Source organism: Bacteroides sp. AM37-9 (genome assembly GCF_003603455.1).
GTDB lineage: Bacteria > Bacteroidota > Bacteroidia > Bacteroidales > Bacteroidaceae > Bacteroides > Bacteroides xylanisolvens.
Genome location: NZ_QTNF01000010.1, coordinates 1 through 57,671, shown reverse-complemented (window position 1 = coordinate 57,671; position 57,671 = coordinate 1). Strand labels below are relative to the sequence as shown.

The window sequence follows — 57,671 nt, the reverse complement described above, 5'->3', positions numbered from 1 at the left end:
CCCATATACTAGACAAAGTGAACAGTCTGTATAAAAGCAAGAATAACAGTGTAGACATGAATCTTACTTTTACATTGGCAACAACAGATAAAAATGGAGAAACATTACCCAATCCTGGCGTAGAATATATCCAATGGCCAGAGTCATACCCTATCGATTGTGAAGCTTTTATGAAGGATAATTCGGGAAAATATGTAAAATACTTATGGGATCCAAACTCATATATCAACATTATGGTTTATAATTTTACAACTGAACCGAATTCAAATTCAGTAACATTAGGTATCTCTCATATTCCTTTTTCTACTACAGGCAAGCATTATTTAGAAGGGCTTGGTGAAACAGACTACTCTCATCTAACATTAGCAAATTTACAATTCCCACTATCTGTCTCCATTAATAGCCTATATATTAATGAAGAGTCTACTCCAACAGAATATAGTACAGCAGACATTGCTGTCACGCTAGCTCATGAATTAGGACATTACCTGGGACTACATCATGTCTTTGCCGAAACCGATAATGGCACGTGTGAAGATACGGATTATTGCAAAGATACCAAAAGCTATAATAAACAAGAGTATGATAGCAAATGTGATTACATATATGAGAATGAGAGAGAAAAATACACATTTAAAAATTTGGTAAAACGAACAGGATGTGATGGTATAGAGTTTATCTCTTATAATATCATGGATTATGCTATTAGTTATTCAAACCAATTCACTCAAAATCAACGTGAACGTATCAGACATGTCTTATCCTATAGTCCTCTGATACCCGGACCGAAGAAAGGAGACATTGATACCCGAGCGCTTAATGAAGGGCCTTTGGATTTACCAATACGAACTATAAAATAACAAATTGAATATAATTGAAAAGAGGTGAACCGCTTAGCGATTCACCTCTTTTTCTATCCTCAATATCTTATCCAATGTCTTTTGAGCTTCTGTTGATGGAAAACGCAGAATCACTTTCTGCAAAGAGTTACGCGCTTTCTCATACCGGGTAGTGAACAACTTCGATAATCCATCCCGGTAGCGGGCATACTGCATTTTAGTGGGAGAAGAAAGTTTTTTATAATCCATCTCCAACTTTTTCTTCTCCTGTTCTGCTGTCAAATAATAATAGTTTCCTAAAAAGATATTAGCCGCCAGATTATCCGCCTCAAGTTGCAATATTTTTTCGTACATACGCAAAGCATCTTTCTCCTGCCCACGACATACCTGCATTTCTGCGCAAGCTTCCAAACAATCTACATTATTAGGAGTCTTTTGCAGTAATTCCTTGTAAAATAAATAGGCTTTATCGTAATTCCGATTCTTTTTATAGGCAAGCGCTAATTCTGTAGCCAGTTTGGAGCTAATTTCACTGTTCTTGTCTACATTCGTCCAATAATACATTTCCGTACGGTCTATATTCAGAGCGATAGTCTGCCGGAAATAGCTCACAGCCTGCCCATTCTGCCCTGCCTCAATGGCAGCAGACACTTTTTGTAACATCTCATCAACCGACTGCGCATTCAGCACCAGCGGCAATGAAAATAAAGAGATAAGAAAAATAGTTAAGGTCCTCATAATCCATCTGATTGCTATTTAGTTCGTGACACACAAAGATACAATAAAAAAATAAAAAATGTACCTTTGTTCGCGAAAAGAACAATCAAATTGATAAAAGTGTTTTTATACAATGACAGATAAAAAAAAATCCTCCGTAAACAGACGAATATTACAGATAGCCATCCCATCGATTATATCGAATATTACCGTTCCGCTACTGGGACTTATCGATGTCACGATCGTAGGACATCTCGGTTCTCCGGCGTACATTGGAGCCATTGCAGTAGGGGGAATGTTATTCAACATTATCTACTGGATTTTTGGATTCCTACGCATGGGAACAAGCGGAATGACTTCACAAGCGTACGGTCAACATGATTTAAACGAAATCACCCGGTTACTGCTACGTTCTGTTGGAGTAGGATTATTTATAGCACTTTGCCTGTTGATACTCCAATACCCTATTCTGAAACTGGCATTTACACTGATACAAACCACACCGGAGGTTAAGCAATTGGCAACAACCTATTTTTATATCTGTATCTGGGGAGCCCCAGCCACATTAGGACTTTATGGATTCGCCGGCTGGTTTATCGGGATGCAGAATTCACGTTTTCCCATGTATATCGCTATTACTCAAAATATTGTCAACATTGTAGCCAGTCTATGTTTTGTCTACTTATTGGACATGAAAGTGGCAGGAGTGGCAACAGGGACTTTAATTGCCCAATATGCAGGTTTCTTCATGGCTATTTTGTTATACATGCGTTACTATAGTGTGCTTAAAAAACGAATCGTATGGAAAGAAATCATACAGAAACAAGCCATGTACCGTTTCTTTCAAGTCAACCGGGACATATTCTTCCGTACCCTCTGCCTTGTTATAGTCACTATGTTTTTTACTTCTGCAGGGGCCGCCCAAGGAGAAATCGTATTAGCCGTGAACACCTTGCTCATGCAATTATTTACTTTGTTTTCGTACATTATGGACGGATTTGCTTATGCCGGTGAAGCACTGACCGGCCGTTACATTGGTGCCAAAAACCAAACAGGCTTACGTAACACAGTACATCACCTTTTCTATTGGGGATTCGGTCTTTCACTGGTATTCACAATTCTCTATGCAGCTGGCGGAAAAGAATTCCTGGGATTACTAACCAATGACACTTCAGTAATCAGCGCTTCAGACACTTATTTTTACTGGGCACTCATTATTCCGTTAGCCGGTTTCTCCGCTTTCTTATGGGATGGCATTTTTATCGGTGCCACTGCTACCCGGCAGATGCTTTACTCCATGTTAGTTGCCTCTGCCAGCTTCTTTGGAGTCTATTACGCTTTCCATCCCCTTTTAGGAAATCATGCCCTGTGGCTGGCTTTTCTCGTTTATCTTTCATTGCGGGGAATTGTACAAACCTTTTTGGGAAGACAAATAATGAAAAAAGTAATCGTATCCCGGTGAGGCTATCCGATAAATTATCTCTATATTTGCGGCAAACAATAAAAAGCAAAAGGTATGGCAAAGTATAAAAGAATCTTACTAAAGCTTAGTGGAGAGAGCTTAATGGGCGAAAAGCAATATGGCATTGATGAAAAAAGACTGGCAGAATATGCTGAACAAATCAAAGAAATCCACCAGCAAGGGGTACAGATTGGTATCGTTATCGGAGGAGGCAATATATTTCGCGGACTAAGCGGAGCCAATAAAGGTTTTGATCGTGTGAAAGGAGACCAAATGGGAATGTTGGCTACCGTAATCAACAGTCTCGCTCTAAGTTCTGCTCTTGTGGCTACCGGCGTAAAGGCACGTGTGTTGACAGCAGTCCGGATGGAACCTATCGGTGAATTCTACAGTAAATGGAAAGCTATCGAATGTATGGAGAACGGCGAAGTAGTCATTATGTCCGCTGGAACGGGAAATCCTTTCTTTACTACTGACACCGGTTCTTCACTTAGAGGCATAGAAATCGAAGCAGACGTTATGCTGAAAGGTACTCGTGTAGATGGTATTTACACAGCTGACCCCGAAAAAGATCCTACCGCTACCAAATTCGATGATATTACATACGATGAGGTACTGAAACGTGGTTTGAAAGTCATGGATTTGACAGCGACTTGTATGTGTAAAGAAAACAATCTGCCAATCGTCGTATTTGATATGGACACAGTAGGCAACTTAAAGAAGGTTATCAGTGGAGAAGAGATAGGTACGTTAGTACATAACTAATATTTCACTACCGATATTCATTTGTCTATCAGATGATACTCTACTCTGATAAAACATTGATTATTCATTAAAAAATAAGAAGTGCGAATTTTGCAGTATAGCTTTAACCAAAACTAATCCTGTAAAATTCGCACTTTGTTTTTCCTCTCAAATATTATATAGAAACAAACACCTATTTATCAAAATACTGAATCAAATCATACGCATTAAAATTCAATTCGCGGGCAAAGAAAGATAGATAAGGAAAGAGTTGATAAGAATTATCATAAAGACCTTTATTAGCAGGTTTCGACGAATTGTCCGTACCATCATCATCCTGGTATTTGAACCAATGCCAGCCAACACAATTCTTAGCTTCAAGCAATCCTAATGTAAAATGCTGATAAGCATAAGCTCTCTCGTTTTGTGTAGGAACAGAATATCCGGCTCCCGACTGGTTATTCAGATCAGAGTCCTCCACCCCTTTCGTATAAAACTCACTTACAAGAAACGGTTTGTCCGCCCAATTAGCCCAATCAGCAATCGCTGTTGTCAGTTCAGGACTCCAACGACTATAATAGTTGATAGAAATAACATCACAATATTTTCCGGCAGCTCTCACTACTCCTTCCATATATTTAGGAGTTCCATGTAATCTTGTTCCCAGATAAAGCAACTTATCATCTACTTTCTTCACTGCCTCTTTCACTGCTTTATAATATTTCTCTGCTACAATCCCGGCAAACTCATTATTCAAGTCATCCGTCACACTTTGCATACCTTTAGAATCCATAAAAGCTTTCGCCGCAACATAAGCCGGATCACTTGAGTTACTGATAGCCAGAAAACGATCTAAAATCCGGGAACTGTTTGAAGAGAAGTTTATCTCATTATCCGAAAAGAAACCTAACACATTAGGATCACGCAAATAATCTGCGAAAGCACTACCTGCCAAATATGATTCACACCATTCACTCCATCCATTATAAAACACAAGACCTGCTGCGTTATCATCGCTTCCTCCAGGGTAATTATAAGACTTCGCACTCTTGAACTGACTTAAAAAAGCAAATGAAGGCGCCAAAGTTAACGGACTGCTCGGATTGGAAGCATTATGAGTCTGAATCAGTGAATAAGTTCCTGTACAGAAGGCACCTGTACCGTGAAAGCCGATCTCACTCAATTCACGTTGAGTAGTAGATAACCATTTCTCATCAGTTCCAAACCTGCTATTCCAGGCCGTTTTATTACGACTGGAAGTTCCCTTACGCAAAGAAGTCGCACTACGTTCCAGATGCAGACAACCTTCCGGATCAACCAACCACCAACGTCCGTCTATTTTCTTCGTATAAAATCTTCCCGTAGCCGCCTGTTTCGGAAGCGTAGTCGAACTTCCGTATTTATTAACCGACTCCTGATACGCTTTCAACGTTTTAATAGCCGGCTTATACCCGTCCATATACGCAATAATACGTGTATTCTCTGTTTTCCAACTAGATATAGGCGGATAAGCACTGGAATACTTAACATTGATAGGGCGATACATATTGGCATTTAATGACGGAGTATACATCACAGAAGCTCCGGGAGCAGGCAAATCTTCCGGATATTCCGATTCTACATCTCCCCCTCCCATCACTATGTCAGGAGGCATAAAATTAGGATCTTTATCATCATCATCCGTACAAGACACCATAGGAATAGAACTTATAAACAGAAAAGTTCCCAATATAAATAGTTTTTTCATGGTATGTATTTTATTTATTATTAGTTGATTGTTGATCGAACCAGTCAGCCAAACGATAAGCGTTGATATTCAATTCTTTCATAGCATCAGCCAACGGTTTATAAAGATTGTATTCATTATCTACCAGCCCTTTGTTAGAGTCCAGATTCGAAGGATCTACCCCTTTTGCTGTCGGATCATTATCCTGATAACGGAACCAATGCCATCCGACACAATTCCCACTTTCCAATAATCCCAAAACAAAATGCTGGTAGGCATATCCACGTTCCTGCTGGGTTTGAACGGTGAAACCTGCCCCTGTTGTGTTTGCCAGCCCGGAATCCATTCCTTTCGTATAAAATTCCGTGATGATGAAAGGTTTTTGAGCCCATTCGCCCCAATGCTTCATGGTCTTCTCACTCGGTGTCCATGCACCATAGTAGTTAATAGCAACGACATCACAATACCTGCCTGCCGCTTCCACAATCTGGCGGATAAACTTAGGTTTTCCATGTAGACGACTACCTAAATAAAGGTGATTGGGATCATACTTCCGAATCGCTTCCGACACCACTTTATAGTATCGTTCCGCTACTACCCCCGCAAACTCTTCCCGATGTTCGTCCGTAATTTGCTGCAAGGTAATACCCTGCTGTTTCAACCAGGATTCTGCATACAATCTTCCCGGATCATTGGGATTCTTCAAAGTCAGATACCCCTCCAGATTCTTCGGCCCGAACGGCAGTTCATTATCCGAAAAATAGCCGATGATATTTTTATCCGTTTTATTTGCGACCAGTTTTTGTGCCATCTCATCGCAATAGGTTTCGAACTCCGGGTCAAAAACGAAAATACACTGATTAGGATATCCCGTATTACCAGGTAACTGATAAGTTCCTCCTCGTTTCTTCCCATATCCACTCATCAGGTTCAGAATGATTGAGCGAGTCAGTACCTCCTTGTGAGAGGCATTGTAAGAGGCAATAGCTTCTTCATTACTCCAGGAGCCGGCCCCGGAAAAGCCCAGCGAATGAATCATCCGTGCCGTTCCTTCGATCCATTTTTCCTCCGTACCGAATTTGTCCAGCATTGCTTGTTTATTGCGTTCGGAAGTACCTAAACGTACTCCTACCACCACTTTCTGCAAATGCCGATACCCATCGGGATCAATCATCCACCATCGATCTCCGGTACGTTCTACCCTGAAAAATCCTGTAGCCCGATGCCTGGGAGCATCCAAATCACTTCCATACTTATTCACACGTACTTTACCAGTAGGTTTGAACCCATCCAATTGAGCAATAATACGGGTATCATACTCTTTCCAAGGCAGATTTTTCTGTCCTTTCACCCACGGACGGGCAGTGACCTTAAATGTGCTTCCCTGCGCATAACCAAACTGGGATAACAGCAGTAAAAACAATATAACTATACTATTTTTCATCATCTAATATTCTTTTACGATTCGTATTGCATTTAAAATAGGCACAGACTCCACCGCTCCAAAACGAACGACAAGCCCCTTTCCTTGTGAAACCGGAACAATATATTTCTTAATAACCGCACGTTCGGAACCGTATTCTTCTGCAATATTCAGTTGTTTGGCAACAGATACTCCATTTATATCCACAGAAAATACCCGGTTAATATAGTCCTCCCTCACTACATCATTTCCTAAATTATACACCAAAGCCTCTCTTTTATTTTCAGAAGTAAGTTCTGTCCAATACAAATATACAGCATAAACACCATCCGGTACATCTGCCTTAAAAGCTTCAATGCCTACTCGCTGTGTCTGGAAGACAGGATCCTGATCCGTCCCCAGTATATCTGTATCGCTGGCCGGCAAAGAACCGTAACGAGTTTTGTTCGGAGCCACTTCCCCACCAATATATCCCCATGAACCTTCTGCATAAGCCTGTTCGGGTATCCAGCACATCTCTGCTATCCGGTCCTCAAAATAGCGTCGAGCACCCAGTAGTACATTGATTTCCGTAAAGCCATTCTTCACATTGACACATTTAAAATCACAAACATACTGGTCACGATATTCACGTCCCTCCTTTTCAATCACAGCATCCACCACATTCTTTCCGTTTACAAAAGGAATGTCCACGGAAACCACCTTATCTGCTACCGGATATACTCCCAAACTTTTTCCATTCAAAAAGACCTCCACCTTATCCGCGTTAGTATAAACTTTCAGCGGTTGCGTACAACTCTTTCCATCCCGACTGGCTCCTGCCCTATTCTTCCAAGATTTAGAAGCAATATGCAGAACAGGTGACTCTTTCAGATAAGCCTGATAAAGATAATATCCGTCCTTACGTTCTCTATCCGTACTTACCAACCCTTTATTGTTCACATGAGGCATAGCATTTCTTCTGGCTTCGGAATAAAAATCATTCAAATTCCAGACCATAGCCCCCACGATATAATCCCTCTTTAGAATTTCAGGCAAATAATGTTCATGATAGACAGAACCAAACTCACAACTAAAATCAAACCGCACCGGCGAAAAAGAATGAATACGAGTATCTACATCCGCCCCATATTCGGTAATAAGCAACGGTTTATGAGGAAACTCCTTGTGAAGTTCTTCCAGTTTCTCTTCAAATCCGCCCAAATTACCACCATACCATCCATTATAAAGATTAAATCCCAATAACATCGGCAATTCAGTAATCCCTGCTTCCTGATAGATTTGGGAAGCAGAATGACAAGGCAACATGGTATAGCGTTCCGAGTCCAGACTTCTGATCTGCGCCTCAACAGCCGAAGCTATTTGATGAAGAAACTTCATATATTCCGCCCGTTCTTTCTTGTTGTCAGGATTAAAGGGAGGACGCAAAAGCACTTCATTCATGTAAGCCCAAATGATGACAGACGGATAATTATAGTTCTGACAAACCATTTCCGTAGCCTGTTCCACACAGTTGTCCATAAACGCCCTACTTTGAGTAATGGCATTTACAATCGGAATTTCAACCGAAGTCAACAGCCCCAACTTATCACACATCTGCATCACAACCGGATCTTGCGGATAATGAGCCACTCGCAGGAAATTACTTCCCATATCCTTACTCAACTGTATATCCCGGATATGCATTTCATCCCGCAAGGCATTCCCCATTCCTTTGTAATCCTGATGCCGGCTGGTACCAATCAATTTCCGATATTTCCCGTTCAGGAAAAAACCTTTCTCCGCATCAAAATGATATTCACGAATTCCCAGCGGATTAACAACGCAATCGAGAACTTCTCCCTTTTTATTCTTCAAACGGCTATACACCTTATATAAATAAGGAGAATCAACATCCCACCGTTTGGGTTGCGCAATAGTCATCAACGCTTCAAAGGCTACATTCTTCTCTCCTGCCTTCACATTCACTTTCTTTGCGGAAAATGCCACTCTATTGCCGTCTGTATCCAAAATCTCCGTTTCAAGAATCAATGCCTGATTACTTTTCAAAGCATTGGACAAGAATGTTTTTGCACACACTTCTGCTTGAGCATCTGTTATCCCAACAGTTTTGAGATATACTCCACTGGAAGCATAATGAGTGGTAGACAGTTGCACGGGCGAAGTATACACCAGATAAACATCCCGATAAAGTCCGCCGAAGAAAGTGAAATCCGCCGAAAGAGGAGCAATATCCGGATTATAAGAGTTGTCAACACTCACTGCCACCAGATTGCGTCCGGTATGAACATAGTCAGTCACATCAAACGTAAAAGCAGAATAACCACCTTTATGATTCCCTACCAACTTTCCATTCACAAATACATTTGTCTCCTGATTGGCTCCTTCAAAACAAAGATAAACTCTTTGACCTGCAATCAGTTCCTCCACTGTCACGGCTTTCCTGTACCAGCCTTTTCCCCGGAAATAACCGGGGATTTCATCTTCTGCATCTTTTGCATTCCAAGTATGAGGAATGGAAACGTCAGTCCAACCGGACACATCAAAGTCAGCAGTGGACGCGTCTCCCTCAAAGAGGGAGAACTTCCAACCATCGTTGATCGTTTGCGTCACACGCTGACCGCAGACCGTGCCGGCAACAATCAATAACAAGCAGGCTAAGATTATTTTTCTATATACCTTATACATACCTAATACCATTATTTCGAGATTGAACGGACTGCGCGAATATATCTTGCCCCAGTCTTTTTCCCATTTGCTTTATCCCAAGCAAGCGGTTTTCCAAAACGTACATAAAATGCATTTGTACCACTTGACGTTTCACGACTAGCCCAATAAGAATCTCCGGTAGAAGATGCCGCTGCCGTATTCATAGCAGTTCCTCCTACATTAGTAACTATCAGATCCCATGCCGCACGATTTGCTTTCTCAAAATCAGTAATCGCATTCGGATTATCCTCCGTCGCATCTGCTACTTTAGTCCCATTATAGGTTTCAAACATCTGTTCCAGATCCGATCTTGTAGGCCAATACCATCCAGCACCTTTATCCATGCAATATTTAAGAGCAGGCATTTCCGCTGCATTCGGCAATGCTGCCAAGGCAGTAGTATTTGCCAAACCGTCATCATTAGATAAATCCACTCCGGTAGAAGCCGGAGAGCCTGCTGTAGACCATGCCAAATTCTCTCTGTCCAACGACATAATCTTAGCCTTACCACGATTAGTTCCATCTACCCAGAATACAATGCCTCCTTTTAACGATCCATTATCCGCAATTACCTGTCCCACCGCAAACTCGGAACTTAAAAGTCCTCTCTGTGTAATCGTGACCTCTTGTTTAGGTGCATTCGCTCCATTTCCGGCTATTACCGTAGCAGTCGTTACCCGGCTAGAACTATTCAGATTGGGAGATAAAGTCCAAAAATAAAGAGTTTTACTTGTTACATCAACATACGCTTTCACCCAAGATTCATCAGTGATATTTATTGCAAATTCCGTCTCATCAGAAATCATTGTGATTACCTCTGATTTTGCTACCGCATCAGGCGTAATAGTCACCGTATTGGTACTCAATTCGAGGGAAGCGTCTCCCTCGGCAGCTACATTTTGATTCACCGTTACCTCCACTGCTTTTGCGGCTGCGCCAGTACCGGCTGTTATTGTAGCAATTGTCGTACGAATATTACCAGTGGTATTTTTTGATTTTGCCTTGAACGTAACTGTTGTGCCTGAAATAGTATATGAAAGCCAGGAATCATCTGCCAACACTACACTGAATACACTCTTATTGGATGTCAACGTAACATTTGCTTCCGCTTCGTTAGCACCTTCCAATGTCACAGGATTGGGAGCCACCGTCAGAGTTGCCGGCTCTTCAGGATAAGTATAATCACCAATTGTGCGCATACATCTCACAAAACGGTTGGTAGCTGTTTTATTTCCTGCATCAGCACCAGACTTTCCGAAACGTACCCAATAAGCCTTATCCCCTGCTGCATTTTCCGTACTCGACCAATAGCTTTCCCCATTGCCCGAACCGGCAGCCTCGTTTATCACATCACCCTGCAAATCGGTCAACATCTTATCAAATGCCGCACGTGCCGCTTTTTCAACTTCCGTCAACTTATCAGGTACAACCGAAGCAAAATCCGGGTCAGCATGTCCAATACCGTTGTAAACATCAAACAACTCCCATAACTCATCACGTGCAGGCAGATACCATCCCTCACCCAACGACTGACAGTATGCCACTGCATCATTTGCAGCAGGAGCAGTAAACAAAGCCGTATTGGCATATCCATTCACTGTAGAAAGCGCATTATGAGACATCACAGAAGCCTCAAAAGGATTTCCTCCCTGACGTTTTACAGATACAGCTTTTCCTACCATCTTGTCCGAAGGATCCACCCAGAAAATCATACCGATACCATCATCTACACTTTGTCCTACCTTCAAAGAAAGATCCGGTTCTTTGGAATCCTGTGTAACCGTCACTTCCACTGTATATGAACCGCAAGTCAGTTTCACGACAGTACTCCTTGCATCCTCACCGTCATTCTGCGTCAAGGCAGTGTATATTACACTTTTAGCGTTTACATCTACAGAAAGCCACTCCGCTTGATATTGAGCAACAACCTGACCGACATTAGTATATAATAGCGATGTAACGAAAGAACCCGCCGCTTTTGCCAAGTTTACTTTTGTATCTTTACAATTAAATTCAGGCATCACACGTACCGACGCATCATCGACACAGGAAAGCAGCCCCAGATTTAAAATCAATAACAGGTATATTATTTTTTTCATACTCATTCATGTTTTACAGATAATCAATCGCTTAATACCAATTCTCATTCTGCGGAAAATTCTCTTTCCCCATCAAGTCAATCTGCTCCTGTGGGATAGGCCAACATTCGTGCTTTCCAACTACAAAACTGGTACGACATTCCGCATAATCTTTATCTAAATAAGGATTTTCAGCTTTCGTCTCGCCATAATGCGCTTTCACCCTTTCACCCAAAAGCCCCAAACGTTTCAATAAAGGCCAACGGACTCCCTCGAAGTTCAGTTCACGGGCATATTCATCCAAAAGAATATCTTGCGTCAGAGGTCCCGCAAATTTGTCATTCCCGGCACGTTCCCATGTTTTATTGTAACAGCGCAGAGCATCCGTGCTCATTCCTCCGTCACGGCGCATATACGCTTCTGCCGCCATTAAGTAAGTTTCAGCCAGTCGATAGACAATCAAATCCTTGAATCCCGTTGTCCGGTCCGGATTATCGGCCATAGTCCACTGATCAAAGTATTTTTTCGACATGAAATGCAACGTCTCACAATAACTGGAACTTTTCGCAAGGGGAATCAATTCGCCATATTTAGGAGAAGTAGGATCATTGTATTTGAAACGGTGTACAAACAATTCATTGTATCGTGTATCTTTAGCCTGATCATACAAACTCAATAAATAGGTATTCGGATAAATACGTCCCCAACCATATCCACCCTGATCGGCCGTATTGATACAACCTGCAATTTTATTGATTCGGGTAGTGGTCTGAATAGAGATACGATGTCCGGCAACCGGAGTTCCGGAACCTCCTCCACCCAAGTTTTGTGAATATTGGAAACTCCACAACACTTCCGGGGATTTCAAATCTGCGCTATTAAATACATTCTCGGCCTTCTTTTCCATTGAGTAAATGCCCTCCTGTTTAAAGATGTCTTCACATTCCTCAATGGCTGTATCCCAATCCGATTCCCACATGGCAACCTGTGCACGGACATGTTTGGCAGTCGCTTTCGTTACCCGTCCATACAATACATTTCCGTTATTTTGAGGAAGTGACCAGTCCAGACCTTTCATCGCATCATCCAAGTCAGTTGTCATCAGTGTCATCAGTTCTTCATGAGAAGCCGGTTTATACTCCCGTTTCAGATTATCGACAGTGGTTGGAGTGACGTTCAGATAAAGGCGGTCAAAGCGTTTCCAAAGTTCAAAATAGCTCCGTCCTCTGAAGAATTTCGCTTCACTCCATGCGTGCAATACATCGCTGTCATCCAGTCCCAAGGCTTCTGCCGCTACAATAATTTCATTTGCTTTTCCGATAATCCCATAGTGATGTTTCCAGAACTTATTGACATCTCCAGTACTTGGAGTAAAACTTGTATTCAAACGTCCGATTGAGGTAGAAACACCTGCTCTAAGTATGGCAATATCCGTATTAAAGTCACACATGGTAACGATGTACAGATTAGATTCGTTATTATCCGCTCCACCCGGCAATTCACGTGCCAGGGAATACAATCCTGTAACGGCAGTATTCAACCCTTCGGGAGTAGTGAACAGATAATTATTCGTCACGTCTGTTTTTGATTCCAGATTTAATAAATCCGAGCAGGAAGCGGTCAACATTCCGCAAATGACAAAGGCTGTATATATTAACTTTTTCATAAGGATTCTTTATTTTAGAATGAAACATTGACACCAAACACATATTGTCTGGACTCCGGATAAGACCCTGGAGTCAGTTCGGGACTATAAGATTTAAACTCCGTAAATGTCAGCAAGTTAGTAGCAGTTGCATACAATCGTAATTTATGAATCGGAGTATTCTTCAATAGTCGGGTGGGGAAAGTATATCCAAGTTGTAAGGTGCGTAAACGGATATAAGAAGCATCCTGAATGGCAATGGCACTCAAATATGCAGGGTCCGCACTATAAGAAGGACGTGGGAATTTGTTCGAAGGATTGAACGGAGTCCAATAATCCACCTTCACCCCATTCAATTTTCCACGTAAAGAACCACCGGAATTATACTCGTACAAATAACCGTTCTTAATCTTTCTGCCGGAAACTCCATACCAGTCCATGAACAGATCAAATCCTTTCCAGTTCCATGTAGAAGAAAGGGAGAGTGTAAACTTCGGATCTTTACGGATAGGTACCCTGTCATCAGCTGTAATCTTTCCATCCCCGTTGTTATCACGCACCTTGACCATTCCCGGTTCAATAGCGCCACCGTAATTAATCGGACTGTCGGCCACACCGTCATTATCACTATCATAGGTGTTTTTCAGTGTATAGACCAGATTTCCCGTACCATCACGAGTGATATCAAAATCATCATACTGAAAAATTCCATCTATCAGATAATCATAGTATACATTGATCGGTTCTCCGATAATCCACCCCTGGGCTACCTGACTTGCCGGTTTCCCGTTCTCATCGAGAGTATCGTCAATACGGACAATTTCATTCTTATACATGCTGAAATTAGTTCCGAGTGTCCAGGTAAACTCCTTTGTACGTACCACGTCACCATTTAAAGAAAGATCGATACCACTGGATTTCGTCTTTCCCAGATTATCTAGCATGGTAGTATATCCGAGTGACGCATTCAGGGAACGTTTCACCAACAAATCCTTCGTATGAGTATTATAATACTCAACCGTACCATTCAGACGCCCATTGAAGAAACTAAAGTCAACACCAAAGTTAGCTGTTGCAGACTGTTCCCATTTCAGGTTTGGATTAGACAGTTCCTTGCCCGGTAAATATCCCATTTGAAAAACATTTCCAAACTCATATCCTTTATTATCAGCCAGTCCCAAAGTAGTATAATTGCCGATACCGTTCTGATTACCTACAATACCATAACTCACACGCAGTTTCAGGTTATCAATCCACGACACATCTCTTAGGAAACTCTCCTGATTGACACGCCAGGCAAAAGCTGCCGACGGGAAAGTTCCCCATTTATTTTCTTTTCCGAAACGGCTGGAACCGTCACGGCGGATAGCCACGTTCAACAAATAACGATCTAAAAGCGAATATTGCGCCCGAGCCATGAAAGACACCAAGTTATTTTCATTAAACTGACGACGAGGCTTGCCTGTAAACTCACCTTGAGAAATGAAGTTCCAGTCTTTATCTACCGGAAGATTCTCAACCGAGTACCCGACAGACTTCGAACCATTATGGTCGACAGACTGAACGCCGGTCAATGTCAACTGGTGTTTCTTGTTCCGGATAGGCACTTTATAGGTCACAATATTCTCAACTAGCCAGTTCTGTGTACGCGATTCGTCAAGAACCGCCGTTCCTCCGCCTCCCGGATATTGGGAATCTTTATAAGAACCGTCTTCAGACGTCTGATTATAAACAGAAGTATTCAGACGATAATTGAATCCCTTGAAAGGTTTCACATCCATAAAAAAGTTCAGGCGGTAATTATCACGAGTTACTTCACGTCCATAATGTTCGGCACGGTACAAAGGATTATAATTTCCTTCCGAGTTGATATATTTTGTATACTTGCCATCCGCATCATATATCTCCGCCAATGGAGAACTGGTAATAAAATCATTAAAGTTACCATCCTCACGATCTTGTTTTGTCATCGCATAAGAAGAATTGATACCGAAACTAATCCATTTGGCTATTTCAAAGTCCAGATTCAGTCTTAAAGAAAACTTCTGATACCCCGATCCGGTAACCACCATTCCTTGTTGGTCAAAGTAGTTGGCACCTGCCGATACTTTGATTTTTTCTGTTCCTCCACGTACACTGACGTCGTGATTATGATAGATTGCATTTCTGAACATTTCTTTTTCCCAGTCGATAAACTTTCCGCTGGCCCATACCCGTTGCATCACCTCGTCTTCCAACGCTTCGGCTATAGAAATCTCACGCGCATCAATTATTCCTTTATCATGCGCCTTTGCTTCACGACGAAGCTGCATATATTCTTCGGGAGAGTAGAAATCGAAATTTCTCCAGAGAGATTGAATACCCAGATAACCATTATAGTTGACTTCCACTTTTCCGGCTTTACCACGTTTGGTAGTCACCAGTACCACACCGTCACTGGCGCGTGCACCATAAATAGCCTGTGACGCAGCATCTTTCAAGATTTCAACCGATTCAATATCATCCGCACTCAACGTACTGAACTCTGTTGCACTGGAAGGAGAACCATCTATAATATATAAAGGTGCATTGTCCGCACTGATAGAACGGGAACCACGAATGGTAATCGAAGGAGTCGATCCCGGTCGTCCGGAACTACTCGTTACATTCACACCTGCGGCACGTCCACGTAACATATCAGCCACATTGCCGGCGGGAAATGTTTTCATTTCATCCGCTTTGACCGAAGCTACCGAAGTGGCTACATCACTCTTACGCTGAACTCCATAACCGACAACCACCAATTCATCGAGCATTTTCGACTCTTCCACCATATTCACATTCAGTACCGTTTTCGTACCGACACGTATTTTTTGTTCCTTATATCCTATACAAGAAAAAACAAGGGTAGATTTAGCCGAGACACTGATTGAATATTTTCCATTTACATCCGTCACTGTACCGTTAGTAGTCCCCTCCTCCATGATATTAACTCCGGGGATCGGTCCAAGTGCGTCTGTCACCACTCCAGAAACTCTGACGTTTTGAGCACTAACCTCTAAAGAGATAAGAAAGGCTGTCAGGAACACAGCCCATTTAATTACGATGTTTTTCATACTATGTAATAATTTGAATGATTACAGCGCAAAAATCCCAATTATTAATGATTTCGAATAATAGAATCGTCCGTATAAAAGTTCAAATAGTACAAATCTCGTCAGGCAGAAAGTATATAAAACACTATAAATTAAGAGTTTGCATATTTCCGTCTATAAGCAGCCGGAGTAATATCATAAGCATTTTTAAAACACCGGATAAAATAACTTGGATTAGAAAAACCGTAATCAAATGCTATATCAGCAATCAGGGCATTGGGGTCATTCCGCAATTTTTCTGTTGCTTTTTTCAGTCTCAAAGATAAAATAAAGTCATTCGGGGTCTGTCCGGTCAATGCTTTCAATTTAGTGAAAAGCAACGTTCTGCTCATACACATTTCTCGTGCAAAAGTAGCTACGTCAAAGTCTGGGTTATCAATATAAGATTCCACAATCGCCGTAGCATCCATCAACATCTTTTTATCGATCGGATTAAACGGAAGGTCTTCCACTTTAGGTTCGTCGTTTCGAACAAACCGTTGTTGAAGTAGTTTACGAGTCTGGATGATATTGTTGCACCGGGCTACCAATATCTTGATATTAAAAGGTTTGGAGATATAATCATCCGCACCTGTCTGCAAGCCTTCCAAGGTATGTTCTTCCCGGTTGCGGGCTGTCAGCAAGACAACAGGTATATGGCTGGTCTGCAAATTACTTTTCAACTTCTCGCACATTTCCAGTCCGGACATGACAGGCATCATGATGTCACTTACAATCATCTGCGGTTGGAGCGAAGAAGCCCGTTCCAATCCTTCCTGCCCGTCGGCAGCCGTATATACCTCATATATCTGTTCAAAAATCTGCGTCAATACCTTACGCATTTCCGGGTTATCTTCTACAATCAGTATTTTCACCGTTTTATCCGGCTTCACCATTTCCGAGATTTCTTGAGGCTCTATTATATAATGTTCGGCAACGTGCTCGTCTGCGGAGGAAGAGGCTTCCATATTCATATTCGCATCCCGGTGGAGAGTAACGGTAAAAGAGGTAACTCCATTCAGTTCGCTTTCCACTCCGATGGTTCCCTGATGCAACTCTACAATTCCTTTCGCCATCGCCAATCCAATGCCCGATCCTTTGACAGTTCGTGTGGTTGTTGCCGAATCATCCTGCCAAAACCGTTCAAATACATGTTTGATCTTGGATTTATCAATGCCTACCCCCAGGTTGTTGACTGAAATCACAATGTCATTATCTCCTTCCGCTGACAGCTCAACAGAAATCCAGTCACCAGGCTTCGTATACTTAAAAGCGTTGGACAATAAATTATAGAATACTTTCTCTATCTGTGTTTTGTCAATATACAAATCAGCTTCTTTCAGAGTGGAAGAAAAGCGGAGATCTATCTTATTCAGTTGGGCATAACTATAGAAAGAGCCACAAATTTCCTCTATCACCGCCACAATATTCTCTTTAGAAATCTTTAGTTTCAAGTATCCCTGATCCTGCTTACGGATATCAATGACTTCATCCACGAGGTTATTCATCCGGCGGGAATTTTTATAAATATCCAGAATCTTATTATATACTTCAGGAATAATGTCCTTATGCATCAGGAGCATTTCGAGCTGGCTGGATATAAGTGTTAACGGAGTACGGAATTCATGCGATACATTGGTAAAGAAACGCAGTTTGGACTGGTTCACACTTTCGATATACTCTTTTTCCCGTTTCTCGGCCAATAAAGAGTGCCGCAAGGTTTTTCGTATCCAGAACATACGGATAATATAGCCGGCAATAAGGATAGCTGTCAGCACCATCAGCAAAATAAACCATGCCCGCTGATAAACCGGAGCCTCCACTATCAGCTCAAAACTAACGGAAGGTGCTTCCCGACCGTGAACGCCCACCTGGTCGCCACGGACATGGAAAGTATAATGCCCCGGATGAAGATTGGTATAGGTAATCATTGTATTATCGCCCGCCTTCATATATTCGTTGTCAAAGCCTTCAAGTTTATATTCCAGACCGATATTAGAAATATTATTCAGGGTGTTACTTGCTATCTCAAAAGTGACGGAAGAATATCTGGGCGGCAATACTAACCGATGTTCATACAATACGGTTTCTTTGATAAGCCCCAACGAATCAAGCGGTTGTATTTCCGTATTATCCACAAGCACCCGTTTTACAAACACATCATAGTCAACAGACTGCTTGTTCAGCTTTTCCTGGGCGATAGAGACAATACCCGCCAGACCACACACGTAAATATCGTGGTCGGACGCAATATACAGCCCTCCGTCATTTACATTATTCAAGGGAAAATCACTCTGTCTGTTATAGTTCTCGAATGTAGTCGTTGCCAGGTTGAATTTAGAGAAACCACCATTGGTTGCCACATAGATAGAACCATCCAAAGGACTCTCCACCAATCCGGTTATAAATCCATTTTCCAATCCCTGTTTCGCTCCGTATCCCACAAAAGAATCTGTCTTCTTATCAAATAGATAAATTCCCGAGCCTGTCGATCCCAGCCATATACGTCCTTTCTTATCACATAAAATGTGGTTGATGTGATGCTGCGCTGTGCTCTGCGCTATTTGGGAGAAAGGATAACTATGGGCAGTGCCCGCTTTGAGGTTGACTCGTATCAGATCAAAAGAGGTAGTCAGCCATAAATCCCCGTCTTTGTCAAACGTCATATCCCAAACCTGCGACAGATGTTTGGCAGCCAGCGAAGGGTGTTCGAAATGATGAAGTCGAAGGTGTTTTTTATCCAATACAAGCAATCCTCCCTTGGCAGCTATCAATAAAGAATCGTGGCCGGCAAACTCTATCATTTTCACCAGATTATAGGCTCTGTCAACAACTGTTTTTCCTTCCGGAGTATAGATGTTTTCCGGGATAGATTCTATATGTCCGGTCGACAGATTAATCCGGTTGATTCCCTGATAAAGAGAAGCTACCCAAAGATAATCCGGCTCTCTCTCATAATAAAGAGACTTCACTATCTTAAAAGAAAGCTCTTGAGAATAGACCTTTTTTAAAGGGAAAAAGCGTTTGGTATGTTTATCATAATAGTTCAACCCGCTTCCTTCACTTGCAAACCAGATCCGGCCGGAACGGTCTTCGGCAATGGAACTGATAATATAAGAATTCAAATGACCGCCAACAGCCGTAGACGAGCGGTAAAAATGGAAAGCATCATTCGCTACATTATAATATTGGATTCCCTGATAGAAAGTCCCCAACCATAAAGTCCCCGAAGTGTCGTAATGCATCGAAATAATAGAACGTATATCGGCCGCCTCCACATTCAAGTCATATTCATAATCTGTAAACTCTCCGGTAAACAGGTTTAAAGTCTGCAAACCGGCATAGGTTCCGATATACAGGAGACTATCATTAGCTTGCGTCACATGACGCACATTATTATGGTTAATCGTATTTTCAGCTACCTTATTATGTTTGAAATGAGTAAGTGTTCCATCTTCATCCAACCGTATGAGCCCTCTGTTTCTGGTAGCTATCCAGATACTCCCGTTTCTATCTTCTGTTATTGAATTGACAGCTCCCACATCCATACGCCGGGTGATATGTGCAGACTGGTCGATACAGTATACACCTTTCGAAGAAGTCCCCACCACCACTGTCTGATTCTGACGAACCATGAGACTGTTCATCAATACATCCTCCTCATCCGAAGGAAATGAAAAGAATAACTCGGGCGCCTGGTCGAGGTTGCGATAACGGTAGATTTCCTTTCCGGTAGCTATCCATAATGCATCGTGCGCATAACAGATTCCCGCAACTTCTCCTTCACGCAACACCCTAAAACGATTCAAACGCATATCATAAAGAGTCACGCTCTGCAAACTGCGGATAAAGAGCAATCCGGCTTTATTTCCGCAAACCTGCCTGATATTATTGATATTGATGGAATAAGGATTAGCGTTATCCGGTTTGAATACTTCAAACTTACGTCCGTCAAATCGATTCAGCCCGTCTTGAGTGCCAATCCACAAAAATCCGAATTCATCCTGATAAAAACAATTGACCGTTTGATGAGAAAGTCCCTGCCTTACGTCCTTAAAGCGCATATTGATATCCTTCGTCACATTTGCCATGCAACAAAGTCCCGATATGAACAGGCAATAAACAACAAGAAATTTAGCTTTGGCCATCTGTGTTTTTCGATAATTCAGATGCAATATTCGGGAAAATCCAAGATATATGCAAGTGTTTATTCAAAAACCTGATTGCCTATTGCCTGCAGACTATTACTCGGGAGGCGTATAACTAATCTCCCTACCGAATAAAATTAATCATCTGACGGTTAATTCTTTTTCGTCTGACTATAGTCAGACGAAAGTTCAACTATAGTCAGACGTAAGTTTAACAGTAGTCAGACGCAAGTTCGACTATAGTCAGACGATTAATTTTATGCATAAACAAGATTAGTTATCTCTTTACCAAGAAATAGTTTTTAGCATACGAAAGATTAAATTATACTATCAACCGCCTAAACACTTGTTTATCATTGGTGAACTGCGTACTTTTGCACGCCATTAAAAAAAGCAAAACAATGACTAACAAAACCAAAGGTTTTATCTATGGAGCGATTGCCGCTGCGAGCTACGGTATGAATCCTCTTTTTGCACTTCCGCTCTATGCAGCCGGAATGAGTGTCGATACCGTTTTATTCTACCGGTACTTCTTTGCGACAATCGTATTGGGTATTCTGATGAAAATGCAGCATCAGTCTTTTGCACTTCATAAGGCAGACGTTTTGCCCTTAGTCATTATGGGATTGTTATTCTCTTTTTCATCACTGCTTTTGTTTATGAGTTATAATTATATGGATGCCGGAATTGCTTCTACGATTCTGTTTGTTTATCCGGTGATGGTAGCTGTCATCATGGGAATATTCTTCAAGGAAAAGATTTCCGCCATTACCGTTTTCTCCATCCTGCTGGCACTTTCAGGCATTGCCTTGCTTTATCAGGGAGACGGCAACAAACCGCTATCGACTTTAGGAATTATCTTTGTTCTGTTGTCTTCTCTCTCTTATGCTATATATATAGTAGGTGTAAACCGTTCGACATTGAAAAACCTGCCGACCACGAAACTTACCTTCTATGCCATTTTGTTCGGACTATCGGTTTATATCGTCCGTTTAAATTTTTGTACGGAACTGCAAGTAATACCGTCTGCCTGGCTCTGGGCCGATGTATTATCACTCGCCATCCTGCCAACTGCCGTATCACTGGTCTGTACCGCACTGGCCATCCATTATATAGGCTCTACACCAACGGCAATATTGGGTGCTCTGGAACCGGTGACAGCTTTATTCTTCGGTGTTCTCCTGTTTCACGAAAAACTGACTCCCCGCTTAATGATGGGTATTTTAATGATTATCACCGCCGTTACCCTGATTATCATTGGCAAGTCACTCATAAAAAAGATGGGTATGCTGTTGCAGATGAACAAAAAATAATATACTTTTGCTACTTAATCAATCAAAATGCAATTTTAAATCTCAAAAAATATGGTAGACGTAAAGACTTGCCTTGACAATGCACAAGAAAAGATGGATATGGCCATCATGTATCTGGAAGAAGCACTGGCACATATCCGCGCCGGAAAAGCGAGTGCACGCTTATTAGATGGTATCCGCGTAGATTCTTACGGAAGTATGGTACCTATCAGCAATGTAGCAGCAATTACTACTCCGGACGCCCGCAGTATCGTGATCAAGCCTTGGGATAAAAGCATGTTCCGTGTCATCGAAAAAGCAATTATCGACTCTGACCTCGGTATCATGCCCGAAAACAATGGAGAAATGATCCGTATCGGTATCCCTCCCCTGACGGAAGAACGCCGTAAACAACTGGCAAAACAGTGTAAAGGAGAAGGCGAAACGGCTAAAGTAAGCGTACGCAACGCGCGTCGTGACGGCATCGACGCACTGAAAAAGGCCGTAAAAGACGGATTGGCAGAAGACGAGCAGAAGAATGCGGAAGCCAAACTGCAAAAAATCCATGATAAGTATATCAAACAAATCGATGATATGCTGGCTGAAAAGGATAAAGAAATTATGACCGTCTAAAAAATAATGAAGAATTAAGAATGAAGAATGAGGAATTATAATGCTGTATTATTCAGTTGAAACACAGCCTGAATTCTTCATTCTTCATTTTTAATTTATAATTTATATGAAAGGATTAGTAATCAAAAACACGGGTAGTTGGTATCAGGTGAAAACCGATGACGGACAATCTATTGAATGTAAAATCAAAGGGAATTTCCGGTTGAAGGGGATTCGCAGTACTAATCCTGTTGCAGTGGGTGATCGTGTCCGGATTATACTTAATCAGGAAGGCACTGCTTTTATCAGTGAAATAGAAGATAGAAAGAACTACATCATCCGCCGTTCATCCAATCTTTCCAAACAATCTCATATCCTTGCTGCCAATCTCGACCAGTGTATGCTGGTGGTAACCATCAATTATCCGGAAACTTCCACTATTTTTATTGATCGTTTTCTTGCATCCGCAGAGGCCTATCGCGTCCCTGTCAAACTGGTATTTAATAAGGTAGATGCTTACGACGAAGATGAGCTCCGCTATCTGGACGCACTTATCAACTTATACACACAAATCGGCTACCCTTGCTTCAAAGTTTCCGCAAAGAACGGCACTGGAGTGGCTGAAATCAAAAAAGCACTGGAAGGCAAGATTACTTTATTTTCCGGACATTCGGGAGTCGGCAAATCGACTCTTATCAATTCCATACTGCCGGGCATAGAAACCAAGACCGGCGAAATTTCTTCCTACCACAACAAAGGAATGCATACTACTACTTTCTCCGAAATGTTCCCTGTGGAAGGAGATGGCTATATCATCGATACTCCGGGTATCAAGGGCTTCGGCACATTTGATATGGAAGAAGAAGAGATCGGACATTATTTTCCCGAAATATTCAAAACCTCCGCCGACTGCAAATATGGCAACTGTACACATCGTCATGAACCGGGATGTGCCGTACGCAAAGCAGTGGAAGAGCACCTCATCAGCGAATCCCGTTATACCTCTTATCTGAATATGTTGGAAGATAAAGAGGAAGGAAAATATCGGGCTGCTTACTGATTAACTCTTTTTTACTCTTCCTTTCTTTAAACCTTTCCCATTAGGGGAAGTCTAATTTTTGAAGATGTACAATATAATTGCCATATACAATACTAAACCATGAATAAGAAGACTAAATGGGGCATCATTATTCTTGTTGGTGCCGGGATTATCGGTGGAGGAATCTACTCACAATTACCGAAAAAAAACGACGAACTAGCAGCCGCCGACAAAGTGATGGGCAGTAATAAAAAAAGAGGGAAACAAGTTTTAAATGTAAATGCCAAGGTCATAAAACCACAATCTCTGACAGATGAGTTCACCACTACCGGTGTACTTCTACCCGATGAAGAAGTGGATTTATCTTTCGAAACGTCGGGAAAGATTGTAGAAATCAACTTTGAAGAAGGAACAGCCGTAAAGAAAGGCCAATTACTAGCCAAAGTGAATGACAGACAGTTGCAGGCACAATTGCAAAGGTTGATTTCGCAATTGAAACTGGCAGAAGATCGTGTATTCCGCCAGGATGCTTTATTGAAACGGGATGCTGTCAGTAAAGAAGCCTACGAACAGGTGAAAACGGATTTAGCAACCCTGAATGCCGATATAGAAATTATCAAAGCTAATATTGAACTGACAGAGCTACGTGCTCCGTTTGACGGAGTGATCGGACTTCGCCAAGTCAGTATCGGTACGTATGCGTCTCCGACCACAGTCGTTGCCAAGCTGACAAAAATCGCTCCACTGAAGGTTGAATTTTCCGTTCCGGAACGCTATGCCAAGCAAATCAAAAAGGGTACCAATCTCAATTTCAGCGTTGAAGGAACATTGGATGCTTTTGGCGCACAGGTATACGCTGTAGAATCTGCCATCGATCCGAATCTGCATCAATTTACCGCCCGTGCATTATACCCGAATGTCAATCGCACCCTGCTTCCCGGCCGTTATGCCAGTGTACTGTTGAAAAAGGATGAAATACCTAATGCAATAGCCATCCCAACGGAAGCAATTGTGCCGGAAATGGGTAAAGATAAAGTCTATCTGTACAAATCAGGAAAGGCCGAACCGGTGGATATCATTACCGGTATCCGCACCGCATCTGAAGTGCAAGTGATTAGAGGATTGCACGTAGGAGACACAATCATCACTTCAGGAACATTGCAACTCCGTACCGGACTCGCCGTAACACTCGACAATATTGAAGAATGAGAATGTCTGATTTATGAATTCTGATTTATGATTTATAAGCCAAATAATTTATGATTTATAAGTCAGCAGAATACAGCAAACATTCAGAAACCAGAAACCAGAAATCAGAATTCAAAAATCAGAAATCTTCAATCCATAACTCAGAAATCATAATTCAGAAATCAGAAATCAGAAATCAATGAACATCTCCGAATTAAGTATACGTCGCCCGGTATTAGCCACAGTATTAACGATTATTATCCTCCTTTTCGGATTCATCGGATACAACTATTTGGGTGTCCGCGAATATCCGTCAGTAGATAATCCGATTATTTCTGTCAGCTGCTCTTATCCGGGAGCTAATGCCGACGTTATCGAAAACCAGATAACTGAACCGTTGGAACAGAATATCAACGGTATTCCCGGTATCCGTTCTTTGTCCAGTGTGAGCCAGCAGGGGCAAAGCCGTATTACAGTAGAATTTGAATTGTCCGTCGATCTGGAAACAGCAGCCAACGACGTACGTGACAAGGTTTCACGTGCCCAACGTTATCTGCCTCGCGACTGTGACCCACCAACAGTTTCAAAAGCAGATGCCGATGCCATGCCTATCTTGATGGTTGCTCTTCAGAGTGACAAACGTTCTCTGTTGGAATTAAGTGAAATAGCGGACCTGACTGTGAAAGAACAATTACAGACTATTTCCGATGTAAGTAGTGTATCTATCTGGGGAGAAAAGCGTTACTCCATGCGCCTTTGGCTCGACCCGGTAAAGATGGCAGGTTACGGTATCACTCCCGTCGATGTTAAAAACGCTGTAGATAACGAAAATGTGGAACTTCCTTCAGGTAGTATCGAAGGAAATACCACCGAGTTGACGATCCGTACGCTAGGATTGATGCATACCGCAGATGAATTCAATGACTTGATTGTCAAAGAAGAGAATAACCGTATTGTACGATTCAGTGATATCGGACGTGCTGAACTGGGCCCGGCTGATATTAAGAGTTATATGAAGATGAACGGCGTTCCTATGGTGGGTGTCGTAGTCATTCCACAGCCGGGAGCCAACCACATTGAGATTGCGGATGCTGTATACCAACGTATGGAGCAAATGAAAAAAGACTTGCCGGAAGATGTACACTATAATTATGGTTTTGATAATACCAAGTTTATCCGTGCGTCTATCAATGAGGTTAAGTCCACTGTATATGAGGCTTTCGTACTTGTAATCATCATTATCTTCCTCTTCCTGCGTGACTGGCGCGTCACGTTGGTGCCTTGTATCGTAATCCCTGTTTCCCTTATCGGTGCTTTCTTCGTTATGTATCTGGCAGGATTCTCCATCAATGTGCTTTCCATGCTCGCCATCGTACTATCGGTGGGACTGGTGGTAGATGACGCCATCGTTATGACGGAAAATATCTACATCCGTATAGAGAAAGGAATGGCCCCGAAAGAAGCGGGAATAGAAGGAGCCAAAGAAATTTTCTTTGCCGTTATTTCCACCACTATTACGCTGGTAGCGGTATTCTTCCCTATCGTCTTTATGGATGGAATGACGGGACGATTATTCCGTGAGTTCAGTATCGTTATTTCGGGTTCGGTGATTATATCTTCATTCGCCGCATTAACTTTCACTCCGATGTTGGCAACGAAGTTACTCATTAAACGGGAAAAACAAAGTTGGTTCTATGCAAAAACAGAACCGTTCTTTGAAGGAATGAACCGGCTATACAGCCGTTCGCTTGCCGCTTTTCTTAGTAAACGCTGGATCGCTCTTCCATTTACTTTCATCACCATTTGCCTGATTGGTATTCTGTGGAATGCAGTTCCTGCGGAAATGGCCCCACTTGAAGACCGTTCGCAAATCAGTATCAATACACGAGGAGCGGAAGGCGTCACCTATGAATATATCAGAGATTACACAGAAGACATCAATCAACTGGTAGACTCCATTCTGCCTGATGCAGAGGCTGTAACTGCCCGTGTATCCAGCGGTAGCGGAAACGTGCGCATCACACTGAAGGATATGAATGAACGTAATTATACCCAGATGGATGTGGCAGAGAAAATATCAAAAGCGGTACAGAAGAAAACAATGGCGCGTTCATTCGTACAGCAGCAGTCTTCTTTCGGCGGACGTCGCGGGAGTATGCCTGTACAATATGTACTTCAGGCTACCAATTTGGAAAAGCTGGAAGAAGTGTTGCCCAAGTTTATGGCTAAAGTATATGAGAATCCTGTTTTCCAGATGGCGGACGTTGATTTGAAGTTCAGTAAACCGGAAGCTCGTATTCAGATCAACCGCGACAAGGCCAGTATTATGGGAGTAAGTACCAAAAACATTGCTCAAACGCTGCAATATGGATTAAGCGGCCAACGTATGGGATATTTCTATATGAACGGTAAACAATACGAAATTCTTGGTGAAATCAACCGCCAGCAACGAAATAAACCGGCCGACCTGAAAGCGATTTACGTCCGCAGCAGTAGCGGGGATATGATTCAGCTGGACAACTTGATTGAATTGGAAAGCGGTATTGCACCTCCAAAGTTGTATCGTTATAATCGTTTTGTGTCAGCTACCATCTCTGCGGGATTGGCAGACGGCAAAACAATCGGGCAAGGTTTGGATGAAATGGATAAGATTGCCAAAGAAACATTGGATGACACTTTCCGCACTGCCCTGTCGGGAGACTCGAAGGAATATCGTGAAAGTTCCTCCAGTCTGATGTTCGCCTTTATCCTGGCTATCCTTTTGATTTATCTGATTCTGGCAGCCCAGTTTGAAAGTTTCAAAGATCCGTTGATTATCATGTTGACAGTGCCGCTGGCTATTGCCGGAGCTTTGGTCTTCATGTATTTCGGAGATATTACGATGAATATTTTCAGTCAGATCGGTATTATCATGCTGATCGGTCTGGTGGCGAAGAACGGTATTCTTATTGTAGAATTTGCCAATCAGAAACAGGAAGCCGGAGAGGATAAAATGAGCGCCATCAAAGATGCTGCCCTTCAACGCCTCCGTCCGATTCTGATGACAAGTGCCTCTACGGTTTTGGGACTTATCCCGCTGGCATTTGCCACCGGAGAAGGTTGTAACCAGCGTATTGCCATGGGTACGGCAGTGGTGGGTGGTATGGTCGTATCCACTCTGCTTACGATGTACATTGTACCGGCTATTTACAGTTACATTTCGACTAACCGAATCAAAAAACTACAAGAATGAAACAGAAAGGAATTTGCATGAAACGCATCATTTATATCACCATTGCATGTGCCTTCTTATCAGTCTCTTTTGCAAAGGCACAAGTTCTCACTCTCAAGGAGTGTCTGGAAGAAGGATTGCAAAACAATTACTCTTTACGTATCATCCATAACGAAGAGCAGATCAGCAAAAACAACGCAACATTAGGAAATGCGGGTTACCTGCCTACACTGGACTTCTCTGCCGGATATACCGGAAACCTGGACAATATTGAGACCAAGGCGCGTGCTACCGGGGAAATAACAAAGAACAACGGAGTCTACGATCAGACGGTTAATGTCGGTCTTAACCTCAACTGGACTATTTTCGACGGATTCAATATCAGTACCACCTACAAACAGTTGAAAGAGCTGGAACGTCAGGGGGAAACCAACACGCGTATTGCTATTGAAGATTTTATTGCTGCCCTGACTTCCGAATACTATAATTTTATCCAGCAGAAGATTCGTCTGAAAAACTTTCATTATGCTATGTCACTTTCCAAAGAGCGCTTGCGCATAGCCGAGGCTAGTCACCTGGTCGGTAAGTTTTCAGGGCTGGATTATCAGCAGGCAAAAGTGGATTTCAATGCAGACAGTGCCCAATACATCAAACAACAGGAATTGCTACATTCTTCACGCATCCAGTTGAATGAACTGATGGCCAACAACAATGTCAATCAAAACATTATTATCAAAGACTCCACCATCGACGTACACAGCGACTTGCAATTTGATGATCTGTGGAATTCTACGTTAGCAACCAATGCTTCTTTGCTCAAGGCCGATCAAAACACGGTACTTGCCCAATTGGACTACAAGAAAATAAACTCACGCAACTATCCATATCTCAAATTAAATACCGGATATGGATATACGTTCAACAAGTATGACATCAATGCAAACAGCAGAAGAGGTGAACTGGGCTTCAATGCCGGAATAACTGTCGGTTTTAATATATTCGACGGTAATCGCCGCCGCGAAAAGAGAAATGCGAGTCTGGCTTTCAAGAATCGTCGCCTGGAACGACAGGACTTGGAATTAGCACTTCGCTCTGATCTCAGTAACTTATGGCAAGCCTATCGCAACAATCTTCAATTGTTGAATCTGGAACGTCAAAACCTGATAACCGCCAAAGACAATCACGATATTGCCATGGACCGTTATATACAGGGAGACCTTTCCGGTTTTGAAGTGCGCGAAGCACAAAAAAGTTTATTAGATGCCGAGGAACGCATCCTCTCTGCTGAATACAATACGAAACTTTGCGAAATATCCCTGTTGCAAATCAGCGGAAAGATTACGAAGTATCTGGAATAAGGAAGTAGTTTCCATTTATTTTTTTATTGGGTTAATCTTCTTATCGGGAGGGTTAACCCAATTTTTACTGTATAAAAAACAGTTATTACATATCGATATTTTTCTTTCTTCCTACATTTGCATACTATAAAAACATTAAATAATAAAAGCCATGAGAAAACTAAGTCTTTTCTTACTGCTACTTTTTATCCTGACAAACGCCTCAGCCCAAAAAGCAACAGATTACAGAAAACAACAGAACTACAAAGAATGGGTACACATCGCCCCCAAATTTGACGATGATTTCTTCAAGACGGAAGAAGCCCAACGCATCGGTGACAACGTGTTACTCTATCAACAAACTACCGGAGGCTGGCCCAAGAATATCTATATGCCGGCAGAACTGACGGAACAAGAATATAATGCGGCACTAAAAGCTAAAGAAGATACCAACCAAAGCACCATTGACAACAATGCCACCACGACAGAAATAGAATATTTGTCACGGCTTTATCTGGCTACGCAAAAGGAGAAATATAAAGAAGGAGTGCTGAACGGTATTCAATATCTGCTCAAATCGCAGTATGAAAACGGTGGATGGCCTCAATTTTATCCGCGTCCCAAAGGTTATTATGTACAAATCACCTACAATGACAATGCAATGGTGAGAGTCATGAATCAACTTCGAAGCATATACGAAAAGAAAGCTCCGTACACTTTCCTTCCTGACAATATCTGTGAACAAGCACGTAATGCATTTAATAAAGGGATAGAGTGTATACTCAAAACGCAGGTGCGCCAAAATGGAGAGTTAACAGTGTGGTGCGCCCAACATGACCGTGTCACTTTGGAACCCTGCAAGGCACGTGCCTATGAACTCCCGTCACTAAGCGGACAAGAGTCGGACAATATTGTATTACTGTTGATGTCACTTCCCCATCCATCTGCAGACGTTGTAAAATCCATAGAAGGTGCTATCAAATGGTTCCAAAAGTCTGAAATAAAAGGAATACAGAAGGAATATTTCACCAACAGTGATGGCAAAAAAGACTATCGCATGGTTCCCTGTGAAGACTGTCCTACTCTTTGGGCACGTTTTTATGAACTGGAAACGAACCGGCCTTTTTTCTGCGACCGTGACGGCATTAAAAAATATGATATATCGGAAATCGGGCATGAGCGCCGGAATGGTTATAGTTGGTATAACAAAGATGGAAGCAAGGTGTTGAAGAGATATGAAAAATGGAAAAAAGAACAGAATAAGTAATCATAACTGATGAAAGGTCGATGTTTACACTGCAAAAGTAAATATCCGGAAAATCTTTAAGTCCTTAAAATAAGAAGAGGGGCTGTCTAACAATAAAATAGTCAGACAGCCCCTTTATTAATTCAAGGCATTTACAGCCTCTTCTTACCGTTTTATCCCAACAGGTATCAACCGGTTATTTTTTGCAATTCCACGGTTTCAACTGTTTGAAGAAGTCGTTACCCTTATCATCTACCAAGATAAATGCAGGGAAGTTTTCTACTTCAATCTTCCAGATAGCTTCCATACCCAATTCCGGATATTCCACACATTCGATGCTCTTGATGTTGTTCTGTGCAAGGATAGCTGCCGGACCTCCGATAGAACCAAGATAGAAACCACCATATTTCTGACAAGCATCTGTCACCTGCTGGCTACGGTTACCTTTTGCCAACATCACCATGCTACCGCCATGACTTTGGAACAGTTCTACATAAGAATCCATACGTCCTGCCGTAGTAGGCCCCATAGAGCCACACGCCATGCCTTCCGGAGTTTTTGCCGGACCTGCATAATAAATAGGATGATCCTTAATATATTGTGGCAAGTCTTCACCGCGGTCCAAACGTTCTTTTAGTTTAGCATGAGCGATGTCACGACCTACGATAATCGTTCCGTTCAATGACAGACGGGTAGCAACCGGATATTTAGTCAGTTCTTTCAGGATTTCAGGCATCGGACGGTTCAGGTCGATCTTCACAACATCACCTTCACCTGCCTGACGCAGTTCAGCCGGAATCAGTTCACCCGGATTTGAATCCAGTTTCTCAATCCAGATACCTTCCTTATTGATTTTACATTTGATGTTACGGTCGGCAGAGCAAGATACACCCAAACCTACCGGACAAGATGCACCATGACGAGGCAGACGGATGATGCGTACATCGTGAGCAAGATATTTACCTCCGAATTGTGCACCCAACCCAATCTTGTGAGCTTCTGCCAATACTTCTTTTTCCAGTTCGACATCGCGGAATGCACGACCATATTCGTTTCCGGTAGTCGGCAGGTTATCATAGAAATGAGTAGAAGCTAATTTCACTGTCAACAGGTTCTTTTCAGCAGAAGTACCACCGATTACGAAAGCGATATGATAAGGAGGACAAGCGGCTGTTCCCAATGTCTTCATCTTTTCAACCAGGAACGGAACCAATGTACCGGGATTCAGGATCGCTTTTGTTTCCTGATACAAATATGTCTTGTTGGCAGAACCACCACCTTTTGTTACACAAAGGAATTCATATTCCATACCTTCGGTAGCTTCGATGTCAATCTGTGCAGGGAGGTTACATTTTGTATTTACCTCATCATACATATTCAGAGGCGCATTCTGTGAATAACGCAGGTTTTCTTCAGTGTATGTTTTATATACGCCCAGTGAAAGCGCTTCTTCGTCAGAATATCCAGTCCATACCTGCTGTCCCTTTTCACCATGGATAATAGCAGTACCGGTGTCCTGGCAGAATGGAAGTACGCCTTTTGAAGCAACCTCTGCATTGCGCAGGAAAGTCAACGCCACATACTTATCGTTTTCGCTTGCTTCCGGATCACTCAGAATCTTAGCAACTTGTTCATTGTGCGAACGACGAAGCATGAATGATACATCACGAAAAGCAGCATTAGCCATCGCAGTCAAACCTTCTTTTTCAATTTTCAGGATGGGATTTCCTTCAAACTCGCTTACTGATACATAGTCTTTTGTAAGCAGATAATACTCAGTTGTATCTTTTCCCTTTTCAAACATGGGCTGATACTTAAACAGAGGTGTTGCCATAAGTTTCTTATTTTATTACGTAATGTTAGTTAGTGTGGCAAAGGTAATGATAAATTAAGAATTGAGAATTAAAAATTGAGAAATAAAACATTGTAGGATAAAAATAGGTAGGTCAATAAATGATTATTTTGCGGAGTGCCCTGAAAGGGCTTAATTATATAGCGTAGGGCAACGCCCTACGAAAAAACGACAATCTGAATTTGCGCCCTGAAAGGGCATAATTGTATACAGTTCCGCCCTTTCAGGGCTTGTGGCTGGTGTGTCTTTTTCGTAGGGCGTTGCCCTACGCTATATAATTAAGCCCTTTCAGGGCACCCCAATAAATATATAATTGTAAGGCTTTCAGCCTAACTGCAAAATTCCCATTTAACCGATAAATTCTCATTTAACCGATAATTTCCCATTTATTTATCTACTTATTTTTGACTCGCTACACTATTTCCGTTTTATCAATCATTTTGATTCGCTCGATGAGCTCATTTCCAAGAGCCGTTTTATCTTCAATATGTTTCAACACCGCAGTCACAAATGTATTGCTTTCGAAATCACCGCGTACTTGCTCAAAGTCCTGCTTCATTTCGTCATGAGAGCCATCAGCACCGAATCCGGTCATGGAAGATAACGAGAATTCTTTCTTAGCATCCTCATATACCATCTTGTCCAATCCGACAACAGCTTGCTGCCAGGCTTTCACGATACCGATGATGTCTTGCGCTGTTATCGTTTCCGGATCTAGGCCATAAAATTCCTGGATCTTATGATAAGCCCATGTCCATTCATAAGTATAATAATTCTCGTGCATTTCCGCGAAGCTTGCATTGATGGACTTTAAACGATTGACTGCTCCTTTCTCAATACCATCCAGTAATCGGTCGATCTCACTCTTGGGAGCAATCAACCCGGAAACATCTACCCATTCGCCGATACCAATTTCCGTATCGGGTTTCAGGCGTTGGCGGATTTCTTCATTGCTCTGGAAGTTAATGCCTTCCAGTCGTTTTATAATGGAGTTCCCTAAGAACTTGTGGATAGCAATTTCATAAAAACGGATTCCATTGTTCAAAGAAGAATTCTTGATTTTAGCACTCTGGTAAGAGTAGATTTCTGAAGTTTCACCGGACACACGTTTCAATTCTTTCAAAATGGAACGCCCTTTGAACATCTTCTGAATGGTATAAGGACTCAACAGGTTATAGTTGATATAATCCAGCCTGTTCGGGTCTTTACGATTATCACGTTTCGGCCATTTTTGTGCGTCACGGATAGTACCTACACTTCTTAAGTTGACTCCCGGAACCAGATAAGTCGTATTCCGCTGCTCTATCAGGTAGGAAAAAGGAAGATTAGAAGTATCGGCATGATTGACATGACGTCCCATGACCAATGAGAAAGCTCCGACACGTGCCGGCCACAAGATATAGGAATCAGAAGTGGTCTTCGCTCCTCTTTCCATTGTTCCTTGATGGATAGGTCCCAACTTATACATGTGGTTGCTCTGATTGGATCCCGAACCTGCATTCATAAACGAGAACATTCCGGCAATCAGCAAAGTAGATTTATGATGTGTCACGGTGAAAGGACCTGCGAAAATAGCACATGCTTCACCGTTCTCTCCTTGGCAATTACTAAAAAACAAAGAATCGGAAGCGGAATAATTATGTCCCAATTTACAGGACTGCCCGACGAAACAACGGGTCAGCATTGTGCCGTCATCCACTTTTGAACCGGAAGAGATTATGAAGTCGTCACAAATTACCCCGTGACCGATATGTACAGGCGCTGTCACATTACTATTGACGCTTCCATTGGATAAACGGCAAGTTCCACAGATATGGCAGTAATCACCAATCCGGACATTCTTGATTGAACCTGTATTGAGAATCATGACATGATTGCCAATACTACCGACAGCAGAAGCATGTTTATTGGAATAATAATCCGCAATGGATTTCATACGGTTAATCAGTTCGGGACGATGGCGGTACAACGCAAGTATATATGCCTGATGCGCAGACAGTTTGTCGTTCATCAACACTTCACGACCTCCTGTTTCATTCAAGACAGCCACTTCTACCCCATTACCGAAAGTGCTTAATCCATCCACTAAAATAATATCTACATTCTCAATGAAAGTATCACTACCGATCTCATAGTTAGCAATGTAGTTCTGGATATTCTCAATACAACAGTTATCGCCCACTGATACATTATGCAACGTCACATGACGCAATCCCGAATGTTTCTTGATTCCCCCCGGCAATGTAAATTCTGATTCGAATACCCCCAGTTTCACTTCACCCGAGAAACGGGTATGATGAACGTACTCACAATTAAAGCCCTCTGCCACTGATACATTTCCCCAATCATCGGCCAGACACGACTGGCTCTTCAACTGAAGTACCTCATCTTCAGTCAATCTACGATAGTCTTTCATATACTAAATGATTTATGAGTTATGATTTATGAATTATGATTTATGAACTGTGATGTTGTCCGTCATAATCGCACAGCCAACTCATAATTCAGAAATCAGAAATCATAAATCCCTCCCGTTTATTCTTCCTCTTCTTCGTAGGTCTGATAAAGAAAATCGTTATAGGGATATTTCTGAACGTGTAATTCTTTCACTCGCTGATAAACTACATTTTTCAGTTCGTCTATATTGATTCGTTCGCGGGCGGAAATAAAGAGGCAGTTATCCTCCATTTTTGCCATCCACGTCTTCATCAGTTCTTCGAGTGTTAAGTTTTCCTTTGTTCGGGGGGTAAGGTCGTCCGGCGCTTTCTCCACGTAGGTGTAAGCGTCTATTTTATTAAATACAAGTATCATAGGTTTGCCACTGCCGCCAATCTCTGCCAGTGTCTTGTTCACCACCTCAATCTGTTCCTCAAATCCGGGGTGGGAAATATCGACTACGTGTACAAGCAAATCTGCTTCACGCACTTCATCCAGGGTAGATTTAAAAGATTCTACCAGGTCGGTAGGCAACTTGCGAATAAATCCTACCGTATCCGACAACAAGAACGGTAGATTATCAATAATCACTTTACGCACAGTGGTGTCTAAAGTCGCAAATAGTTTGTTTTCTGCAAACACTTCGCTCTTGGAGAGAAGATTCATCATGGTTGATTTTCCCACGTTGGTATAACCAACCAGTGCAACACGTATCATGCGTCCGCGATTCTTTCGTTGGGTAGCTTTCTGCTTGTCAATCTCCGCCAGACGTTCTTTCAATAATGACATACGGTTCAGGATGATACGGCGGTCCATCTCGAGCTGTGTTTCACCCGGACCACGAAGTCCCACGGAACCTTTACCGCCACCGGCACCGGAACCTCCTCCCTGGCGTTCCAAGTGAGTCCAAAGTCGCTGCAAACGCGGCAACATATATTTATATTGTGCCAGCTCTACCTGCGTCTTCGCATTGGCTGTCTGTGCACGCATGGCAAATATATCAAGGATCAGTGAAGTACGGTCCAGTATCTTCACTTTCAGTTCGGCTTCAATATTACGAATCTGTTTCGCAGAAAGCTCATCATCAAAGATGACCATTCCTACTTCACGTTCTTCTTCCTCTTCGTTACGAATATATTGTCTGATTTCTTCCAACTTTCCTTTTCCGACATAAGTCACTGAATGAGCTGTCGGCAACTTCTGCGTAAATCGTTTCACTACTTCCGCCCCAGCCGTCTCGGCAAGGAAAGCCAGTTCATCCAGATACTCGTTCGTCTTACGCTCATCCTGCGTTTGTGTGATGAGTCCGACAAGCACTGCTGTCTCTACTTTGGCTTCGGATATTACAAATTCTTTCATTCTTTACTTCTATATATAATAATGTGGGCGCAAATATAACAAAAAAAAAGAGGACAATGTTTTATTGTCCTCTTTTTCGTATCATTTATCACCTTAGAATCTATAAATCAAACCACATCTTTTCCCAAATTTTAGGAGATTCTTTGGGTGCATTAGGATTAGCAGTCATTTCCTCAGGACTATATTCCCATCTACGAATAAGTTCCCGAGAAGTAGCTTCTGTCGGCACAGTAAGTACAGGTACCTCGTTACCATTGGATCCTGATCTTCTCCACTGTACAAATTCTTCCAACGGTCTGTCCATCAAATCAATCCATTGCTGAATATGAATCTCATATAAAGCTCTATCAGGTTCCAATGTGTTTAAATCATCCAAAGCATCAATAAATTCAGTTGTCTTTACCGGATCTGCTTCATAATAATCACAAGCTGTTTGAATAGCTTTCTTATATAATTCATTAGCCTTCACCAAATTAGAAGTTACTCCCAACCCACGTACATACGCTTCCGCTTCAAAAAATAACTGTTCCTGATAAGAATAAATTAATTCAGGTGCCTCTTTTCTAAAAAGATACTTACTTATAACGGAAGATAATAAATCCGCATTTTCATCATCAGTTTCTTCTGCTGCCTGCCGAGTATCCAAGCCTCGATACACCCCGTCAGCTCCCGGTTCAAAATATCTGGAAATACGAGAATCATTACGTTCCTGCATAGGCTTCAATACATTATTATTTGCAAAAAACATAATATTGATGCCATTTGTATACTTCTCCAATATTTTATATTTAGGATTTTCATTACCGGCAGTCTGTAAATATGGGAACTGCAGATTATCATCAGCCGAACTAATCATACCACCGTCACTTATCAACTTTCCAATCTGTTCTGCTTTCGTCGGATCTTTATCCACCATTGTCATTAAAGTTCTGAATTTTAAAGATTTGGCCAACCGAATCCACTTTTGCATATCACCTTTATAAAAAATATCGTAATCAGTAATGGCCAAAGGATCATCCAAGTTGATCTCATTCAACGCTTCATCCAACAAGCTTACTACACCATTCAAAACTACTTCCTGAGAATCAAATTTTGGATACTTAACTCCTTCTACCCAAGCCTCTGTAAATGGAATATCTCCCCATATCATTGTTGTCTCATAAATATGTTGAGCTAGAATAATTTTACATTGAGCAATTCCATTATGATTGACAGGAGTAGCTTCTTGAGCATTTTTGATAGCTAACTGCAAATTATTACCTCCAACAGAATAGTAATGCTTCCATGTATTACCAAGGCTATATGGATCTATGACATAATAACCTTCCGCCCAGCCCCCATAATCATCGCCGCCGTCTGCCTGACACTGGATACTTTGAGAAAGAGGAATGTAAGCATCTCCTCCGGTACGACTACCAGCCCAATTCACTACTGCATAATTGAATAAATATCCGGGATCCACCTTTTCCGCAGAATTTGGATTATGATTAACATCCAACCAATCACTACATGAGCTCAAAATAGCACATGTAAATATGATTGCTATAGTATATATTGATCTTTTATTTTTCATATTATTTCTCTTTGATAATTATTATAATGTCAATCTAATATTAAATCCGAAACTTCTTGTTGTCGGGATACTATTGAACTCAACTCCCCCACCGATCTGTGCAGGTCCAAAAAAGTTAGCTTCCGGATCAATGTGAGGCACATGATCTTTTATAATCCAAAGATTACGAGCCTCAAAGCCTAAATCAAGAGATTTGACAAAGAAACTTCTAAACCATTTTCTAGGAAAACTATAAGAAAAGTTCAACTCACGTAATTTAACATATGAAGCATCGAAAATATTACCCTCATTATTACTTGATTTTGCCACATGCCCCCAATAATCTTGCATACTTTTAACCGGCACATCATTAGCTCTGTAAGTTCCATCAGATTGTAAGATGACTCCCGGTTCAATAAACGACGCATCTTCTCGATGGGCAGCAGTTTCAGCAGCAAGTCCGGTAGTACGTAAAGTACCCACTGTTTCAGAGTAAAGAGAACCACCTTGACGAATATCTATCAGGAAACTCAATGTGAAACCTTTGTAAGAGAACGTATTATTAATACCCATTGTAAAGTCCGGGTAAACATCTCCCAAACGCACATTGTTTACAATTTCACGGAGTCCTGTCTTTTCGTTAATAACATAATTGCCCGAATCATCACGTTTCCAACCTGTACCATACAGACCAAACGAACCACCAACTTCCGCTTTTATCTGCAATCCACTCAACCCACTAGTCAACGAGTACTCATCCAACCCTTCTGCCAGCTCATCAACTTTCTGGGTGTTTTTTGCAAAAGTAGCCTCCAAGTCCCATTTAAAATCCTTAGTCTGTACAGGGGTAACTCCTAATGCTACTTCAATCCCTTTATTAGATACTTTTCCCGCATTAATATTATTGGCAAAATACCCCGTGGACAAAGGAACATCAATGCTTACGATTTGATTTTTAGTTACACTTTTATAATAAGTCAAGTCTAAACGAATACGATTTTGGAAAAAGCGTAAATCAGTACCTACCTCAAACGATGCCTGATTTTGTGGTTTAAGATTCTCATTCGGCAATACACGAGGACCTGTAAATCCTACTAATCCATTATGGGGAAAAACATTCGTTAAATTATACTGCAAAAAATAAGAATTAACCGGAGTATATTGAAACGCCAACTGGTATGGTTGTTCATCACTACCGACATTAGCATAACTCATACGCAATTTTCCATAACTCAAAACATCCTTATTCTTCATCAATTCTGTAAAAATAAAACTACCACTAATTGACGGATAAAAATAAGAACGGTTATTTACAGGTAATGTAGATGACCAGTCATTTCTTCCTGTCACATCCAAAAATACCATGTTCTTATAACTGAAGCTTATATCTCCATAAAGACCAACCAGCCGTTTCTTAGAGGTATAATTTACCGGACTCGTTGTCTTAGCATTAGTATATGCATACAATTCATCTACAACCAGATTTTGCGCCAACACATTATTATTTCTCCAGTCTTCCTGATATATATTGTGTCCCAACATTACTTTTACTCCATAATCTTCCGCAAATGTTTTCTCATACGATATCATCAAATCATTATTCAAAATACGCTTATAGAGATCCCATGTCTGGAACTGTCCTTCAAGATTACCAATTGTCCCTTTCGAATATACTTTACGTCTGGTTTCTGTATAAAAGTCAGTTCCTGCATTATTCGAGATTGTCAGTCCTTCTATCGGTTTATAAGTCAAAACAATATTGCCGATAAGACGATCCAACTGATTAGTAAATTTATTCTTGTTGATTATCCAATACGGATTGTTACTCTTTCCTTCCGGATCCAGTGATATTTGCTTACCGTATTCGTCAATCCAATTGTTTTTCACATCGTTGATATTTACCGTACGCGGCATTCCGTTTATCAAAGGAATGAGCAAGTTATTATCATTAGATCCCTGAGCAGGCCGTCCTTCCGAATCAGAGCGGATGTACTGTGCTGAAACTCGCCCTGTGAAGTTCTTGGTGAAATTCATACCACCATTAACGGCAAAAGCATATTTATTATAGTCGGATCCGGGCACCACCCCTGTCTGATTAGTAGTAGAGACACTGATTCTAAAATCAGAACGTTCTGTACCACCAGCAATTGCGACATTATTTATATAACTCATACCTGTCTCATAGAAATCTTTTACATTGTCAGGATATGCTTGCAAAGTAACCTGTTCTCCTTTAAAATCTGCAAATGTCTGATCTTGCACAGAAGATATCTTAGGCCCCCAACCATTCAACATTTTTACATTATATTTGCCATAACTTCCTTGTGCGTAATCATTTTGAAAATCTGGCAGTTTCAAAACATTCTCAAAACGTGTGGAAGAATTAACTGTAACAGATACCTGCGAATTGCGACTACCTTTTTTGGTAGTTATTACGATAGCACCATCTTTCGCACGCGCACCATACAATGCAGTTGCCGCAGCCCCTTTTAAAACATTAATAGACTCGATATCATCCGAGCTAATATCTCCTGCACGGTTTCCAACATCAACAATGCCATTAGTTCTGTCCGGATTGAACGCCCCATTGTCAATAGGCAAACCATCAACAATAAAAAGTGGAGACGACACGCTACCAATAGAAGAAGCACCACGAATCTGAATACTAGAACTTCCCCCTGCAGTACCTGACGACTGTCCAATCTGTACACCTGCGATCTTACCTGATAAGGAGTTTAAAACATTACTTTCACGTGCCTTGGTTATTTCATCACCTTTAACACTTGTCACTGAATATCCCAAAGACTTTTCAGAACGTTTAATCCCCATCGCAGTCACCACAACCTCATCAAGTTTCTGAGAATCAGATTTTAGCACAACTTTCAGATTCGGTTTTATAACCACTTCCTGCGTCTGCATACCAATATACGAAATCTGCAAAGTCTTTGCAGAACTTGGTACATTCGACAAATTAAAATTACCATCTACATCTGTGATTGTACCTTGAGTGGTACCTTTTACCAACACAGAAGCGCCAACAACTGGCTGCCCGTCTTCTTCAGAAATCACAACGCCTGTGACTTTTTGAGTTTGGGCAGTTACCAGACCTATGCCCACAAAAAGGCATGCCAATAACAGCATTAATTTTCTTTTCATAAATTCTCTCTTAAAGTTTAACTTTACATTATTTGTATCTTTACTCTAACAATTTGCAAATATATTAATAAAACTGAAACTAACAATTATATTAATAAAAAAAGGTTGCAAATATAACATTTTGTTATTTTGTGTGCTGTATTTATGTCGATAAGCATATTTTTTCTTATTAAAAGCGTTGATTGCCAAAATAGCTAGTAACACTTTGTATGAGCAAAATGCATCTTTTAATATTTCTTTTACTCGTTTTTAGTCATAAAACACCTTTAAAAGCTGTTCTTTTTGCTTTTTTCGTGGAAAAGCGAATAAAAAAGTGGCATTTAATTTAAAGTTTTGTGAATACTATATTATTTGAAGATTTATTTTTTTAGAGATATTAATGCTTATTCGTCTCTGATATAGCACAGAATTACGTCTAATTTGTTCTATTATTAATTTAAAAATGAAAGTATGGAAAAGATCAGTTACAACCTTGTGTTTAACAGAAAGAAGAGATTGAATAAAAAAGGAATGGCGTTAGTACAGGTAGAGGCCTATCTGAACAGAAAAAAAATGTATTTCTCCACCAAAATATATCTCAAACCCGATCAGTGGGATGCCAAACGAAAGATGGTGAAGAATCATCCTAATGCCAATGTTTTGAATCGTATGTTGTATGAGAATATAGCAGCTATTGAGCATACTGAACTTGGATTATGGCAACAAGGAAAACCAATATCGCTAGATTTATTAAAGAATTCGATTGATAAGCCTCTAAGTAACGGGAGCTCATTCTTAACTTTCTTCAAAGAAGAAGTCGCTAATTCTCTTTTGAAAGAGAGTACCAGACAAAATCATCTTTCCACTCTTGAATTACTTCAGGAATTTAAGAAAGAGATATTATTCACCGATTTGACATTTGAATTTGTGTCCTCATTTGATAATCACCTGCAGTCTAAAGGCTATCACCTTAATACCATTGCCAAGCACATGAAGCATCTAAAACGATATATTAACGTTGCTATAAATAAGGAATATATGGATATACAAAAGTATGCTTTTAGAAAGTATAAAATTAAAAGTATAGAGGGAAGTCATACGCACTTGGCTCCGGAAGAGTTATATCGCTTTGAAAATTTACAGCTAACAGGAAGATATACGAGGCTACAAAAAACAAAAGATGCTTTTTTATTTTGTTGCTACGCAGGGTTACGATATTCTGATTTCACCAGTCTGACCTCCGCAAATATTGTTGAATTCCATCAGGAAACCTGGATTATATACAAGTCTGTTAAAACTGGTATTGAGGTACGTCTTCCTTTATATTTGTTATTTGAAGGCAAAGGAATTGAGATATTGCAACGCTATAAAGATGATCTTGACAGCTTCTTTAAGTTGAAAGACAATTCTAATATCAACAAAGAATTGAATTTATTAGCAGGCTTGGCGAAAATAGATAAACGTGTGTCATTTCACACCGCCCGGCATACAAATGCCACCTTATTATTATATAGTGGTGCAAATATTACTACGGTACAAAAGCTATTAGGACACAAAAGTGTGAAGACTACACAGGTATATGCAAATATAATGGATATAACAGTGGTACGTGATCTTGAGAAAACGGCCTCATCAAAAAATAATAATAGGTACAAAAGCTAGATGAAAGTGTTCTGTTTTTAAGATTTAGTTTTAGAAATGGAGGGGCTAATTTTCTCTAATAGAAAGAAAAGTGTATAATTAAATGAAAGAATATGCAATTTCAGTTTCAAAAACGCATATACATAACCTAAATACACATCGTTATTACGAATATTATCACTCGTCCCATTTAAAGGAATAAAGTGTTCCTTTAAAAGGAACGAGTCATTGGTCGTAGAGAAGCCCTTGCTTTCTTTAAAAGGAAAGGATTAAAAGCTAATTTATAACCCTGATAGCCTCTAATAGCTATTAGAATCCGGCATTTGGGGTTCTTTCATTTTAGCGTCAGATAAATGATAAATACTTCTTTTTACATAATTAGATGTAATTACACAATCTCTTTGATACAGAAAAAGCATATAACCATCCAATATGAATATTCATCAATCATATTCTCTGCGATTTTGGAGAATATTTGAATCCACCCCTGCATATTTTAAAATATACAGTAATAAAATATGCATTTTTTCATCTGGAGTTTTTCTTTTTCTTAGATTATCGTTTGCTAATGAATATATTATTATAGTCAATAATTATTGGATATAATTTAGAACAATAAAACCATCTTCAACAGTTAAGATGGAAATAAGTTTTAGCTTATATCATATAAGACAAGAACTTAAATAATTAATTAATAGATGGTTATGTCCTATTTTTGATAGAAATCTGGTATCATAAATCAGCAAATTAATATGTTTGGTAGGTATTTAACATATTGATAATCTGCATAATAACTACAACAAAAGATTTATTGCCGAAGGAAAGTAAACATCGTGTATATTATTAGTAATCAAGATATTATAGTTGTATTTAGTTCTGCAAAGACTTTGCAGATTTCGTACATTGGTATGCAGACGCAGGAAGTGGCGATAAAGCCCAATTTGCGAGTGGTTCTCAAATCTGATGCACAGCTAATAGATGAGGTTGTGGTAACCGGATATGGGGTAACTAAAAAAGCGGCATTTACGGGATCTGCCCAAACGGTGGATAACAAGGACTTGATGAAAAAAACAGATGCAAACTTTATGAAGTCTTTGGAAGGATCAGTAGCTGGTTTACAGGTAAATAGCTTGACTGGACAACCTGGTGCATACGCTTCTACTACTATTCGTGGAGTTGGTTCAATGAACTCTGGAACCGAACCTTTATACGTAATTGATGGTATTGCCATTTACACAGACAAAATGGGGGCTTATAACAAAGCCGGGACAGGGGATATGGCGGCAAGTCCGATGGCTAATATCAATCCTAACGACATTGAGTCCATCACAGTTTTGAAAGATGCTACAGCTACAGCTATTTATGGAGCTCGTGCAGCGAATGGAGTAATTGTAGTTACTACTAAAAAAGGTAGTCTGGGAAAAGCGCGTTTTAATGTGAATGCAAAAGTCGGAACTAGTTTTGTAGGTAAGATAGATCATAATTATCGTACGACAAATCTGGATAAATACAAAGAGATCTGGACCGAAGGACTAACAAATGCAGGATATGACGGTGAGGATGGCATGACTTCTGCTGAATGGCTGAATGCCTATGTTATGGATTGGTATAATGTGGACTTGACGCAAAATATCAAGAGTGTGGATTGGCTGAAGGAGATTCTGCAAAATGGTTTTTCACAAGAATATGATATCAGTGCTCAAGGTGGGAATGAAAATTTGCGCTATTATATTAGTGGAGGATATTTTCAGAATACAGGTATCGTCATCGGAACTGGAATGAAACGCTATAGCGGACGTATTAGTTTAGATGGAAAAAGCGGGCGGATAGGATATGGACTTTCTGTGAATGGAGCACTCTCCGATATAAACAATACTATGACTGAAAGCCAATATACTAATCCTATTGTAGCAGTATATGACATCCGTCCGTTTGAACAGGTGCGCAATGAAGATGGAACATATAATACAAATGTTAATTATAATCCTGTAGCCATTAACGATAAAGAAAAAGGTGATAAACGCAATCAAAAGCAGATTACATTGGTTGTGAATCCATATTTTACTTATAATATTATTGATGGCTTAACATGGAAGACAAATGCAGGATTGAGCTTAATTGACTTGGACGAGTTCTTTTACAGTTCAATTTATAATCCTCAATATTCCGGTAGCGGTATGCTTGGTCAAAGAAATCAGGAAAGGGCAACAACCTTGACCATTACCAATACCGTAAACTTCAACCGCACTTTCAAAGACATGCATCATTTGAATGTATTGTTGGGACAAGAAGCACAGAAAATATCTTATAGAACAATTTATGCAGCTGCCAGTGGATATCCTAGTGATGCTGTTTTTGAATTGGACAATGCTTCCAAGCCAACAGGGGCGGGATCTTCAACCAAAGCAAGCACTCTTTCTTCATTCTTTATGAATGCAGAATATAACTTGAATGATAAATATTATCTGTCAGGCAGTTTCCGTTATGACGGCTCGTCAAGATTTGGTGTAAACAACAAATGGGCTCCTTTTTGGTCTATAGGAGCAAAATACCGAATCTCTAACGAAAGCTTTATGGAAAATACCAAAAATTGGTTGACAGATTTGACTATCAGAGGTAGTTATGGAACTGTAGGTAATCAGGATATTGGTTATTATGCAGCAATGGGATTGTATAATTATGGATATTCTTATAATGGCAAACCTGGAGCTATTCCTTACCAAATAGCCAATCCGGATCTTAAATGGGAGACTGTTGCGAAAGCCGATATCGGTATCCATGCTGTTTTCTTCGAAAGACTGACACTGGAAGTGGACTATTATAACCAACGGACAAAAGATATGATATTTGATGTACCACTTTCTTACACAACTGGATTCGGATCTATCCTGAAAAATGTAGGTGAGATGGAAAACAAAGGTATAGAATTCTTAATTAACGCTAACGTACTTAGAAATAAAGATTTCAGTTGGGATGTTCGCTTCACTGGTACGGCAAATAAAAATAAAATCATAAAACTTGCCACAGAAAAACCAATTGAGAATACTCTAACTATCAGAAAAGTTGGTGAAGCGTATAATACGTTCTATATGCCGGAATATGCAGGAGTGGATCCTGAAACAGGAGAAGCAATGTGGTATAAAGGACAAGAAGGGGATGAGAAAACAAAAAATGTAAATGAGGCCGGTCAGCGAATTGTAGGTTCTGCCGATCCTAAATTTTATGGTGGCTTTGGAATGAATTTCAAATACAAAGGTTTTGACTTCTCTTTTGATACCAGTTTCACCTTGGGAAATAAAGTATATAACTCCGGATTTGCATTTGATATGCAGGTTGGACATTATTTCTTAGGCCCGGTATCTAACTACGTTTATGACAACCGCTGGCAAAAGCCGGGAGATATAACCGACGTACCCAAATTTGTAGCTGGAGACAACTCGGGAGCAGAAACTAATTCCAGCCGTTTCTTAATGAATGGTTCTTATTTAAGAATGAAATCCATGGTTTTAGGATATACTCTTCCGAAGAACCTTATGAATAAGGTGGCTATTGACAATTTAAGAGTTTATATCTCTGCTGACAATTTGTTCACTATCACTGCTAAAGATTTTATAGGATTTGATCCACAAACCAGATCTACCGGTATGCAGTCTTGGGCATATCCTGTACCTAGAAATATCATGTTCGGTCTTAATCTTAGCTTCTAAAAAAATAACTTTAGAAATTTATGACAATGAAGAAAATATTATTTGCTTTATTAACCGGTTGGATGGCAATTTCATTCACCGCATGCGATGACTTCTTGACAGAAACGCCATCAACTTCTGTTCCGACAGAAGAAGCCTTGGTTACTACCCAAGATTTTCAGAATGCTCTAAATGGTGTATATTACACATTAGGTTCATATCGTTTTCTGGGACGTGATGTATTAGCAATTGGAGATGCGCCAACGGATATCACTTCACATTCCGTTGCAACGTCTCATTTCTATGACATCTTCCGCTATCAGATACTGGATACTAATTCATACATAGAAGAAATATGGGCATACGGATATTGGGCTATCGACCGTTGTGCACGTATCATTAAAGAAGGTGCTTCATTTAAAGAAGTAACAAAGGGGGATCTGGCAGAAGTGGAAGGATGCATCGCTCAAGCCTATGCTATTAAAGCCCTCTGCTCTTTCTATTTGACTAACATGTTTGGTTTGCCATATTCGGAAGCCAACAAAACGACATTAGGTATCGTAAACGTTACTGAACCCGTCCCTGCCTATTCACAGGTGTCAAGAGTCAGTGTAGAACAAAATTATAGCCTGATTCTTGATGATATAACGAAAGCTAAAGAATATTATGCTAAAGAAGGTGTTGAAAATGTAGGTAAACAGTATATGAATACGGCTGCAGTTGCTGCACTTGAAGCTCGCGTAAAACTCTATATGAAAAATTACGAAGGGGCTATTACGGCGGCTCAAGAGGCAATAACCCTAAGTGGTGGTACAATTGTATCAACCAAAGAAGACTATAAGAATATGTACACGACATTGGCTGTTTCGACAGAAGACATTTTCTTTATAGCAAAAGCCGAAGATGATTATTTATCTGCTAATGCTCTGAATACTTTATGGAATAAATACGGTTTGTCTATTAACAGCGCAACAATAGCAGAATATTCATCTAATGATATTCGTCTGGCACTTCTTGGCGGTACGTGGACTGGTGGAAAAATGCGTGGTATCACAACCAATAATCAGATTTCTAACTTGCCGGTTTTCAGACTGCCTGAAATGTATTTAATACAGGCAGAAGCATATGCAAAACAATCAACTCCTGATTATGGTAAAGCTAAAGAAAAACTGTTGGAAGTAGCGGCAAAAAGAAACCCGGATTTGGATGATAGTGAAATTGCAGAGGATCAGACGATTATTGATGTGATTGACAAAGAAAGAAAATTAGAACTGGTTCAAGAAGGACATCGCTTCTTTGATGCAAGAAGATTAGGCAAAATTATTAGTGTGGCAGATGGAGCGTATACTAATTTCAACATTGCCAAATTTGTGTACCCAATACCTTCTTTTGAAGTTAATTCAGGTTTTGGAGTTATACAAACAGAGGGATGGAGTGATAATCTACCTCGATAAAACATTTTTTAATATTGCCTCCATATAAGGATAAGTTTTAAATAAGTAGATGAGACCTGCAATTTTAGAATTAATCGAAATTGCAGGTCTTATTATTTATAAATATATACATAAATAGTTTTACGTAAGAAACATTTACTTCAACATCGTATCGAATAATGGGGAGAAGGAGCACGTCTATTAGACTACAGACGTTATATTGATCCGGAAGACTGGGAAATGACGATGATGATTCCAATGACAGAGTTCGACGGTAATGAAAGCTTAAATATTGCCACTGATCAGAATCCATAAACAATTCACTTCTTTTTAATGAAATAAAAAAGAGTAGATACAATATATCCAATTCCAAGATATAAAAAAGATACTGATTTATAAAGGTAAAAATGAGACTAAACTCTTTGGCAAGCCTTGGAGTTTTAGTCTCATTTCTATTAAGGGGGTTATAAAAAAACTCGGGAATCTATTTTTTACAAAAGTAATTTAAAATAAAATATTCCTGATAGTTGTCATCCATTTACGGCTTTATTTATATATATCTTATTAACTTCTATAAGGGTAGTTCATTTTTTACAGCAAAGATAAATTTCATTTTAAGGACTCTTCAACCCTTCTATCTTTTATCATCAAGGAAGCATCCCCTCTCTCACAATATCCACCAAAATCGGTTTCAATCCGCTGACGAAACATTCCACCGCAATTACCATCAGAATCAATCCCATGAGGCGCATCATTACATTGTTTCCCGTCTCGCCCAATACGTTTACCAATTTCGTAGAAGCACGAAGAATAAAGAAAGTCAGCAGATAAATCAGGGCAATAGTGCCGATCAAAATTCCCTTCATTTCATAAGAATGTGCATCCTGCATCAAGACAATAGCATTGGCAATCGCTCCGGGGCCGCATAACATAGGAATGCCGAGAGGAGTAATGGAGATATCATCCGCATACGTTTTGATTTCTTCATCTTTCAGTTTCATCGGTGTATAACGGGCTTGAAGCATATCAAAGCCGATCTTGAAGATAATCACCCCACCGGCAATACGGAAGCCATTGGTAGAAATACCAAAAAACTTAAAAAGAAACTGCCCGGCAAAGACAAATACCATTATTGTAATAAACGACACAATGGTGGCGCGACGTACGATAGACTGACGTTCCTTATCCGTCATACCATGAGTCATGGTAAGGAAGACAGGCATCGTTCCCAATGGGTTGGTCAATGTAAAGAATGAAGTGAAACAAAGTAAGGCAAAAGGCAGAAGCGTACTATCCATGATTATATCGTATTTTATGCAAAATTAAAACGCAACAAAAATACGACTTAATCCAGAAAACCTATAATAAATCCATTAATTCTTTCAAGGAATGTATGTGATAAGTGGGAAGGAAAGGGAAAGTAGTCCGTTCCGTCACATTGTAAAAAGCCTGATGCATCCCTACTCCGTGCGCTCCGGTTATATCCGCTTCCCAACTGTCACCAATCATCAAGGATTCGCGCAATTCGGATTGAGTGGCAGACAAGGCAAAATTGAATATCGCCGGCCAAGGCTTCAACACTCCGAGATCTTCCGAAAGAATCACTTTTTTGAAATACTCGTCCACTCCTGCCGAACGCATCTTGCATGATTGCAATTCACGGAATCCATTGGAAAGGATATAGAGGTTATATTTAGGAGCAAGATATTCCAATACCTCCTTTGCATGAGGCATTAAAGTACTTTTAGTGGGAATAATCGCAAAAAAATCTTTCGAGAACTGTTCGGCAAGCGCTTCATCTTCCACTCCCACAGCCTGCAAAGGATAAAAGAAACGTTGACGGTTCAATTCATCTTTCGTTATTTTTCCTTCGCCGTACTCAATCCAAAGTTCGGTATTTCTTTGCTGATAAAGGGTATAATAATGATTGAACGAATCAAAATAACGGTCGAACGAATATTTCTGATATACTTCTTCAAAAGTATCACGGGCATTTTGAGAGAAAGCCCAAATGGTATCATCAAGATCAAAAAAGAGATTTTTATATTTCATCAGTAGTTATGCGTATATAGGAAATAAAAAAGCCAATGTGCTAATTTCTTGAATCCAGGAATCAGCACATTGGCAAATCAAAAAGGGATGTCTACCTTATTTTACCTGGATAACCAAGTATCTGGATACACTCCAGAATTCAGTAGGATTAGTAATCTTCAATGTCAACTGGCCTTTGTCATCTTTAACCAATTCATAAGAACCGGACGGATGAGTAGTCAGTAACTCAGCACGTTTAGAGTACAACTTGATTTCTTTGGTTGTACGGATATCGATTTGAGTGAAATAATCCTTATTGAAATCAGCACTCTTCAATACATCTCCGCTCTGAAGAATCTTTTGAGCTTTCAATTCAGATTTAGTACCGAATACGAACCAGGCAGCATTCAGGCTCTTTTCCTGTTCAGCAACGGTTTTAGCTTTCGCTTCGTTTTCTGCAGCCAACGTTTCTTTAGCAGCAGACAAGTCGCTGACAGCAGCATCCAATTCCTGGATACGGATGTTCTTGGAAGCCAGTTCAGTTTGAAGTTCTTCGATACGTTGTTGTTTAGCGTTCAATTCAGCAGTCAAAGCGGCAACAGCTTTTTTCATCTGTGCAGAATTGTAATTACTGTTCTTCAACTGTGCCTGCAACTTTGCAATCTGCGCTTTGTTTTCTTCCATTTGTTTGGAGATGAATTCGATGTCAGAAGCAATCTGTTGCTTGGCGCTGGCAGAGTTTTCAGTGATGGTTCCACGTTGCAAGTCAACACGGCTTTCGGCAGCATTGATCTTACGGAAACCTTCCTGAACTTCATTGAAAGTACCCATCATATCATCCAGTTCAGCATTGCGCTGGTTCAGTTCCATCAAAAGAGAATCATTTTCAGCTTTCAGGTCTTTACTTCCACCTTTAAAGCTATCACACGAAGCTAACATGGCTACGCATACAAATAAAACAGCTAACTTTTTCATACGTTTACGTTTTACGTTTTTTAATGAAATTATTTAATCATCTATTCCTGCTAATACTATCACAATCTCGCCCCGGGGTTCGGTAGCGGTAAAGTGTTCTATCAATTCAGCCAAACTGCCCCGAACTGTTTCTTCGTGGAGCTTGGATATTTCACGCGACACGGTTGCCTGACGTTCAGCACCGAAATATTCGGCAAACTGTGTTAACGTCTTCAACAGACGGTGGGGTGATTCATAAAACACCATCGTGCGGTGTTCTTCCGCCAATGTCTTCAGTCGTGTCTGCCGTCCTTTCTTCTGGGGGAGAAACCCCTCGAAGCAGAACTTCTCGTTCGGCAATCCCGATGCAACGAGTGCCGGAACAAAAGCGGTTGCTCCCGGCAAGCACTGCACTTCAATACCGTTACGCACACATTCACGAACAACCAGAAATCCGGGATCGGAAATTCCAGGCGTTCCGGCATCCGAAATTAGTGCCACCGTTTCACCTGCCTTTATTCTATTAACAACACTTTCCACCGTTTTATGTTCATTAAATTTGTGGTGGGATTGCATTGCATTCTTTATTTCAAAGTGTTTCAACAAGATACCGGAAGTACGTGTATCCTCCGCCAAAATCAGATCGACCTCTTTCAGAACTTTGATAGCCCGAAAAGTCATGTCCTCCAGATTCCCTACCGGCGTAGGCACTACATATAGCTTTCCCATCTTGTTTTTGATTTATGCTGATTGATTAAAAAATTTCTTTAGTAGTTCCAAAAAGTCGTTCACCGCCTCTTTTTCTTCATTTATTTCGACTTTCGAGGACAGAAATGCGACCGCAGTCTTGTAGGACCCCATTACTGATATCTGTTCAATAACACGATTCATCAATTCTGTGTCGCCTCCAAATAGTTCACGAGAAAAACGGAAAGAATCATTCAAGCTGATAGCATGTCGCAAGCCGGCAGATAGTTTGAGACTTTCTCCCAACACTACCGATTTAGGTTCTTCCTCTTTCACAACAGTTTCAACAACAGGCTCCTCAACAATTGCTGGTTCCTCTTTTTTCCCTTCTTCTGTTACCACTACGACTGGTTTCTCTTCCGCAACAATAATCTCTCCTTCCTCATCTTCTTTCACAACAACAGATTCAAGAGATTGTATAATGCTGGGTGAATCTACTTCAGATTCGGCAACTTCATTAGTCTCTTCCACTGTTTCTTCTACAGTTAACGGAGAAGTCACCTGAACCGCATCCACTTCCTGCTGCAGTTCATCCAAACGTCCCTGCATCCGTGTAATACTCCGCTTCAACAGTTCAGACAAAGTCGGAGTCGGCTCCTTGGTAAATGAATCCATGAGATACTTCAACTCATGAACATCCAACTCAATATCTGTTAATAGCTTCTGTTTCATGTCAGTCCATTGTTTATACGGTGCGAATGTAGGAATAATTTATGCAATAACTTAAAATAATGGATAATTTAACAGTTCTTGCACATTGAATTGCTTACCTTTGTCCACACATTTACTTAATCAAGAAAACACAAAATCTCATGGTATTATTTTCAGAAGACCACATACAGGAGACTAGAAGAAGAGGCCGGATCGAAGTAATCTGCGGTTCCATGTTCTCCGGAAAAACAGAGGAATTGATTCGTAGAATGAAGAGAGCGAAGTTCGCGAAACAACGTGTCGAGATATTCAAACCGGCTATCGACACCCGTTATTCAGAAGAAGATGTAGTCTCTCACGACAGCCATTCTATCGCCTCCACTCCCATCGATTCGTCAGCCAGTATCCTACTCTTTACTTCCGAGATAGATGTAGTAGGCATTGACGAAGCACAGTTCTTCGACAGTGGTTTGATTGATGTATGCAACCAGCTCGCCAATAATGGAATCCGTGTTATCATTGCAGGGTTGGATATGGACTTCAAAGGAAATCCATTCGGACCAATGCCGCAATTATGCGCCATTGCCGATGAAGTCTCCAAAGTTCATGCAATCTGTGTGAAATGTGGCCAGCTGGCTTCTTTCTCACATCGTACTGTCAAGAATGAGAAACAGGTTCTTTTAGGCGAAACAGCCGAATACGAGCCTCTGTGCAGGGAATGTTATCTCCGTGCACGAGGGGAAGATGAGCAGAAAGTATAAACTCTATAAAAGAAAAAGATTATGGAAAGGAAAAAGATAACATTCGACAGTTTTATACGCGGTTCTATCGGATGTGTGTTAGTTGTAGGAATATTAATGCTTGTAGAACGCCTTAGCGGAGTGTTATTACCTTTCTTTATTGCGTGGCTGATAGCTTATATGGTCTATCCGTTAGTCAAATTCTTCCAGTATAAGCTACGATTGAAAAGCCGCATTATTTCCATCTTCTGTTCCTTATTCCTTATTACGGTTATCGGAGTCACTTTATTCTACCTATTAGTGCCGCCGATGATTTCGGAAATAGGCAGAATGAACGACTTGCTGGTGACTTACCTCACCAATGGAGCCGGAAACAATGTGCCTAAGAGTCTTTCTGAATTTATCCACGAAAATATCGATCTTCAAGCACTGAACCGTGTATTAAGTGAAGAGAATATCCTGGCGGCAATCAAGGATACCGTCCCCAGAGTGTGGACTTTGCTTGCAGAATCTCTCAACATTCTATTCAGCATCCTTGCCTCCTTCATTATATTATTATATGTAATCTTTATATTATTAGATTACGAAGCGATAGCTGAAGGATGGTTGCATCTGCTACCCAATAAATACCGTACGTTTGCCTCCAATCTGGTTCACGACGTACAGGATGGTATGAACAGATATTTCCGTGGACAGGCTTTGGTTGCTTTCTGCGTAGGTATTCTTTTCAGCATTGGCTTCCTGATTATCGATTTCCCCATGGCTATCGCTTTGGGACTTTTCATCGGAGCATTGAATATGGTTCCCTACTTGCAAATCATCGGTTTCCTGCCCACCATTCTATTGGCAATCCTCAAAGCTGCCGACACCGGACAGAACTTCTGGATTATCATTGCATGTGCATTAGCTGTCTTTGCAATCGTACAAATCATACAGGATACCTTCCTTGTCCCCAAAATCATGGGAAAGATTACCGGACTGAATCCTGCCATCATCCTTTTATCTCTTTCTATCTGGGGTTCATTAATGGGAATGCTCGGTATGATCATCGCCTTACCACTAACAACTTTAATGCTCTCCTACTACCAACGCTTTATTATCAACAAAGAAAAGATAAAATATGATGAAGCCGAAACTACTGATAATCAAGAAACAAGCCATAACGAGGAAAAATAATTGAAACTTTTTTCTACGGAATGCTTGCAAATTAAATAAAAGTAACTACCTTTGCACCCGCAATCAGGAAATAACTGATTCGCAAATAAGGATTGATTCGCTAGCTCAGCAGGTAGAGCACAACACTTTTAATGTTGGGGTCCTGGGTTCGAGCCCCAGGCGGATCACTTTTTAAAACAGCAAAAATGCATAAAGCTCTGACAATCATACATTATCAGGGCTTTTTCTTTTATATCAAACCTGCATTTTACCACGAATTGGAGCACCTAATACAGATGATTCCTATCGATGATGAAAGACAAAAACTAAAACCAAAGCGGAAAAAGAAAAAACGTAGACTGTAATCATTTCTACATAAATAATAGCATTTTAATTCAAATAATCTCATACTCCACTTTGTGTTATTCTTGTAACACGCTAATAATCAGCAATATTATTTATTATTTCATTCATTCATTGGATAGAAAGCCAAAAACCACTATCTTTGTTTCCATAGAAAGTCAATATTATAACATTAGATATGAATTCAAAGGACAGTTCAATATTTCAAGTTTTGAATCTATCTGAATACCAACAAAATCTGTATTCAGTGAAGTCCTCATATACAGACGAGCAGTTAGAATTTTACAAGATGCAAGCTAAAATTGTAAGTGCGAACTATTTCTATTGCTTCAATAGTATTATTGAAAATCAGCCTATTCCATATATATATGTATACGACCAACGATCATCTTACAAAGAACAAGAAATTGATCTAGTTAAAATAAACAAACAGCTATGGACTCTAGGAGAAATAGCACTTGCTCTCATTGTTTATGATGATGGATTCAAAATAATAGACACAAGAAATCCAATAAAGAGTGTATCTGAGCCTTCTTTTTTAGATGGCATATCACAAGCGATAAAAAGAATCGATTCAACTTTAAAGAATAGAATATTTGAAGGACAGATTTTAGAAGAATCACCTGCTAATTATATTAGTGTATCACCGTATCAAAAACTATTAGACCACATTGAAAAGAGAATACTAAAAAAGAGTAAAAAAACAAATTGTAAACCAGAACTATTAAAGAAACTTTTAGTCAAATTTATACTAATCAAGTATCTTGAAGAACAAACAGATAATAACGGAAATAGTGTATTTGAAGACTGCTTTTTTGATAAATTTATCACCAAAGATAGAAACAACAATACTCTATTTAATAATTATACATTTTGTGATGTTCTAAGAGGTAATAATATAATAGGACTGCTATCATTCCTCAATTCTAAGTTTAACGGAGGGATATTTAAAATTAGCGAACAGGAAGAAAGAGAGTTACAAGCGGCAGACTTTAGCATTGTCGCCGATGCACTTGATGGGAATAAAGATATTGATGGGCAAATGTCCATATGGCGCTATTACGATTTCAACCTTCTTCCTATTGAATTTATTAGCCGTTTATATGAACGCTTTGTAACTTCTGTCACAGGAAAGCAAAAAAGCACTGGGGCTTATTACACACCACCACATCTTGCAAGACTTCTTATAGATGAATTATTACCTTTCAATAAATCAATCAATTTTGAAAATTTTAAGATTTTAGATCCATCATGTGGCTCAGGGATATTTCTTGTTTTAGCATACAAAAGACTGATAACTTTATGGATGTTAAAAAAGCACAAACAACTTATTGAGGGAGAGGAAGCTATTAATGATATAAAAAAAATCCTACTTAACTGCATCTATGGAGTAGACATAAATGAAGATGCATTATCTATTACAGCAACTTCGTTGCAAATAGAACTTTGTAGTCATATACGACCAAAAGAAATTTGGGACAAATTAACTTTCGACAATTTAGAGGAACATGGAAATCTTACAAATTTAGGTTTTTTTAAATGGTATAAATCCGTATCTTTCAAATTCGATGTTATAGCGGGAAATCCGCCATTCAACATTTCAAAGGAAGAACAGGAAAATAATATAAGAATAGAAAAAGATGATGATTTTTCAAAAGAAAAATACAAAGATTATAGAGGAAAACTGCAAGCTTTCCCTTATAATAATCCAGCATTAATATTTTTGTATAGATGCCTAACTGAGCTTTTAAAGAATGATGATAGCACTTTATTTATGGTTATGCCTTCGTCATCATTTTTATACATGCCTTCATCTGCTGAATATAGGAAAAGTCTTGTTTACTTTTGGAATATAGAACGAATATATGATTTTACTCCATTAATCAATCATTTATGGGGCAAAAAGAAGGTGGCGACTATAGCAGTCAAAATATCAAATAAATATTTTAACTCATCAAAACCAATAGAGCATATTATCGTTCGCAATTCATCAGCAAATGAGAAGGGAGCGATACGTTTTCAGATTGATAAATACGACAGATTTTATGTACCTATTGATTTTGTATATACCAAAGATTATATATGGAAAATTAATTTATTAGGAGGAGGATATTTAAGAATTTATTTTGAGAAATATCAAAACGGATTCATACATATTGAAGATTTCATAAAATCTAACAAATGGAAAAAATCTAATGGCTCAAGAGAAGATAATTCGTCTGATAAACAGATCGATATGTATGAAAAAAAAATCCTTGATTCCGATCTTTTCATTTCAGATAAGATTACTAGAAATATGATTTTTGTAGAAAAAGAGCATATTTTTAGAAGACCTATACCTGATGAAGTTTTAAATGCTCCTAATATACTAATTAGGCTAAACATTAATCATCAGATACCAATTTCTTACAATACTCAGTACAATGTACACTTTCGTCCAGGAGTCTTAGGCTTAAAGGGTGATAATAATTTGTTAATGCAAAAATTTGTATCCGCTTTTGTTGCGAATAGAAATTTATATATGTTATTAATAAAAGCAAGTTCCCCTAAAATTTTTATACAACAAAGTAATAGCTATACTATTGATGGTAACGATATATTAAGTCTTCCTATAAACATAGATAATGAAGGATATCCTATCCCATTTAAGCAAATGGATGGAATTGAAAAATCTGTTATAGAAGATACATTATTGTTATCTGACAATCTAAACAATTCATCATCAGTTATTTTCAATAAAATCAATCCCAATTTATTATCTAATTATTGTGATGCTTTTTGTGAAATACTTAACTTAACATATGAAGATGGAGAGTACAAATTTCGGGCTATACGACAGATAATTAATGACGATTATGTATGGACAACATTTGAACATACCAATAACAAGAAAGAAATAGAGACTATACTTACAAATTCAAACAAAATAGAATTTGATAAAATTTTCTACGATGAAATTTTCAATAATGCACTGACAATAAATAGAATTATAGTATACTATGGAAAAAATAATCAGATAAGTTTGATTAAGCCAAATAAGACTAAATATTGGATGCAAACCATAGCGTATCGAGATGCGGAAAATGCTAAAAGTGACATGTTTAAAAACGGATATTAAATTATGCAATTTGACTATATAGACCATTCTCATAAATATATAGATGATATTCTTTATATAATTAGACTAGGACTAAAACAGAGAAGTAGTGTACTTAATCGAAAAACACGAGAAGGCATAAACACCCAATCATTAGTTGATGCTTTTAATGTTATTGGCTTAACAAACACTGTGCGTAAAGTAAAAATTGGTGTACAAAAAGAGCATGAACGAGAAGATGGCAAAGGAAAAGAGGATATCCTCAAATCCGCAACTAAGCTCTTCAGCGTCCTTCTTGCGTCTAAACGTC

The 57,671-nt window shown here is 40.1% G+C and carries 35 protein-coding genes and 1 tRNA gene (1 of these 36 running past the window's edge); 18 read left to right on the top strand and 18 right to left on the bottom strand.

What is annotated here, in order from left to right:
* Positions 1 to 860: the 3' portion of a zinc-dependent metalloproteinase lipoprotein gene (locus DW862_RS08880; protein WP_008770697.1), read on the top strand. It extends 433 nt beyond the left edge of the window; the window shows 860 of its 1,293 coding nt (coding positions 434-1,293); its start codon lies beyond the left edge, outside the window; its stop codon occupies positions 858 to 860.
* A gap of 33 nt (positions 861 to 893) precedes the next feature.
* Here DW862_RS08880 and DW862_RS08875 read toward each other — a convergent pair whose 3' ends face one another.
* A complete protein-coding gene (locus DW862_RS08875) occupies positions 894 to 1,577 on the bottom strand; it encodes a lipopolysaccharide assembly protein LapB (protein ID WP_008770696.1) in 684 nt (227 codons plus the stop codon).
* Positions 1,578 to 1,689: 112 nt separating this feature from the next.
* On the opposite strand from DW862_RS08875, the gene DW862_RS08870 reads away from it, so the two are divergent.
* Both DW862_RS08870 and pyrH read left to right on the top strand, forming a co-directional pair.
* Positions 1,690 to 3,018 (top strand): MATE family efflux transporter, encoded by a 1,329-nt coding sequence (locus DW862_RS08870; RefSeq protein ID WP_049703588.1) that lies wholly within the window; start codon positions 1,690 to 1,692, stop codon positions 3,016 to 3,018.
* A 54-nt stretch (positions 3,019 to 3,072) separates the two neighbouring features.
* Positions 3,073 to 3,783 carry a UMP kinase gene (pyrH, locus tag DW862_RS08865; protein WP_004299207.1) on the top strand — a complete coding sequence of 237 codons (711 nt, stop codon included), beginning with the start codon at positions 3,073 to 3,075 and terminating at the stop codon, positions 3,781 to 3,783.
* Between the two features lie 172 nt (positions 3,784 to 3,955).
* Here the strand turns inward: pyrH and DW862_RS08860 are convergent, their stop codons facing one another.
* The 7 genes from DW862_RS08860 to DW862_RS08830 all read right to left on the bottom strand — a co-directional run bounded on the left by DW862_RS08860 (position 3,956) and on the right by DW862_RS08830 (position 20,604).
* A complete protein-coding gene (locus DW862_RS08860) occupies positions 3,956 to 5,509 on the bottom strand; it encodes a hypothetical protein (RefSeq protein ID WP_008025077.1) in 1,554 nt (517 codons plus the stop codon).
* A gap of 10 nt (positions 5,510 to 5,519) precedes the next feature.
* On the bottom strand, positions 5,520 to 6,932 hold the full coding sequence (locus DW862_RS08855; RefSeq protein ID WP_008025080.1) for a hypothetical protein: 1,413 nt from the start codon (positions 6,930 to 6,932) through the stop codon (positions 5,520 to 5,522).
* 3 nt (positions 6,933 to 6,935) lie between these two features.
* Positions 6,936 to 9,599 (bottom strand): glycoside hydrolase family 2 TIM barrel-domain containing protein, encoded by a 2,664-nt coding sequence (locus DW862_RS08850; protein WP_120067916.1) that lies wholly within the window; start codon positions 9,597 to 9,599, stop codon positions 6,936 to 6,938.
* Positions 9,600 to 9,610: 11 nt separating this feature from the next.
* Positions 9,611 to 11,725 carry a BACON domain-containing protein gene (locus DW862_RS08845; RefSeq protein WP_120067863.1) on the bottom strand — a complete coding sequence of 705 codons (2,115 nt, stop codon included), beginning with the start codon at positions 11,723 to 11,725 and terminating at the stop codon, positions 9,611 to 9,613.
* Positions 11,726 to 11,750: 25 nt separating this feature from the next.
* Positions 11,751 to 13,364, bottom strand: coding sequence for a RagB/SusD family nutrient uptake outer membrane protein (locus DW862_RS08840; protein ID WP_015531347.1), 1,614 nt, complete (start codon positions 13,362 to 13,364; stop codon positions 11,751 to 11,753).
* A 14-nt stretch (positions 13,365 to 13,378) separates the two neighbouring features.
* A complete protein-coding gene (locus tag DW862_RS08835) occupies positions 13,379 to 16,438 on the bottom strand; it encodes a TonB-dependent receptor (protein ID WP_055235676.1) in 3,060 nt (1,019 codons plus the stop codon).
* Positions 16,439 to 16,569: 131 nt separating this feature from the next.
* Complete coding sequence (locus tag DW862_RS08830; RefSeq protein ID WP_120067861.1) at positions 16,570 to 20,604, bottom strand: response regulator; 4,035 nt, start codon at positions 20,602 to 20,604, stop codon at positions 16,570 to 16,572.
* Between the two features lie 401 nt (positions 20,605 to 21,005).
* On the opposite strand from DW862_RS08830, the gene DW862_RS08825 reads away from it, so the two are divergent.
* The 7 genes from DW862_RS08825 (at position 21,006) to pelA (ending at position 30,550) form a co-directional block, all read left to right on the top strand.
* Positions 21,006 to 21,917 (top strand): DMT family transporter, encoded by a 912-nt coding sequence (locus DW862_RS08825; RefSeq protein ID WP_004299199.1) that lies wholly within the window; start codon positions 21,006 to 21,008, stop codon positions 21,915 to 21,917.
* Between the two features lie 51 nt (positions 21,918 to 21,968).
* Positions 21,969 to 22,529 (top strand): ribosome recycling factor, encoded by a 561-nt coding sequence (gene frr / locus DW862_RS08820; protein ID WP_004299198.1) that lies wholly within the window; start codon positions 21,969 to 21,971, stop codon positions 22,527 to 22,529.
* Between the two features lie 106 nt (positions 22,530 to 22,635).
* On the top strand, positions 22,636 to 23,568 hold the full coding sequence (gene rsgA / locus DW862_RS08815) for a ribosome small subunit-dependent GTPase A (RefSeq protein ID WP_008770689.1): 933 nt from the start codon (positions 22,636 to 22,638) through the stop codon (positions 23,566 to 23,568).
* Positions 23,569 to 23,667: 99 nt separating this feature from the next.
* Entirely contained in the window at positions 23,668 to 24,756 is a 1,089-nt protein-coding gene (locus DW862_RS08810; protein WP_004316320.1) for an efflux RND transporter periplasmic adaptor subunit, read from the top strand.
* A 178-nt stretch (positions 24,757 to 24,934) separates the two neighbouring features.
* Positions 24,935 to 27,967, top strand: a complete 3,033-nt coding sequence (locus tag DW862_RS08805; protein WP_004299194.1) for an efflux RND transporter permease subunit — start codon at positions 24,935 to 24,937, stop codon at positions 27,965 to 27,967.
* Positions 27,964 to 29,304, top strand: a complete 1,341-nt coding sequence (locus DW862_RS08800) for a TolC family protein (RefSeq protein WP_004306530.1) — start codon at positions 27,964 to 27,966, stop codon at positions 29,302 to 29,304. Before DW862_RS08805 ends, DW862_RS08800 begins: the two co-directional genes overlap by 4 nt.
* 151 nt (positions 29,305 to 29,455) lie before the next feature.
* Entirely contained in the window at positions 29,456 to 30,550 is a 1,095-nt protein-coding gene (gene pelA, locus DW862_RS08795; protein WP_120067859.1) for a pectate lyase, read from the top strand.
* Positions 30,551 to 30,725: 175 nt separating this feature from the next.
* On the opposite strand, the gene DW862_RS08790 is transcribed toward pelA, so the two are convergent.
* The 5 genes from DW862_RS08790 to DW862_RS08770 form a co-directional block, all read right to left on the bottom strand.
* Positions 30,726 to 32,363 (bottom strand): fumarate hydratase, encoded by a 1,638-nt coding sequence (locus DW862_RS08790; RefSeq protein WP_004316947.1) that lies wholly within the window; start codon positions 32,361 to 32,363, stop codon positions 30,726 to 30,728.
* A gap of 430 nt (positions 32,364 to 32,793) precedes the next feature.
* Positions 32,794 to 34,797 (bottom strand): DUF4954 family protein, encoded by a 2,004-nt coding sequence (locus DW862_RS08785; RefSeq protein ID WP_004315614.1) that lies wholly within the window; start codon positions 34,795 to 34,797, stop codon positions 32,794 to 32,796.
* Between the two features lie 119 nt (positions 34,798 to 34,916).
* The gene (gene hflX, locus DW862_RS08780) at positions 34,917 to 36,176 is read right to left on the bottom strand and encodes a GTPase HflX (protein WP_004315613.1); all 1,260 of its coding nucleotides are present in this window, start codon (positions 36,174 to 36,176) and stop codon (positions 34,917 to 34,919) included.
* A gap of 100 nt (positions 36,177 to 36,276) precedes the next feature.
* Positions 36,277 to 37,749, bottom strand: a complete 1,473-nt coding sequence (locus tag DW862_RS08775) for a SusD/RagB family nutrient-binding outer membrane lipoprotein (protein ID WP_008025100.1) — start codon at positions 37,747 to 37,749, stop codon at positions 36,277 to 36,279.
* 21 nt (positions 37,750 to 37,770) lie between these two features.
* A complete protein-coding gene (locus tag DW862_RS08770) occupies positions 37,771 to 40,884 on the bottom strand; it encodes a SusC/RagA family TonB-linked outer membrane protein (RefSeq protein WP_243636463.1) in 3,114 nt (1,037 codons plus the stop codon).
* A gap of 450 nt (positions 40,885 to 41,334) precedes the next feature.
* On the opposite strand from DW862_RS08770, the gene DW862_RS08765 reads away from it, so the two are divergent.
* The 3 genes from DW862_RS08765 (at position 41,335) to DW862_RS08755 (ending at position 47,644) form a co-directional block, all read left to right on the top strand.
* Positions 41,335 to 42,525 carry a site-specific integrase gene (locus DW862_RS08765; protein WP_004315066.1) on the top strand — a complete coding sequence of 397 codons (1,191 nt, stop codon included), beginning with the start codon at positions 41,335 to 41,337 and terminating at the stop codon, positions 42,523 to 42,525.
* 812 nt (positions 42,526 to 43,337) lie between these two features.
* Positions 43,338 to 46,211, top strand: a complete 2,874-nt coding sequence (locus tag DW862_RS08760; RefSeq protein ID WP_234153005.1) for a TonB-dependent receptor — start codon at positions 43,338 to 43,340, stop codon at positions 46,209 to 46,211.
* Positions 46,212 to 46,231: 20 nt separating this feature from the next.
* Positions 46,232 to 47,644: a RagB/SusD family nutrient uptake outer membrane protein gene (locus DW862_RS08755; RefSeq protein WP_120067854.1), complete on the top strand. Its 1,413-nt coding sequence runs from the start codon at positions 46,232 to 46,234 to the stop codon at positions 47,642 to 47,644.
* 626 nt (positions 47,645 to 48,270) lie between these two features.
* Here the strand turns inward: DW862_RS08755 and DW862_RS08745 are convergent.
* The 5 genes from DW862_RS08745 to DW862_RS08725 all read right to left on the bottom strand — a co-directional run bounded on the left by DW862_RS08745 (position 48,271) and on the right by DW862_RS08725 (position 52,027).
* Positions 48,271 to 48,921 (bottom strand): MarC family protein, encoded by a 651-nt coding sequence (locus DW862_RS08745; protein WP_004323496.1) that lies wholly within the window; start codon positions 48,919 to 48,921, stop codon positions 48,271 to 48,273.
* A gap of 61 nt (positions 48,922 to 48,982) precedes the next feature.
* On the bottom strand, positions 48,983 to 49,675 hold the full coding sequence (locus DW862_RS08740; protein ID WP_120067851.1) for a YjjG family noncanonical pyrimidine nucleotidase: 693 nt from the start codon (positions 49,673 to 49,675) through the stop codon (positions 48,983 to 48,985).
* A gap of 96 nt (positions 49,676 to 49,771) precedes the next feature.
* Positions 49,772 to 50,629 carry a hypothetical protein gene (locus DW862_RS08735; protein WP_004299178.1) on the bottom strand — a complete coding sequence of 286 codons (858 nt, stop codon included), beginning with the start codon at positions 50,627 to 50,629 and terminating at the stop codon, positions 49,772 to 49,774.
* 33 nt (positions 50,630 to 50,662) lie between these two features.
* Positions 50,663 to 51,337, bottom strand: coding sequence for a 16S rRNA (cytidine(1402)-2'-O)-methyltransferase (gene rsmI, locus DW862_RS08730; RefSeq protein ID WP_004299177.1), 675 nt, complete (start codon positions 51,335 to 51,337; stop codon positions 50,663 to 50,665).
* A gap of 12 nt (positions 51,338 to 51,349) precedes the next feature.
* On the bottom strand, positions 51,350 to 52,027 hold the full coding sequence (locus tag DW862_RS08725) for a hypothetical protein (RefSeq protein WP_120067848.1): 678 nt from the start codon (positions 52,025 to 52,027) through the stop codon (positions 51,350 to 51,352).
* Positions 52,028 to 52,167: 140 nt separating this feature from the next.
* Between DW862_RS08725 and DW862_RS08720 the strand changes: the two genes are divergently transcribed.
* The 5 genes from DW862_RS08720 to DW862_RS08695 all read left to right on the top strand — a co-directional run.
* Positions 52,168 to 52,767: a thymidine kinase gene (locus tag DW862_RS08720; protein WP_004299175.1), complete on the top strand. Its 600-nt coding sequence runs from the start codon at positions 52,168 to 52,170 to the stop codon at positions 52,765 to 52,767.
* A gap of 21 nt (positions 52,768 to 52,788) precedes the next feature.
* Positions 52,789 to 53,922: an AI-2E family transporter gene (locus DW862_RS08715; RefSeq protein ID WP_004315221.1), complete on the top strand. Its 1,134-nt coding sequence runs from the start codon at positions 52,789 to 52,791 to the stop codon at positions 53,920 to 53,922.
* A gap of 94 nt (positions 53,923 to 54,016) precedes the next feature.
* Positions 54,017 to 54,089 (top strand) — tRNA-Lys (locus DW862_RS08710).
* A gap of 464 nt (positions 54,090 to 54,553) precedes the next feature.
* Positions 54,554 to 57,382: a class I SAM-dependent DNA methyltransferase gene (locus tag DW862_RS08700; RefSeq protein ID WP_165861902.1), complete on the top strand. Its 2,829-nt coding sequence runs from the start codon at positions 54,554 to 54,556 to the stop codon at positions 57,380 to 57,382.
* Between the two features lie 3 nt (positions 57,383 to 57,385).
* Positions 57,386 to 57,671, top strand: a 286-nt coding sequence (locus DW862_RS08695) for a hypothetical protein (protein ID WP_133304317.1), incomplete at its 3' end; no start/stop codon positions are given.

Excerpts from the sequence above, each read along its gene's own strand:
- DW862_RS08735 (WP_004299178.1), bottom strand. The coding sequence starts at position 50,629 with ATGAAAAAGTTAGCTGTTTTATTTGTATGCGTAGCCATGTTAGCTTCG.
- DW862_RS08840 (WP_015531347.1), bottom strand. The coding sequence starts at position 13,364 with ATGAAAAAGTTAATATATACAGCCTTTGTCATTTGCGGAATGTTGACC.
- DW862_RS08715 (WP_004315221.1), top strand. The coding sequence starts at position 52,789 with ATGGAAAGGAAAAAGATAACATTCGACAGTTTTATACGCGGTTCTATC.
- DW862_RS08700 (WP_165861902.1), top strand. The coding sequence starts at position 54,554 with ATGCAAGCTAAAATTGTAAGTGCGAACTATTTCTATTGCTTCAATAGT.
- DW862_RS08845 (WP_120067863.1), bottom strand. The coding sequence starts at position 11,725 with ATGAGTATGAAAAAAATAATATACCTGTTATTGATTTTAAATCTGGGG.
- DW862_RS08875 (WP_008770696.1), bottom strand. The coding sequence starts at position 1,577 with ATGAGGACCTTAACTATTTTTCTTATCTCTTTATTTTCATTGCCGCTG.
- DW862_RS08770 (WP_243636463.1), bottom strand. The coding sequence starts at position 40,884 with ATGAAAAGAAAATTAATGCTGTTATTGGCATGCCTTTTTGTGGGCATA.
- DW862_RS08805 (WP_004299194.1), top strand. The coding sequence starts at position 24,935 with ATGAACATCTCCGAATTAAGTATACGTCGCCCGGTATTAGCCACAGTA.
- DW862_RS08775 (WP_008025100.1), bottom strand. The coding sequence starts at position 37,749 with ATGAAAAATAAAAGATCAATATATACTATAGCAATCATATTTACATGT.
- DW862_RS08745 (WP_004323496.1), bottom strand. The coding sequence starts at position 48,921 with ATGGATAGTACGCTTCTGCCTTTTGCCTTACTTTGTTTCACTTCATTC.
- rsgA (WP_008770689.1), top strand. The coding sequence starts at position 22,636 with ATGAAAGGATTAGTAATCAAAAACACGGGTAGTTGGTATCAGGTGAAA.
- DW862_RS08810 (WP_004316320.1), top strand. The coding sequence starts at position 23,668 with ATGAATAAGAAGACTAAATGGGGCATCATTATTCTTGTTGGTGCCGGG.
- rsmI (WP_004299177.1), bottom strand. The coding sequence starts at position 51,337 with ATGGGAAAGCTATATGTAGTGCCTACGCCGGTAGGGAATCTGGAGGAC.
- DW862_RS08740 (WP_120067851.1), bottom strand. The coding sequence starts at position 49,675 with ATGAAATATAAAAATCTCTTTTTTGATCTTGATGATACCATTTGGGCT.
- DW862_RS08725 (WP_120067848.1), bottom strand. The coding sequence starts at position 52,027 with ATGAAACAGAAGCTATTAACAGATATTGAGTTGGATGTTCATGAGTTG.
- DW862_RS08855 (WP_008025080.1), bottom strand. The coding sequence starts at position 6,932 with ATGAAAAATAGTATAGTTATATTGTTTTTACTGCTGTTATCCCAGTTT.
- DW862_RS08800 (WP_004306530.1), top strand. The coding sequence starts at position 27,964 with ATGAAACAGAAAGGAATTTGCATGAAACGCATCATTTATATCACCATT.
- DW862_RS08765 (WP_004315066.1), top strand. The coding sequence starts at position 41,335 with ATGGAAAAGATCAGTTACAACCTTGTGTTTAACAGAAAGAAGAGATTG.
- DW862_RS08790 (WP_004316947.1), bottom strand. The coding sequence starts at position 32,363 with ATGGCAACACCTCTGTTTAAGTATCAGCCCATGTTTGAAAAGGGAAAA.
- frr (WP_004299198.1), top strand. The coding sequence starts at position 21,969 with ATGGTAGACGTAAAGACTTGCCTTGACAATGCACAAGAAAAGATGGAT.
- DW862_RS08835 (WP_055235676.1), bottom strand. The coding sequence starts at position 16,438 with ATGAAAAACATCGTAATTAAATGGGCTGTGTTCCTGACAGCCTTTCTT.
- DW862_RS08720 (WP_004299175.1), top strand. The coding sequence starts at position 52,168 with ATGGTATTATTTTCAGAAGACCACATACAGGAGACTAGAAGAAGAGGC.
- hflX (WP_004315613.1), bottom strand. The coding sequence starts at position 36,176 with ATGAAAGAATTTGTAATATCCGAAGCCAAAGTAGAGACAGCAGTGCTT.
- DW862_RS08850 (WP_120067916.1), bottom strand. The coding sequence starts at position 9,599 with ATGTATAAGGTATATAGAAAAATAATCTTAGCCTGCTTGTTATTGATT.
- DW862_RS08860 (WP_008025077.1), bottom strand. The coding sequence starts at position 5,509 with ATGAAAAAACTATTTATATTGGGAACTTTTCTGTTTATAAGTTCTATT.
- DW862_RS08870 (WP_049703588.1), top strand. The coding sequence starts at position 1,690 with ATGACAGATAAAAAAAAATCCTCCGTAAACAGACGAATATTACAGATA.
- pyrH (WP_004299207.1), top strand. The coding sequence starts at position 3,073 with ATGGCAAAGTATAAAAGAATCTTACTAAAGCTTAGTGGAGAGAGCTTA.
- DW862_RS08825 (WP_004299199.1), top strand. The coding sequence starts at position 21,006 with ATGACTAACAAAACCAAAGGTTTTATCTATGGAGCGATTGCCGCTGCG.
- pelA (WP_120067859.1), top strand. The coding sequence starts at position 29,456 with ATGAGAAAACTAAGTCTTTTCTTACTGCTACTTTTTATCCTGACAAAC.
- DW862_RS08785 (WP_004315614.1), bottom strand. The coding sequence starts at position 34,797 with ATGAAAGACTATCGTAGATTGACTGAAGATGAGGTACTTCAGTTGAAG.
- DW862_RS08830 (WP_120067861.1), bottom strand. The coding sequence starts at position 20,604 with ATGGCCAAAGCTAAATTTCTTGTTGTTTATTGCCTGTTCATATCGGGA.
- DW862_RS08755 (WP_120067854.1), top strand. The coding sequence starts at position 46,232 with ATGACAATGAAGAAAATATTATTTGCTTTATTAACCGGTTGGATGGCA.